Source organism: Pararcticibacter amylolyticus, assembly GCF_003130405.1.
GTDB classification, from domain to species: domain Bacteria; phylum Bacteroidota; class Bacteroidia; order Sphingobacteriales; family Sphingobacteriaceae; genus Arcticibacter; species Arcticibacter amylolyticus.
Map to the genome: position 1 here is coordinate 324174 of NZ_QEAS01000003.1, position 48211 is coordinate 372384.

Below are 48211 nucleotides of genomic sequence, written 5' to 3' on the forward strand. Positions count from 1 at the left end.
AAGTACGCTTGCAATTTTATGAGTAAACTTCATCTTAATCTGTTTTAAATTGAAAATTAATTACCATCCGGGGTTTTGCTCCAGAACACCTTTCGACTTAGTGATTTCAACTTGGGGAAGTGGATAATAATACATTTTAGAAGCATTAAACATCCTGTTTTCCACGGTTACTGTGGTATATGTGTATACCCCTGTTTCACTTTTATTAACTAAAACTCCCGTTATTGCCTGATTAAGCACAATTTCAGCATCCTTCCACCTTAACAAGTCCCAATACCGGTAATTTTCAAAAGCCAGCTCAATTCTCCTTTCGTGCTTCACAGCATCCCTAAAACCAGTCTGATCAGGTATTGTAACAGGAGCCATAGCTACCCCTGTGCGACCCCTAACCATGTTGAGAGCCTGACGGGCAGTAAGACTGTAGCCATTATTGTTATCTGGCCCAAAAGCTTCATTCATTGCCTCCGAATATTCCAGTAACACTTCTCCATACCTGAATACTGCCCAGTTATGCGTTTTAGTTGCTCCCTGAACAAGGTTCATATTATCATTGAGGAATTTCTTCAGATAATAGCCGGTTCTGCTGGTATTGGCTTTCTTCATATCATCAGATCCGCCGGGGGCTTCATTTATTGTCCTGTTGTTCCAGGTACTGTTATTTGTAACTACCGTAAAGTACAACCGTGGATCGCGGTTAGCATAGGGATCTGCCGGATCAGGTGTCCCTTTATATTCATACTCCGCAACAAGATTATGCGAAGGAGTAATTCCGCTTGATCCTCCAGGCGTTGAGATCGGATAATTATTTGTTTCGGGGGTATTATTCGCCTGATAACGGATAGCCCATATCGTTTCGGCGCTGCTTAGAGTATTACTTTCCAGGAAATAATTCTGATAATTATTGTGAAGGCTATACGCACCTGCCCCCTGTGCAAAAACAATGACATCGTTAAGCGCTTCTGCCGCCCTTCTCCATTTCAGGCCATCATTAGAAGGGTTATGGAGAGGGCTTGCTGCGTATAGCAGTGCTCTCGCCTTTAAAGCAAGAGCAGCGCCTCTCGTTAACCTGCCGTCGTTACTGGTAAATGAAGAGGTCTTCCAGTTCGGCTGCAAATCATTCTTATAAGTATCCACTTCGCTTACAATAAAACTTATGATATCTTCAAAAGGCGACCTGGGGATGTTCGTATTATCCCGAATTGTAAGAGTATTGGTCACAAGAGGAACTCCCCCATATCGTTTTGCTAATTCGAAATAGAAAAACGCCCTTAGAATATGTGCTTCTGCCCTGTACCACCCGATGTTCAGAACATCATTCTGATAATTCGTTTTACCACTAGTTGAAATAGTATCTCTGTTTAGTGCGAGCCAATTCTTATAATCCACGGATTGTTCTATAAAGTAATTAGCTGCCCGGATACCTGAATAATAAGAAGCATAATAATTATCCGGATTATCATACTGACTCCAGCTCCCGTTGTTAAAACTCCTTACGTTTGCAGAGGCGGAAGTGTGTACAGCCTCATCTGAAACAGAAGCAAACAGATTGTTATCCATAATGGTAAATTCATTCCGCAAATAGTTGTAAGGCGCATTTGCCAGAGAAAACAAGGTATTATAATTCGAATTCAGCGTCTCCTGAGTCTGTGCGGTATCAATTTTTGTATCTAAAAAATCTTTACTGCACCCCATATAAAAGAGCATAATGGAGCAGCCGAGAATTAGCCTGTATGTATCTTGTAGTTTCATTGATATCTTCTTAAAAAGTGAGAGAAATTCCTGTATTGAAAGATTTCAAGCCGGGGTATCCGGAAGTTGTTTCCGGGTCTATATGATAGTTTCGATGCAAAGAAGACCACGAAACGGGGTTAGCTGCACTAACATATAATCTCAACTTGTCAATGTGAAGTTTCTTTAGTGTTGCAGGTGACAACGAATAGCCCAATTCAACATTTCTGATCCGAAAGAAATTTCCGCTCTTCATCCAGAAAGTTGAGTTCCGGTAATTGTTGTCATTCGCTTTTGTTGTAAGCCTTGGATAATCGGCATCTGCCCTCGTGTCTATTCCTTTATCAGGATAATAGGCCCAGGCATTCCCCGCAATTGGATAAACATTTATGTTATTTACAAAAGCGACAGTTTGGTAGTAAGCAGCAGAAAGAAGATTAACGCTTACATCCGATGCTCCCTGAAGCAGGGCCGTAAAGTCAAAACCACGATATGCTGCCGAAAGACTAAATGCATAATTAAGTTTCGGGTAATCAGGATTGCCAATTACAGTTACATCATTCTGATCGATTTTATTGTTTTTGTCGAGATCCCTGTATCTGATATCACCAGGTTGGACAGCGCCGAAAACAGGAGCAGGATAACCTGATTTTAAAGAACCATTTGCATCAAAATCAGCGACGTCATAAAATCCCTCTGCAATCAGGCCCATTGGTGTTCCTATCGCCCGGCCCGTTGTTTTGCTGAAATCATTTACAGGAGGAATCTCCGCCTGATAGTCAATCCTGTTTTTAGCATATGAAGCCATTGCTCCGACCGTATAAACCAATCTCCCGGTTTTGTTTGAAAACTTAGCACTTACTTCAAGCCCCTTGTTTGTGACTTTTCCAATATTTGAATAGGGAAGTATTCCTCCAAATACAGCTGAAAGATCATTATTCTGTGTTATGATACCGCTTCTTTTATCCTGGAAAACGTCTGCTGTTAGAGAAAGATTGCGAAACAGCGTAGCGTCGAAGCCTATATTATATTTCGTGCTTTTTTCAGCAAATATGTCAGGATTCGCTGCATATGACTGAATGACTCCTCCGTTAGCTGTAAGAGAACTTCCCCCTGTATAATAATTCCCGTTAGAAACAAAATACTGTTGATAGAGATACCTTCCACTCCCAGACTGGTCATAACCTGATGTACCAGCGGATGCCCGGACCTTCAGGTAGCTTATTATATTATTCTCTTTCATAAAGCTCTCGTTAGATGCAACCCACCCCAAAGCAAGAGCAGGATAAAATCCCCGGCGATTACCGGGTGCATAATTGTCTGAGCCGCTCCATCCAAAGCCAAAGTCGGCTATATAACGTGAGTTATATGTGTAATTAAGACGTCCGCCAAGGTTTTGAAAGTGGTAGAATATATTGTTACCGGTATTTTGTCCCAGATTATTGGTACCATAATCCGTTATGTAATTACTTATAAAATAATTAAGCGCCCCGGAAATCGCATGAGGCCGGAAATCCCGTGCATACCCAGCTGTAATATTTACCTGCTTAAAATCATATTGATCAACGGGAGATGAACCATTAGATGTTAAATCTGTGTTTCTGTCAGTTGTAGTAGCCGAGCCATTGTAAAATCTGGCATAGGTGGCAGTCTTACTCGCTGAATTCCGGCTCCAGGTATTAAATGAGACAGCTTCATTCAGGTACAATCCTGGGGTAATGAAATCCAATTTTTCTTTCAGGCTAAAATTAGCCTGCAGGGTCCGGTCGTGAGTCGAAAGCCACCCCAGGCCATTAAGCGAAGCAACCGGATTATTGGGGAAAAGTGTTGTGCCCGACCAGTTATTCGTTATGTCTTTAACCGGATAAATATTAGAGGGATACTTAGACATATTTTCCCAAAGAGACGGCCCGTTAAAATTTGGATAACGCCGGTCTTCAATTCTTCCTCCCAGATCGATTTTTGCTTCAAAGATTTTAAAGAAGGTGAAATCAAAGTTGGACCTTAGATTAAAACGTTGAATCTGAGCGTTGGACTTTGTATCATTAGTTGGAACATCATATATCCCCCCCTGTTTCATGTAATCAAGGATCAATGCATACCTGCCTTTTTCCTCGCCACCCGAGAAAACGAGGTTAGCATCGGTATAAGGGCTGTTCTTCTTAAGTGCCTCATCATACCAGTCGACATTTGTCCCGCTCCCCTCTCTGTAATCCTTCAGTTGAGTGTCTGTGTAATATGGAGACCATAAATAACTATTTCCATTGAGACGATAGTTATCGTTGCTCACTGCTTCATTATACAAACGCGCATAATCATAAGATCCGAAAGGCTTATTAATATTTATCGGGCTCTGCCACCCATTTAATATCTGAGCCTTAACCTTCGACTTTCCCGATCCGCCTCTTTTCGTTTCTATCCATAAAACTCCGTTTGCGCCCTTCATTCCCATAGCTGCAAGTGATACAGGGTCCTTAAGAAGCGTGATATTATCTATTTCAGCTGGAGAGAGGTAAGAAAAATAAGAATTAGTGACCTGAAATCCATCTACATAAATAATAAGAGCCGCATTATCGTAGGTGCCTCTGCCACGAATTGAGAGAGAGGCATCATCATATCCCGGTTCTCCCGAACGCTGCTTTACCATCAAGCCTGGCAACTGGCCGTACAAAGTATTAGTAATATTGGCAACGGGAGTCTTGCTTAGTTCTGTTCCGCTTACTGAAACTGATGAGATTGCAGTTCGTTCTTTCGAAATTTTAAGATATGGCCCCGGAACTAAATAATCGCTATTGACGCTATCCGGTTGTATTTGTGCACTGACACTATATCCTGTCGCATTACACAACAGAAACACCAATCCCCCAATTATTTGTCTTAATATTTTCATCTTGAATTTTTTAAAATCATAAAGTTCAACGATCACTGTTTCCGCAATTAGTATTTGGGGTTTTGAATAATCACACCTTTATTCACTTCATTTTGCGGGAAGGGGTTAAGAAACTGATTAGGGCTCCAGAACGCTTGATAGATTACTTTATCAGTATAGTTGCTGTTTCCTGTGAGCTTTACTGTGGTGTTATTGTTGAACGCAAAAGACTTGATCTGGCCTCCGATTATCCCATTGCCGATATTTGCCAGCTTCCAGTGTTTTACATCATGCAAGCGATAGTTTTCGTTGAAGAACTCAACAGCCCATTCCCGTTGAATAATCGTTCTAAGCTTATCTTTATCTGTCTCAGTCACATTGGGAAGCCCCGCACGGCGGCGTATCATGTTTAACCTGTCAAGAGCTTTTTGAACCTGTCCGGTTTCATTGAACGCCTCAGCTGCACTCAAATAAGCTGCTGCGAGACGAAAAATCGGAAATTCGAACCATGCTCTTGATCCTGCTTTATAATAGAACTTGGTTATACGTGCAACACCATAACCCGGTCCATTACCGAAGGTGCTTTGATTCCTCCAGTTAACATCCCCCGGGTTAGTCCAGGCGTCCATCTCCCATGGCTGAAAGCTGGCTTTAAAACGTGCCTCCATCTGATTCATCTTGGAAGTATAATCAGAGAAGGATAGGGTAGTGCTGGTATTGGGCCATACTTGTTCAGTTCCGTCCTGCTTATAGTAGTTTTGCAGATAATTAGAGGTTAATACGTTCCCCTGCGCCTCCCATACCCTGGAATTATAAAATGCGTTCATCGGGAGATTATTCCAGTTACCCGAATCAAATAAAGTATTATTTATGAATTTGTAAGCAAGTAATACTTCAGGATTACCGGGCTTTGATGTGGCATTACCGTAGTCGTCTAAGGGATTTCCGGTATTGATGATTGAAGCTCCTCCGTTGGTTTCAGCCTCCAGGATAACAGCTTCGGCTGCCTTAGCTGCCGCATCCCAGCGATTAGCATCGTACCCCCCTAGATAAATCAGATTATTGTTTGCTCCAAAATCGATATACGGATTCGCGTTGTTAAACAAAGGTCTGGCCGCGTATAGCAAAACTTTAGATTTGATTGCCAGGGCCGCGGCTTTAGTCATTCTTCCACTCCAATTGTCAGCCCATTTTGAAGGCAATACACTTGCGGCCTGATCGCACCATGTTACAACAGAGTCAACAACATCCTTCAGTGGGCTTCTCGGAACAGCCAGATTCTCATTAGCCTGAAAACTCTTGCTTACAACCGGTACGCCTCCCCATATAATCAGCATCTGTTCATAACGATATGCTATTAAAGCCTGCATTTCGGCTTTTACTATAGCTTTGTCATTATCCGGCATATCTTTTACTCTGTCGATATTCTCTTTAACCTGGTAGGCCTGCCTGATAGGCGGAAAATTATTATTAAATCCGTCCATATCTTCAGACATTCCGCTTGCACTCATTCCGTTCAGAACGATATCCTTAGAAAGAGTCCAGCCAAAACCATAATTTAACGCTCCGGAAAGATTATCCTGAATCATTGCATTCCAATCATTCTTATAGGGCAGACCTTGCGAAAGAATTCTTTTATATGCGTTCGCTATTGCTCCCTGGGCTTTTACTGTGGTCGAGAATACAGAGTCAGCTGTAGTGGAATTTGAAAGAGGCATTTGCAGGAAGTCGTCCTGACAAGCACAGAATATGGTGATAAAGCTTGCTATAATTAATAGTGATTTATTTTTCATTGTTCTCATTTATAATGGGGTTAGAACTGAACGTTTAAGCCAAAGTTGTAAGTCCGGGTAAGAGGGAAAAGATACCCCATACTATTTTTACCGGTATCGGCTTGTTCCGGATCAATACCATCTATGAGACCGGAACCCCAGGTGAACAAGTTGTTGCCGTTAGCATAAATACGAACCCCTTTAATATTTGCCCGGTTAAGAAATGACGAGTGATTAAATGAATACCCGATTTCAAGATTCTTTAATCTTCTGAAGTTGTTTGATTTTAACCAGAAATCACTGAGAACAGCATTATTAGATTGTCCGCCACTGAAGGACAGAGACGGATAGTATATAGGTTCTCCGTTTGCATATTTTTCCTGGGTCCAACGCCCGTCATAGGCATACTGTAAGACTTCACCCACATTCTTTGCAAAAGGAGTACTGAGAATATAACCGAACTGAGGAAAAGAACCCCGGTCTGTTCCTATGAAAAGCGCACTTACATCAAAACCCTTATATGAAAATCCCAGAGACAAATTGAAGGAAACCTGCGGAAGGTTTGAATAACCTATCGGAACAAGGTCTTTCTCATCAATAATGGCGTCACCGTTTACGTCTTTGAACTTTAGATCTCCCAACCTTGCATTATTGCCATACTTGTTGTAAGGCCTGTTGTTCAACTCTTCAGTCGTATTATAAAAGCCATTTGTCAGGAGCCCTTTGTACTGGCCTATCGCGTATCCCGTTGAATTCATCCATTCGAATGGATATGGCGCTTCAGCCTGATATTCGATTTTGTTTTTTGCAAATGAATAGTTCCCCTTTATAAAATAAGAGAAACTTCCTATTTTATCATCCCATCCTGATTCAATTTCAAAACCCTGATTACTTACTCTGCCAAGATTGAGAGGAGGAGTTGAACTCTGGGGAACACCATAAGTAGCAGGAATAATCCCAGAGGTTACCAGAATATTATTTCTCTTTTCCCGGAAATAAGACCCTGTAAGAAACAACTTATCCTTTATAAACCTCAAGTCTGCAGAAAGATTCAGCTTTTGAGCCCTCTCCCAGGTTACTCCGGGATTGCCGAGTGCTGCCTCGGAAGCACCTGCATAATAAGGATTATTACTTGACCCATCGCTATTACCAAAGTAATAACCGGAAGATGTTACTGACCACGTATTAGGCAGATAAAGATAACGCCTTCCTCCTATCTGATCATTTCCCACCTCACCATAAGAGCCTCTGAACTTTACCCACGTCAGCCAGTCATTTTCAGAAAAAAATGCCTCATTTGAGGCAATCCAACCCGCTGATACCGCCGGAAAAAAACCAAAGCGTTTAGACTTCTCGAAGTTTTCAGTACCGTTAACTCCCAGATTAAACTCTGCCAGATATCTCTCTTTAAAATTATACGTTGCCCTGCTTACAAACCCCATCAATCCCGATGGCGTATTAAATGCCTGCCCGTTTGAGGTGTACCTTTGAGCATTAGCAAGGATTAATCCGGAGACGTTATGCGGACCGAAACTATTATTATAGTTGACCGCAGCTTCAAGATACAGCTTACGCCAGGAGCTATTTCCCTGATTATCTGAGGTAGACGCCGGATTGATCTGCCCTCCTATAAATACTATCTTTGCCGGATCCGAGGGATCCCTCATCGCGCTGTATTGAGGAACGCTGTTGGTTCTCTGAAAGCCTTTTGCATAACTGTCGTCATAGGCTACAGATATATGAGATTCAAGCCCCTTGGTCAGATATCCCATCGTATGCTTTAAATTAACCACTGTGCTAAGCGTAGTCGTATACATCGTCCTGGACCCACCTGTAAGCAACTGAGCCAACGGCGTATATCCGGATCCTCCTTTTGATCCTAAAGGGTTAGTGGGATCACCGCCCGTACCAATGAACCCTGTTACAAGATGCCCGTCGACGATCCCGGGTCCCGAAAATGGACTATTTTCAAGGATGTTCTGTATAATCGCCTGATACCTGTTTGCGAAGTCACTCGCTGAACCAGAGCCGGCAACCTTATTTATACTCGATTGGCCGCCAATATTGAAACTTAACTGGAAGTTCTTCATAACGTCCACATCAAAGTTCGACCGGAAATTATATCGTTTGAATGTGGGATTATTATCAGCTCCTCCGTAGGAAGTATTCGACAGGATTCCATCCTGATTGAAATACCCCAGGGACGTAAAGTATCTCACTTTGGATGTGCCTCCGGAAATATTCAGGTTGTATTGCCCTTGCATCCCCGTTCCACTGAATTGATCTTTGTAATAGTTATGACTGGTATAATAGAGCGCCGGACTGTTTTTGAGAGCGGTTTTCTGCTCATCCGACAGATTTGCCATTGCATCTACCTCAGTTGGGGTATAATCTCTGTTATTCTGAAATTTCCAAAGTTCGTCGTCCGAAAAAAGGAGATTATCATAAGAATGATCACCTGCAGACTGAGCATTGTGAATAGCCTCATTTCTTAAAGATGCAAACTGATATGAATTCAGGGTTTGAAATAATGACGCAGCCTTTGTGAAGCCCTGATTAAATGTAAAATTAAACTGAGGCTTATTCAGCTTACCTCTTTTTGTAGTCAGGATAATGACACCATTGGCACCCCTGATTCCATAAACAGCTGTCGCAGAAGCATCCTTTAATACACTGATCGTTTCTACCTCATTTGGATCTATAGCATTTAGTATTGTATATGGGTTTTCAGCCGGTTGCTGTATTCCGTCGATAACAATGAGAGGATCTTGCCCGTTCAGCGTAGCGATACCCCTTATGCGGATGGTTGTTGTGTTTAGTCCGGGCTCGCCGCTTGCCTGAACGGAGCTGAGTCCGGCAGTACGGCCAACCAGCATATTCGTTATGTTGGCAACTGGTGTTTGCGTCAGTTCTTTTGAGGTTATTGTCCCCACAGCTCCTGTTACTGTTGGCAGTTTTTGCTTTCCATATCCTACAATGACCACGTCATTTAGCTGACTGGCGGACAATTTGAGCTCAACATTTATCACCGACCGCCCTCCTGCCTTAATTTCCTGAGTAACAAACCCGATATAGCTGAATACCAATACCGCATCTTCCTGCACATTAATTGTAAAATGGCCGTTAACGTCAGTTCGGGTGGCTTTCCCCCCTTTTACGAGAACGGTGACATTTGGCAGAGGAGCATTCTCAGCCGTAACTTTTCCTGTAACCTGCCGTTGTGCGAAAAGAGAAACAGGCAATGTGCAATACAAAAAGAAAAAGATTACTACTGCTTTCTTAAAGAAAAGCTGCGTGATACCCGGGCGGCCAGCTTTTACAGGGCCTTCCGGAATCACATTCATGTCTGAATCATATTCAGAATCATGAGTCAAATTTTGAACAAAGAATAAAAGTTTATTCATACTACATAAAGTTTTACAATTGTTAGCTAGTGGCTGACTATCAATCAAAAGTAGATCCCGGAGCAAGAGCGAATGAGGGTATAATTCATAAAAAAAGGGGGGGCAGTTCGTTTAACCCCCAAACTGTTTCAAAACCGAATGATTTTAAATACTCAAATAGGTCCTGAGCTAACGAAAATCAGAAGCGGGAGATAGCCCATTGAGAGCTGATTTCATTTTACCAGTTTCCCGTTCAGCTTAAAATTATTGCTAAGAGGCTTTCTGTATTTTTTGATGTATTCGGAAGGCTTCATTTCGAATAGCTTAAAAAATTGCTCACGGAAATATTTAATATCACTAAACCCGGCCCGGAAAGCGGCCTCATTAACATTGCAGCTTGTATTAATGAGTACTTCCGCCGCCTTACGCAAACGAATAAATCTGATAAACTCATTAATAGATCTCCCTGAAATGGATTTAACCTTTTTGTAAAGGCTGGAGTGACTCATTCCTAACTCAGAGGAGAAAACCTTTATATTAAAATCGGTGTCATCAAGATGGGCTTCAATAACAGTGATACACTTTTTCAGAAAGTCGCTGTATTCTGATGGTATCTGGAAATCATTTCTCTGCAACGTAACTTCATTCAGGAAATACTTCTGTAAGCTTTTGCGGCTTCTGATTATGCCGGCAACCCTCGCAATCAGCAAGTCTTTTTCAAAGGGCTTTGTGATATAGTCATCGGCGCCTCCCTCAATTCCTTTAAGTTTTATTTCTGACGAAGAACTCGCGGTAAGCAAAATGACCGGGATATGATTCAGAGCAGGATCCTCTTTTATTCTTGCGCATAGCTCAATACCTGAAACGCCGGGCATAACCACATCAGAAATAACAATATCGGGTTGATACCTGGTAATTAAAGAGTATCCCTCTTCTCCATCCCCGCATGTATATATGATGTACTCATCTTGAAATATACTTTTAATATAGTTGCGGATTTGAATATTGTCGTCAACGATTATCATAACAGGCCGTTCCGAGACAATATCCTTTGCAGCCTCCGGTGCGGCTTTCTCTGAAGACGCTTCCAAAGAAAAAGAATTGACATCAATGAGTTCTTCAAGAAAAACAGAACTTTCACATACGTCTTCGAATATTAAAGATGAATGAAAGTGATCTTTACCTTTCAAAAAAGTGAGTTCAAAACAAGTTCCTTCTCCCTGTTTGCCCGAATAACCTATACTTCCGCGATGCGCTTCTATGAATTTCTTTACCAGGTAAAGACCTATCCCGAAGCCGGTTTGATGATTACTCTCTCTTACGCGATAAAACTTTTGAAAAAGAGCATCTCCAATTTCCTCCGGAATACCGCAGCCATTGTCTGAGACGAAAACTTTCACATACTTATCCGTGGCTACTATTTCCAATGTAACACGTCCGCCGTCACTGGTATATTTTAACGCATTATTGATCAGGTTAAACAAAACGATTTCAACTTTCTCCCTATCGACAAACAAGTCGACTTGCGTCTCCCTGCAAATAATTTGATAATTAATATTTCGATATGACGCCTGCTGACTAAAACACAAAAAAACTTCCTTACAGAGATCCACAAAATTCAGCTTGACAACCTTTAATTTGTCTTCATTACAATCCGCTTTTCTAAACAGCAACAGTTGATCTACAAGACTTAGCAGGCGACGGGAATTCCGGTAAACAACCGACAACTCCTGGCTATCAATTATTCTGCCGGTGCTGTACAACATTTCCTTTACAGGATTTATGATGAGTGTCAATGGGGTTCTGAATTCATGAGCTATATGAGTAAAGAAAGAAAGCTTTTTCTCATTGAGTTCTTTCTCCTGATCAATTTTTAAATTAACCAGTTGAATTTCATATTTCAAAAGAGCCTGTTTCTTCTGATAGGCGATGTAAGCATATACCACCGTCACACCCAAAATTGAGTACAACAGCCATGCCCACCACGATCTCCACCAGGGCGGCAGAATAACGACGTTGATATATCTCTCGGGGCAATTCTTATCCCATATTCCATCAGTATTGGTAGACTTAATCCTTAATTTATAATGGCCTTCCTGGAGACGCGTATAATAGGCTGTTCTTGCTGTGCCACAATAATTCCAGCCTTTATCCCAGCCCTCAAGATAATAAGCATATCTTATTTTCTCCTGTGCAGAATACTCCAGGGCTGCGAAGTCCACGGATAACACAGCTTTATCGTAAGGTAATGTAATGTCGGTAACATCGTAAATGGTTTTCCCCGGCGCATAGGAGTGATCTTTCTCAAAAGGAACATTATTAATCCTCAGACCCGTAAGAATGACTTTAGGAAAAGTAGAATAAGGCCTTATCTTACCGGGATGAAAGACATTAAACCCTTTAATGCCGCCAAACAAGAATTCACCGGTACTTAATGAGGCAGCTGCATTATAATTAAACTGATTGCTTTGAAGCCCGTCAGACTCATAAAAGTTCTTGGCTTTTTTAGTTTCCGGATTAAATTTACAAAGGCCTTCAAATGTACTCAACCAAAGACTTCCTTCTTTATCTTCCAGAACAGAAAGTATAGAATTGCTTGTCAGGCCTTCAGCTTCCGAAAAACGCTGGAAACTCCCGGTCTTCGGATTGAAATTTAATAACCCTCCGCCCTCGGTTGCAATCCAAAAGTTACGGCGGCGATCTTCCAGAATAGCTCTCACCGCATATCCAATGTGATAGATTATATGCTTTTTATTGCCAGGATCGATCCTGACGAGATCAGAGAAAGTTCCTCCCCACAAATTACCATTCCGGTCTTCGGCAAGGGTGATTATATTCTTAAGATCTTTGCTGAATAGTTCAAACTTATCCGTCTTTCTGTTCAAACGGTAGAGGCCCCCTTCCGTACAGGTACCAGCCCAAAGATCTCTGTGGCTGTCTTCGAAAAGGCTCCAAACATTCCAGTCATAATATCCGAAAGATGAATTATAACAAGGATACAGCTTAAAAGAATGGCCCTCAGTGACCCTGTTAATCCCACCGCCATAGGTAGCCAGCCAAATCTGGCCCTGGTAGTCCCGGACTATCCTGGAAACATTGTTGTTGCTCAGAGAGCCGCTACTGCCTGTATGAACATAGTTCATAAACGTATTTTTTTCCCTATCCCAGTAATTCACCCCATCACCGTCTGTGCCGATCCATACATTTCCAGACCTTTCTTCGCAAAAAGAAATAATGAAATTACTGCTGACGCTATTTTTCCTGAGCGGATCATGCTTAAAAGTCTGGAAACCGGATTTTTTCTGATCCAGTATATTAACTCCCCCTCTTAGTGTACCGATCCATATTCTGCTATCTTTATCCTGGAAAACAGCGTATACAGCAGAACTGGTTAAGTTGCCGGAAGCATGATCTATATAACGAAACGTTTTCGAGGCTATGTTGAGAACATTAACACCGCCACCATCCGTTGCTACCCAAAGCTCACCATTCCTGCTTAAACACATTTGCACAACCTGGTCGGCTGACAGTTCTTTCTTATTAAGCCTGTAGCTTTCAGTGATTTTCTGTTCACGTAAGTTGTAAGCGTGCAACCCTAACTCTCCGCCAATCCATACATTGCCATGATTATCCGGTTCAATACACCTGGCAGTTCGGATCTCACTGTTTACCAACCTGACTGACGACGATTTAAAATCAAAAAGAGCCAATCCTTCTCCTTGTATAAACAGCCAGAGACGTCCGGCTGAATCCCCTTTAATTGCCTGAACATGATAATCCGCCAAAACTCCATGGCTACTTTTAAAAGGCACCTGTACCGGATGAAGAGCATCTTTACGTTTTAAAAGTAAGCCCATACCGGCGGTTCCGGTAAAAAAATTACCATTTCTGTCACGTTCCAGGCAATTAACCACATTTGTCATCTTCCGGAGCTTCTTATCAGTTGCTGAAAGAAAAGACAGGGGAACAAACGAAGACGATGCAATCCGATAAATCACTCCTCCACGTTTGGTCCCTACCCAAATATTGCCGTCATTGTCTTCATTTATAGCGGTGATCCAATTGTTAACCAGCGATGATGAATCACCTAACCGGTTACGAAATACCTTAAAGCTGTATCCATCATACCGGTTTAGACCATCAAACGTACCAAACCACATGAACCCGCGGCTATCCTGAAAAATGGAGGTCACCGCATTATTGGACAGACCATTCTCTATTCCAAGATATTGCAGGGAAGGAATAGTTGTAGCATTTACACTTGCTAAAAAAGACAGAAAAAAGAAAAAAAAGTAAATTTTTCTCATAAGCATAATTGGGTTATTACTAAGCTAAACGGTTGTTAATACCAAATTTAAGTTCAAAGCCTGATTGAGTTGTTCAATTTCGTTTCATTTGTATGCTGTAATCGTTTCAAACTGATTTTCACAGCAACTCCTCGCTAAAAACACCAAAGCGATCCTGATGCCTTCAAAGGCAGATGCTGAGCAAATCCTGTCAGTAAAGGCACCTTCTGTGGAAGGAGCCTCTCTAAACAAACTCATTTATTACCATCGGGCTTTTTACAGCCCAGCCGATTTCAGGGTTGCGTTAAATGTACCTTTATTTTGCTTTAATCCCATAAAGCCAGCCCAAAATTCCATCCTGTATGAGGCAATACTATTTCCCGCATCATCCCGGGCTTGAAATACAAACGGCACACTGGCGATTTCTTTAGGCAACTCTCCGGTGCTTTTGATTTCGCGGAATTTTGATCTCTTTAGGTCCGCATACGGATAAAACTTCAGAAACCAGCCGTCGGCATCATCGTAAACGCCATAAGACCAACATTTAAAAAGGCGTGGCCATAGCCACGCCTTTATCCGGATAATGAATATACAACTCTCAATCAATAACCGGGATTTTGAGTTAGTTCAGCGTCTTTATTCAAGCGTATTTCCGTAAGCGGGATCGGTAATAAAATATTGTAGTCCTGAAATCCTGTAATGATCTTACCGGTTGGAGACATATCCCCATTCTTCGCTATCCGCTCTTTAAGCTTCCCGGTACGAACAAGTGTCATCCTCCTGTTTTCTTCAGCAATCAACTCACGGGCTCTTTCATCGAGAATGAAATCTATCGTAATGTCTCCGGCACTAACCTTGCCAAGGTTCGGATTATTATTCGCAGTACGCGCAGTTTTAAAAGCCCTGTCACGTAATTTATTGATATCGTCAGCTGCTCCCTGCAGGTTATTTTGCCGGAAACGGGCTTCAGCACGCAGCAGGTAAGTTTCTCCAAGCCGCATCACAGGCCAGTCTTTTACAAGTGCATAACCAAAGTCGTCAGTAGGATCATAACCTCCCCACTTTGTAGGATAAGGATACCACACTTCAAGGCTGTCTGTTCTGAATGGAACAGTGCGGTCCCCCGTTTTTATAGTCACCATCCTTACTGCTGTTGGTGCATTTGATGCAACACGGAACCCATCTGCGTCTATACCAATCGGGGCACTGAAATTTGCACGGTTGTAATATGTATAACGGCGGATGTTATAGTTGCTGTTCCGGATATCTCCTTCAAGACCTGTCCATACTTTATATTTCATAAAATTGCTCAGGCGTAACCTGCCGTTTCCCCGTCCGCCGAGGGAATCCGCATTCACCATTCCGTCCCACTTATGATATGCTGGTTGCCACACGCGACGATGCTGTGGATTATCAACAGTCCCTCCTGCCACTACCCTGTTATACTCCATTTCGAAGGTCCAGATGCCTTCCGTATTTCCCTGTGACCGGCGTTGATTCCCCCAGCGGAACATATCGCGGTAATAATCACCGCCTTCAGTAAGGAACTTTCCATATCTTACTCCAATTAACTGATATTTTCCGCCATTAATGATAGCGTCGGCCGCCTGTTCTGCTTTCGCGAAGTAACTATCATTTCGCATACCGATGCGCAGATAGACTTCAGCAGCCAATTGCCTGGCTATATCTTTATTGATACGGCTTTCGCTCGCAGCCTGTCCAACCTCAGGGAGATAGGTAATGGCATAATTGAGATCGTCCTCTATTAACTGATCAATTTCTGCAACGGGCTGACGCGTGTAATTGAAAACGGGAGTCGTGACAGGCGTTTTTACAAGGGGGACATCTCCCCACAAAGTTGCAAGTATATTATAGGCATAGGCCCTGAAAAATTTGGCCTCTGCAGTTGCTTTTATATTATTCTCGCCGACAGCAGCAATGATCACATTCGCATGGTTAATAAAATCATAACATTTTTGCCACAGATAGGATACACCGGCATTTTCAGAGTTCAGATCAGCATATTGATAAAATGGGTTTTCTACTCCCTGGGTAGAGCCTGCACTCGCCACATCTGTACCAATTTGCCAGCAGGCCAGAAATCCTTGCTGTCCGCTCCATCCCCAGAGCTCTGCAAAGATCTGGTGAAGCCCGATCACCTGGGCTTCAATAGTTTGAGCGTCTGTAGCCCCTGTACGATAGCTTGAGTATGGATTTTCTTCCAGAAAATCTTTTTTACAGGAAGCTGCTGTCAGAGAAACAATTACCAGCAGCGTATATATTTTTTTATGGTATCTCATCATGATGTTATTAATGATTCACTATTCACTAAAAAGTTATATTAGCCCCAAAAACAAAACTCTTTACCATCGGGTAATTGATCTCATAATCTGCCGATCCGCGTGTTATATCACGGGCCTCCGGATCCCAGCCGAACCAGTTTGTCCAGGTATGCAGGTTACGCCCGCTTGCATACAACAACAAACCTCCCAGCCCTATTTTTGCTGTTAATGATTTAGGCACGTTGTAACTGAGGGTGACATCCTTCAGCCTGGTAAAACTTGCATCGGAGGGAAATCCATAGCCATGTATATTTGAATGATTGCCTAGTGATCGCCATTCATTGCTCTTATTCTCGCGGGTCCAGTATCCTATATCTGCAGGAGCATTACGGCGTCCGATCTCATCAGAAGCAGCCCCGAGCTGGGAATTATTACGAAGAGCCCCCTGTACGGTGTTAATGAAAATGCTTAATGTAAAATCTTTCCAGGAAAAGGTATTAGTAATACCGCCTGTCCATTTCGGTGCCGTTTGTCCCAGAATACTCCGGTCATTATCATCAACCTTTCCATCGGGAACGCCGTCAGGACCGCTGATATCGGCCAATTTCAGATCACCAGCCAACGCAGCAACATCCCATCCCTGGTTAGCTCCGGATGTTATATCCTCCTCCTGCCAGATGCCCACTTTGGTATAGTCATAAATAACCCCAACTGGGTGACCAATAAACCAGCGGTTACCCACATCATCTTTCCCGTCACCATAAACTTCCTTAATCTTGTTTTTATTCCGGGAGAACACAATAGTGCTTGACCAGGTAAAATTCTTCCGAACCAGGTTTTTGGAGTTAACAGTCAGCTCAATCCCGGTATTGGCAACTTTACCAATATTCGTCCACACTTCCTGGTATCCTGTCGCTCTTGGCATCCGCTGCAAAAGCAGCATGTCGTAAGTATTGGTTCTATAAACATCCACGCTACCATTGATCCGGCTGTTCCATAAACCAAAATCAAGCCCGGCGTTGAATCCGGATGTTCTCTCCCATTTGAGATCATCATTTCCCATCCGGCTATTTATTTTGAGCGAAGTAAGAGATTTACCTCCCATTGCCAGAGAATTCGAGCTCATTAACGACAAGGTTTGATAGATGCCTATCGCTTCGTTCCCCGACACACCATAAGAAAGCCGGAGCTTCAGATTGCTCACCACATTCTTATACCCTTCCATAAATGACTCATTATGTAAATTCCAGGCTAAAGCCGCAGACGGGAAAGTACCGTATTTGTTATTTTCGCCAAATACCGAAGCTCCATCCCGGCGCACAGTAAAAGTAAAAAGATACCGGCTGTCATAGCTGTAATTCAAACGCCCCATTTGAGATACTGAACGATACTTATCAGCCTGAGAGGAAACTGTTTGTGTAGATGCAGACTCTAAGTTTCCCCATTTCAGATCATCGTTCGGAAAAACTTGTCCGGTTGCTATTGCCTGCTGCCAGTATTTCTCCTTAGCCGCATACAGGCCGGTAAAATCAAAATGGTGACGACCAATATCTTTGGTATAAGTAAGTATATTTTCCAGTGTATATGTCTGTGATTCATTATTTGTGATTCGGCCAAGGCCAGTCATATTATACACCGTTTTCCCTTCATATTCGTTAATGCGTACGGGGACATATGAATACCCTGCATTGAGCTTATATTTCAGCCCTTTCAATGGTGCCCATATTTCCCCAAAGTTCAGGTCCGCATATCCATTCAATGACAAATTGAACTGGCGGCGCTCCGGATCTAAGGTTGTCGGAAGCAAAGGGTTCGCCCACAATTGCTCGGAATACATAGGATACTGGGTGAGTGAACCGTCGTCATTATACATTCTGGCAAAAGGGCTCATAGCCGTTGCATTTAAAAGATTCGCCCTTCCTCCATCTCTGTTATGCGCAACAATAAATGATGAAGTACCAACCGAGATATATTTTGTGGGCTTAATATCCGTATTCGTACGCAGCGAATAACGTTTGTAATTATATCCCAGTAAAACACCTTTCTGATCAAGATAATCTCCTGAAACGAAATACTTTCCGAATTCATTCCCACCGGAAAGGCTCACGTTGTGATTCTGAACAATCCCTCGCTGTGTCACCGCGTCCAGCCAGTCTGTCGTTACCCCATTCACGTAATTATCATACTCATATTGGTTCCTGACAGGACCACCGTTAAACAAACTGGTGTTTGTAATGCGGGCATACTCGGCGTACCTTTCCAACATCTGTTCCGGCGTAGCATTTTTAAGCATATGGGCTACATTCTCCACACCTGTATATCCGCTGTACCGGATACTTGGTTTACCTGTAGTACCTCGTTTAGTAGTAATAAGGATTACTCCATTTGATCCGTTTACTCCGTATATAGCTACTGCAGACGGGTCTTTAAGTATTTCGACAGACTCGATATCATTAGGGTTAATGTCATTAACTGAACCATCGGTCCTCGACAGGGGAATGCCATCTACTACTACATAAGGTTCAGATGATGCATTAATGGAGTTTCTTCCGCGAATCTGGGTCGAGGGCGCTTCCCCTGGTATGGAGGAAGCCTGGGATACCGTTACATTCGATACCGCACCCTGTATCGCTTGCATGACATTGTTAACGGGCAGCTTAGACAAACGTTCTTTAGGTACTGATGCGACCGATCCGGTAACGTCAGAGCGTTTCTGGGTGCCGTAACCAACTACCACGACTTCTTCCAAAGAACGTTCTGAAACCTTTAGTATTACGTTTTGTATCACTTCATTTCCGGTTCCACCGATCTTAATGGTTTGATGAGAAAAACCAATGAAAGAAAAGGTCAGAGACGCTCCCGCATTCACCAGGATAGAATATTCCCCATTTGCATTCGCAGAAGTCCCCTCATTTGTTCCTGTAATCTTGATACTCACACCGGGCAGGGGATCTCCCCTCTCGTCCGAAACCTTCCCTCTTACACGTATCCTTTGCACTTCTCTGATTTCTATTGCCGGCAAATCCGGAATCCGTTTAATCAGCACAACATCTCCCGACTCTTCAAAGGATAGTCTGAGCGGAATAAGAAGCTCCAGTAAAACTTCACGAACCGTCCTGGTATCCGCCGTTACCGATACTTTCCGTTCTGCAGCTATGATGGCAGAACTATATATAAACCGTACTTCCGATTGTTTCTCCAGCTCTGAAAGCACCTTTTTCAGTTCCTGATTTTCGAAACGAAGGGATATATTTTTGTCAAGAGCATTCTGAGCCTTTCCTTCACCCGCAATAGCAGCACCCGCCAGGGCAAGCATCAGAGAAACCTGAATAAAAGTAATTTGCATGATTACTACATGTATAGGTTTTTTTTTCATAATTTTGATTTAGAAGTTGTTGACCTTATAATTCGACAAAAAAAGTCCCTGTAATAACCTAAACGGGTTATTATAATATCTCTAGCTGGGACTGACTTCATGAACGGTAGTGTTGGCCCACTGCCGTTTTTTCTAAAAAGAGTTCTATGTTTTCATAATTATTCCTTTGATTTTAATCAGTTAGTTTAATGGGGTTTACATCCTTTCCCTGTTATTACAATCTTTCCATCGTGGGTTTCGAACGTCGCTTCAACTGCCTTGCATATCAATTCCAGTTTTTCATAAAAAGGCAAGTCACCCAGAGATGCGGTAAGAGGGCAGTGAGACAATGCTTGTTCATCATATTCAACAGGAACCTCATAGGCCTTGCTGAGGGAAGCTATTACCTCCGAAAATGGCGCTTCGACAAAATTAAAACGGTTCCGCCCCCCCTCATGTGAAAGAACAGAAGGTTGCGGCAGCTCCTGCATGGTCACTCCCGGTTTATTTCTGTAGACCAGGGCCTCCTGATTCGGCGTTAGGATCACTTCTTTCCGACTGATATCATTCTCACTTAAAACAGCGACTTTTCCAGTCGTCACCGTTACACTAAAACGTTTATCATGTCTGTATGCCCTTACAAAAAAGCTTGTGCCAAGGACTCTGACAACCATTTTATCACTCATCACCACAAATGGGCTGGAAGGCTTTTTTACCACCTCAAAATAGGCTTCTCCCTCAAGAAAAACCGTTCTCTTTCCTCCATCAAACCTGCCGGGATATTTTATTGTACTTCCTGCACGTAATGTGACCGAAGTTCCATCCGGTAATCTTACCAGTCCCGGACGGCTTACAATTTGCAGCCCTGATACCGGCTGGTCCGCTACCTGCCCGCCTGACTGATAATAATAACCTAGAAATGTTAAAGCAGATGCAAGTAATACAACAGCGGCAGCCCTGGCCCATAAACCTGCCCGGAATCTGCGAACAGGCAGAGCTTCTATTACAGGCTCAGAGGTTTGGGCATCGATCTTCTCGTTAATAAACCCCATAATTTTTAATATTTCCGGCTGTGGCAGTTCTTCAGAAGGTGTTATTTTAACAGATCTGATTATTTCACGGGCCTGTGTTACTTCCTCTTCTTTGCCCGGATTATTCAATAGCCAGCGTGCCCAGTAATGATCCGTGGAACAACCTGTTTTGACCCAATCAACAAAACTGTCGTCAAGTAAGAAATCCGCAACCGAATAGCTGGTGTGATCCTTCATCCTGCTTATTTATAAAAGGTGTTTACTACTATTATCCTTGTTTCTGTAAATTCTACTGGTTAGGGAAGAAAAAAAAACAACAACTAAAACAATCAACTCATTTACAGTTAATTAATTTCTTCAAAAAACAATCTTCGGTAAAAGAGAAACGAGTAACAAAACCTCGCTGAACCAGAATTTCCTGAGATTACAGACGGCATCATAAAGCAAATTATAAACGGATTGCCGGTTAAGCCCCATGACCTGAGCAATTCTGGCATGATCCAGGTTTTCGTAGAACCGGAGATATAATATTTCTTTTTGTCTGCGGGGCAGACGGTTCAGGGTATTTAGAATGCGAAGTCTGGTTTCGTTTCTATTTTGCTCCTCGATCATTTTATCTTCCACACTAAAATCAACCTCAAAGGAATAGTCGGTATCCGCCAGATTATCTGAATTCCACTTATCTTTTTCTTTGAAAATGCGGAAACGAAGGGATTTTAACAAATAAGATTTAACCGAAGGAGTTTGATTAATGTGGAGTCTGCAATTCCAAAGCGATAGGAAAACATCCTGGATGCAATCCTTCACAAAAGCTTCATCCTGAACAAACCGGAATCCATAGGTATACATGGGACTCATGTACCTCTTTATGAGAATATTGAAGCAAACCCGGTCTCCGTCTCTGAACTTACTCCAGAGTTCATTATCTGAAATCCCGCTGTCTTTTCTTGATTCCATGGCGACGAATTACCGGCTTCCCTGTGTTATAATCTGATATAAATTTAGCTTTATCTCTGATCTTCGCAAAATGGGAAAAAGAAAGCACAGCTTTTGACGGCCAGACAGCAATATCCCCAAGCCGTACACTAACAGATAGCGGGTGTCATTCTGCCCGATAATCCCGGATTATCCAAAAAATCATCCGGCAGAATCACACCCCAAATCATAAAAGCTCATAGCCGGTTGCTGACAGCTAATGGCAATCTACATCTTTACCCTTATCACATTTACCGACCAGGGCTTTAGCGAAACGACCAGCTTCCCACTCCTCACCTGCACCGGTTTCTGTACCGGCCCGACAGCCAGAGGCACTTCAAACGAGTTGACAAGCTCCAGTTTGCCGCTGCTCAATTCGGTCATAGTACCCTTCTTTCCGCGGAAACCTTCTGTGATGAACTCAGCGTCTTGAGGATTCTCAGCAGCGTTCACAACTTTCAGGATCAGTTCATTCGTTTTTCTGTCAATGCTCGCAGCCCCATATAAGCCTTTCTGCCCCGCAGCAGGCTCATTATTAATAAGCAAAGGAACGACCACAGAACCACGGTTAACAGAGAACAACTTTTGAACCTGGTAATTGGCAGTACCGTATGAACGTAAATTATCTACCCAGATCAGGTCAGGAGTCCATTGCCATCCTTCTGCATGAGCAAAAAGAGGGGCATACGAAGCCATAGTCACCACATCAGCATTACGCTCCAGGCCTGTCATGAAAGCAGCTTCTGAAAGAGCACACTGCCAGTTATTTTTATTATCGGGACTACCGGTTCTGACGCTTTGCGCTGCATATTCACCGGCAAATATTTTAGGACCCTTCCTGTCGTAACTGTCGTATCTTTTCACATTATCCAGGAACCATTGAGGGGGCCTGTAATAATGCTCATCAATGATATCTGCTTTCATTTCCCTCAGCTGGGTATTAAGATAATCAAACCGGTCTCCGTCAGGATCTGTGCCCGAACTGTTCACAAGTTTTATTTCAGGGTATTTCTCCTTAATGGCCTTCGTAAAAAGCTTAAGGCGGTCAATATACTGGGATCCCCAGTTTTCATTCCCCACTCCAAGCATTTTCATATTGAAAGGCTCAGGATGTCCCATCTCAGCCCGCTTCTTCCCCCAGGTTGAGTTTACCGGTCCATTGGCAAACTCAATCAGGTCCAGGGCATCCTGTATGTAAGGATCAAGCTGATCTAAGGCCACCACTTCAGCTGTGTTAAACTGGCATGCCATCCCGCAGTTTAGTATCGGAAGCGGTTCAGCACCTATATCTTCACATAACTGAAAGTATTCAAAGAACCCAAGTCCGAAGGACTGAAAATAATCAGGAGTAAGCCTGTGTTTAAATTCAACATTCCAGCGGTTAATGATCAATTCCCTGTCTTCCGCAGGGCCGATTGTCTTCTTCCACTGAAATCTCTCATCAAGAGTGCGGCCTTCAACAATACACCCTCCGGGAAACCTCACAAAGCCGGGTTTCATGTCAGCCAGCAGCTGAACCATATCTGCCCGTAAACCTCCTGCCCGCTGTTTCCAGGTATCTTTAGGGAAAAGGGAGATCATATCCAGGTCTATTGCTCCTTTACCATCCAGCAGCAGTTCAAGATGCGCTTTGGCTTCTGTAGCAACGGATTTAAAACTAACCGTATATTTTTTCCATTCTGCTCCTTCGGGCTTTAAGGTCGCGCTTCCAAGCCTTGAACCGTCAGGGCCTGCCAGCTCAATCAATAGGCTGACAGAACCGCCATTTACCTGCCTTGCCCATACAGAAAAGTCATAACCATTATCCTTTTTTATTCCCATCCCGCGGAACCCTTCATTTGAGATTCCGTAACCTTTTCCGGACAAAGATTCCAGGCGGATATAACGCGTATTTGCGGTGGATGACACGCCTTTATTCGTGATCAGGTAACTTCCGTCAGCACCATCCTTCTTTATCTCCCTCCACCCCATCATAGGAACATCAAACTCGAAAGAACGGTTCTTTACCAGCTCGGCATATAAACCTCCATCCGCACCCTGATTAATATCTTCGAAGAACACACCCCACATGGTTGGCTCTATAGTCGCTTTCACCTCGTTGGCTTTCACCACGAATACATTTTTTTGCTGAGCCCTTATGATGTATACCGGAAATATCAGGCACAGGAAAAACAGAATAAATGATCTTTGTTTCATGAAGTATTTATTTAAGTTCCAGCATTACCACAGATAAAGGAGGCAGCTCCACAGTCAGCTTGTTTCCATTCTTTTTCGCAGCTGTAAACTTCGAAGAGGTTATTTTATTAGCGTTATCAAAGCTGTTATAATCATTAAACTTTGGAGAAGTAACGATTTGCCCGCTGACACCGCTCCATTTTGTTCCGTCGAGTATAGATGAAACTGTTATCTTCTTCGAGGGGTCCACATTTACAAGGGAAATATGGATCACTCCTTTTGAATCAAGTGACGCCGATACATTCACTGCCGGGATCTTTTCATCTCCCGACACATAATCAGGACTCGTAAACTGCACTGGTATCAGTCTCGCATCCATATGAGCCTTATACAGATCAAATACATGGTAAGTCGGAGTAAGAAGCATCTTTTCCTTTTCTGTCAGGATCAGGGCCTGAAGCACGTTAATCGTTTGAGCCAGGCTCGCAATCTTCACTCTTTCACAATGATTGTTAAAAATATTTAAGGTTGATCCGGCGATCAAAGCATCCCTCATCGTATTTTGCTGATAAAGAAACCCTGGATTGGTGCCAGGCTCAACATCAGTCCATACCCCCCACTCATCTACCACAAGGGCAACCTTTTTCTTAGGATCATATTTGTCCATGACCGCAGAATGCCGTTTCACTATTTCATCCATGGCGAGGCAATTCTTCATGGTACTGAAATATTCTTTCTCATCGAATTGAGTCGCGGAACCCTTATGGCTCCATTTTCCGGTCGGGATGGTATAATAATGTAAAGACAAGCCCCACATCTGGCCGGCAGGCACATTCTTCATCATCACCTCTGTCCAGTTGGTATTCCAGTCACTGGCGCCACTGGCAATCTTTTTTAATGGCGATCCGGGATAGTCCCTCGCATAAGTCGCATATCTCTTATAAAGATCAGAATAAAACTCCGGGGTCATATTCCCCCCGCATCCCCAGCTTTCATTTCCGACTCCCCAGAAAGTTACTTTCCAGGGTTTTTCCCTCCCGTTCTGCTTGCGGAGATTTGCCATCGGACTTATCCCGTCAAAGTTGAAATACTCCACCCATTTTGCCATCTCCTCAACAGTTCCGCTGCCAACGTTCCCTGCAATATAAGGCTCGCAGTTCAGCAGGCTGCACAGCTCCATAAACTCATGCGTACCAAAACTATTGTCTTCCGTTACTCCCCCCCAGTTGGTATTGACCATCTTGGGGCGCTGATCCCGCGGCCCGATCCCGTCCCTCCAGTGGTATTCATCGGCAAAACAACCTCCCGGCCAGCGAAGATTCGGAATATTGATCTTTTTAAGTGCGTTCACAACATCCATCCTGATCCGGTCCTGTTTAGGAATATTTAAACCAGGATCTACCCAGAATCCATCATAAATACACCTTCCGAGATGTTCTGAAAAGTGCCCGTAGATATGCCTGCTTATTGTATCCTTAGCTCCGGCAGCATTCAGATTCAGCATAACTGTACCCTGGGCGGCCGAACGAACAAAAGGGATAAAGAAAAGAACAATGAGAAAAAGAAGGGATTTCTTCATGAACGTGGTTTTAATGGTTATTAGTTAATGGTTTATCCTCAGATAACGCTTTAAAGATAAAATCATTTATTTAAATGTCAAAAAAACAATTAAATATCACTGCAAAAAAAGAGACGCCTGCTTACGAGGCGTCTCCGAAGTATCTCTTTTTCAGACCGTATCCTTCCCCTATTTTCCCTGCATCTTTACCAATGAAGGATTATACAACTTTTGCGTTACTGACTTCAATTTTGATTCAGGAACCTTTATTACTTTCCTGTCGTAGGTCATCAATCCGTTCGTTTCCACCTCCACGTCGGTTGTCTGTGTGTAAACTGCGGCCGATAAACCGGACTTAATTAATGACTCCAGGTCATCCATGAATTCAGAATACCTTTTAAACAGATCGTCAGCGTTCTTAAAGCTCTGGTAGCCCCAGTTGTCCTTTTGCTGCCATACATGCCCGTTTACAGGCAGGCCCAGGCCACCAAACTCTCCTAACACAAGTGCCCTTTCTTTTCCAAAAAGCTGAGGATCGGGCATAGCAGGTTCCGGATAAGTATGCAGGTCAACTATATGCCCCGTTTGATAAAAGTTTCCACCGCTCGCACTGTTTATAAGGCGTGAAGGATCCTTTTTTATGGTCCATTCAGTGATTTCCACTGTTTTAAACTGCCCCCAGGCTTCATTAAAAGGTGTCCAGACAACGATTGATGGATAGTTATATAAGGCATCAATAATAGCATTCCACTCTTTCCGGTAGTATCCTTCAGATTCCTTTGAACGTTGCTTTTCATTTGCCCGGCCAAATACCCCCGGACGCGAATCCCACCTGTTCCCCAAATCGCCGCTCGGCATATCCTGCCAGACCATTACCCCCATTTTATCACAATGATAATACCAGCGGGCAGGCTCTACTTTAATATGCTTTCTGATCATATTAAAGCCCATATCCACCGTTTTCTCAATATCAAATTTCAACGCTTCATCTGTTGGAGCGGTATATAATCCGTCAGGCCACCAGCCCTGGTCAAGAGGTCCGTACTGAAAAACGAACTTATTATTCAGAAGCATTCTCTGGATTCCGTTGGCATCCTTTCCGAGGGAGATCTTGCGCATGGCAAAATAACTTTTTGCCTCATCCACTACCTTTCCGTTTCTCACAACAGAAAAACGCAGGTCATATAAAAAAGGATTTGAAGGCGACCACTCCTTCGGATTATTAATAGTAAGAACAGCTTCCGCACCTGCGTTTACCTCAGCTTCGGCAATCTTTGCCTGCCCGTCCCATGCAGAAATCCTAAAAAGGTCTCCCGGCTTCGAAGCCGTCACCACAGCCTGCACAGAAAGAGTCTTCCTGTCAAGATCGGGAGTCTGCCTCACAGCAGAGATGTAAGTCTGAGGAACCGCTTCGAGCCAGACAGTCTGCCAGATACCTGTAGCCGGGGTGTACCAGATTCCTTCAGGCTTCCTTACCTGCTTGCCTCTCGGCTGCGGCCCCTGGTCTGTCGGGTCCCATACTCTTACCACGAGGTCCTGTTTACCGCTGCCTTTAAGAAAAGATGTAACGTCAAAAGAGAACGGATCATTTCCGCCCTGGTGAGTGCCCACCCTCTTTCCGTTTACAAACACTTCTGTTTCCCAGTCGACCCCGCCAAAATGAAGCAGGACCCTGTTTCCCTTCATGGAGGGCTGGGGAGTAAAGCTTGTCTGGTACCAAAGCGTACTATCTTTTCCCACATTCCTCCCCACTCCTGACAAGGATGACTCTATTGCAAAAGGAACAAGTATCTTCCCCTGGTATGAAGAAGGCCGGGCCGAACTTTTCGCATTGACCGAATAATTCCAGAGACCATTCAGGTTCATCCAGTTGGGTCTTACAAACTGAGGTCTTGGATATTCAGGCAGCACAGCTGAAGGATTGACCTGTTCACTCCACTTTGTGGAAATTTTGCCGGGCACAGGACGCCATCCGGTACTCTGGGCGTGTAAAAGAGAAATCTGACAGCACAGGAGAAGAAGAGGGGTAAGAAAAATTCGTTTCATTGAGTTCAATATTATAAGATTGCGATATTTTTTAATTAACAACCGGGAATGAGGATATTCTCAGCCTTGAACCTCCCATCGGGACTAGGGTAAGCTTCACTTTTTCAGTATTTACCCTTACCGGACTTTGAGGCAGAACGGACACCAGGCCATGCTCATCAATTTTCCAGTCGGGCAGCTTCCTTCCGGTCGCGACAATTTGGATCGGGGCTGTTTGATTCGTAAACGGATTATCATCTGATGGCCATGCCCGCTTTTGAACCTTAAATGATGTTTCCGGATTTGCAGTATTAATGACAAGACCGAAGTTCCAGTCGGAAGCAGGATGTATCTCGAAAGAAGGCCATTTTGCAGGATCCGCTTTTTCCTGCCAGCCCGAATCTCCGATTGCAGTTTCCTTACTATCCTTCTTAATATAATTCTCTTTTATATTGAGGGAATAAGTAAGAGGGCCGTAATTCACGCTGACGCTGTTCTTGTTCTTTTCCCAGGTACGAACCTTCAGCTGCATCGGCAGCGTCAAACTTATCTTATCGCCATTCTTCCATAAATTGGAGATCTTCACATACTGTCCGGATTCAGCCTTTACCGCTATCGCCTTTCCGTTCAATTTTACAGAAGCCTGCCTGCACCATGACGGAATTCTCAGGTAAAGCGGGAAGCTGACATCAGAAGCAGTCCTGACCGTGAGTTCCACAGACTCTTCAAAAGGATATTTCGTGACAGCAGATAATGTAACTTCCTTTCCATCTCCTACTTTTGCTGTCACGTCTCCCTGCGCGTATAACTGAGCCGCCAGCCCCCTGTCGGGAGTAGCCATCCAGCTGTTTTCCGCGTAGTATACCCACCCTGCAGCATGATTATGCTGGCAGCAACGGCTGCTGAAAGGATTCATCATCAGAAAGGGCCCCGAGTTATCAATGCCCGGATGATGGTTCTTGCTGTCACTGATCACCATGTTAGGTGCAGTAAGATACCGGAGAGCTTTATAGTCGGGCATAAATGCCGCCGGAAAACTATTGAATGCAATGTCTTCACAATTATCAGCCCAGTATGGATCGCCGGTAGACCGTAACATCATCTGGTCTGAGGTCATCTGCTCTACAAACCCGCAGGTTTCGGTGGCCTGCCGGGGATCATCATATCCTTTCCTGGCATTTTCGTCAGCTCCGAACATTCCGCCTGGCACATGTCCATAGATCTCCCTGATCAGCTTAAAGTTGTTATAGGAAGCGTTAAGGTCCTTTACATCATGACTTAGCAAATAGTACTGAGCCGGTTCGCGGAAGCATTCCGCGATATTGACATTGTGCCAGTTGGGCAAATTGTCCGCCTGCCTCCAGTTAGCCGTGTTCCGGTCCGTTTTCGCTGCAAGATCAAGCAGCCATTTATCTCCTGTTATATTATACAGCCAGAATACGCTGTACAGATTATCGCCCCCCCGGCTGTTTTCCCAGTAATCTTCCAAAAATAAGCTGTCGGGAACAGACAACTGCCATTTGAAATATTTCGTCATAAAATCAATTACGCGCTTGTCACCGGAATATTCATAATAAGATTGCAGGCACCAGATCATCGGCATGTTCGTCCAGAGATCCCTTTTCCCTTTACCCTTTTCAACATCAGGGCCAAAATCTCCGTTATCCCTTTGATTGCTGAGCACTGCCTCAATCCAGAACTTCGCGTCGCTGATCATTTTAGGATCATTTAGCATATACCCGATATTAGCATACCCCTTCAGCCAGTAGGGCAACTCTTCCCATCCATATTTCCCCTTTCCCTCCTTATTCAGCCAGGCATTATCTTCCTTTGAAAGCCAGATACTGATCTCTCCCAGGTTGCCCGTTAATCCCTCACGCTGAAGAACCAATGCTTTTTTAAGCCACCCACCCGGTTTGAACGATGTAACAGGCAGTTTCATGAACGGCTGCTTTAATAAAGGTGCGCGGTTGTTCATATAAAACTTGTTCACTTCCGATGTCTCAGGCTTTGAGACGACCTCTGTTTTAATACGGCTTTGTGCCAGTCCGGGCTGTACAGACGAGCACAGCAGAAGTAATGATACCCCGATTGCAGCCCTTTTTGAAAAGTTATTCATATATCCTTGTGTATGAGTGTGTGTTGCGGCGATAGAGAGGAGCCGAAGCGCGGCGCACATCCTGTGATTTTCTTTCAGAAGGAAAAATGAAAGAGACACATAGCTTGTTCATTTGAAAACCGGCAAAAAGCCAAATGAGCACGGGCATAATAGAGTTAGTTTTTCGTACAGTGCAAATAAAAAGGTTTTCTTGGTTTAAATCGTATCATTATTTCTCTGATTCGTCTCATTTATAGCACTGATCGCTGTAAAAGAGCCCCTGCCTGCCCACTTTGGACTTACTATCATCGTAATAACAATGATGCGTCTGATTTCACGCATCACTGTTAGAATGTTCATGGCTTTATTTCTTTTCAAGCATTTTAATAAAATACCCTCCCACCACACTCCGTGCCTGAAAACCAACCTGTTTGCCGTCCGTTGTTTCGTGCCAGTCGCTTATCGGAACCCGCGAAGTGGTTTCTACAGCATATTTATATACCGGCGCAACGAGGGCCTCAAAATCTTTCTGATCTTCGGCAAGCACTGATGTCCAGATGATCCAGTCGGATTTGGTGTAGGTCTTTCTGCTGTCAAGCGGGAGGCCGTATGTATTCTGTTTATTGAGATAGAATTTAATCTCTTTCCGATACACCTCTTTGGGGAACAAATTTAAGCCGAGAAGCTTGTCCCATACCAGGTTGTACTTCTGGCTCCATGTCCCCTTATTCTCAAAAGCAAGAGTATAGTGGTCGCCATCCGCCGAAAGTTCCTGCCAGCGGGGTACCATCCCTTCAGCTGCTGTTCTGAATTTAGCCGCCGTTGTACTTTCTCCCGTCTGCTCAGCCAGCTTTGCATAACAGCCAAGAGCTACTATCGCTTTTACTGAAAGGTTTGCATTTCTGGCAAGGTGACCGGCAAAGTCATCCGTACACAACTGGTTTGCCGGGTCAAATCCTTCTTTCAGCAGATAATCAGCCCACACGGAAAGCGTTGGCCAGTGCTTCTTTGCATATTCTGCATTCCCTTCTGCTTTTGCAATTGCGGCTGTAAGAATGATCATATTTCCTGATTCTTCAACCGGCATATCTTCCCCGTATGTCTGACCATTCGCCAGAGGATAAGTTCCAAGATCATGAGCAGCAAAAGGTTTCTTCCACTTACCGCTTTCACTGTAGTAAAAGATCCCGTTTAACATTCCCTTCAGCAAATCCGGATTGTACACCAGGAATAAAGGAGCAGAAGGATAGGTTACATCGACCGTATTAATAGAACCGTTGCTGAAGTTCTCCTTTGAGAGGAATAAGATCTCCCCTTCAGGGCTCTTAACCAGTTTATGAGCAGAGATAGCCTGGCGATACCCCAGTACACACAGGTCTGCGTATTTCTGACCTCCGGCTTTTAGCGCATCAGCATACATTTTCTTGTCAAATGCTTCACATCTTGCAAGCACACTTTTGTATTCAGAGGAAGCAAGGGCGATTTGTTTTTCAATCGTTTGCTTTCCATCCTGGTTCCACCAGGGTCTCAGGTTCTGCCCAAAATATTGCACTGAATAAATATCATCATAAGCCAGCATCACAAATTGCTCTTTAGCTGTACCGCTTACCTGACCAAATGGAATAACAGTATTCAGAACCAGCCGTCTGCCGGACTTCACGGCAGGAGCAGACGTTTGCCCGGAAAGGAAGGATACCAGGGCAAGATCACTTCCGCTGACATACTGAACAGCCTTTGATGATGAAGGAACAGCGACATACATATATCCCCAGTCAATCCTCACGTCGTCTCCTTTTGTCTTAAGCACAGGCTGACTAACCGTCCCTGCTTTTAATATCGATGACCCACCGTTTGTATATTTAGTTACCGAAACCTCCTGCCCCGGGGAGTTTACAGCAATATCAGTAGAAGCTCCCAGGTAAAGTTTCACATTATGCGGGCGCCCGTCTGTAGATTTTACCTTACAGGAAATATACGAAACAGGTCTTGCCATCAATGAAAGGTTGTCCATCAGAAGCGGACTTGTAAAAGTCAGGGTAAGATCAGTGTTACCACATGCAAATTGGTAGATGGTCCGGGTAGCCGTTACTTCGACACTTTTCTGCCGGGCAAGCGTTATTCCGGCTGTCGTCTTCAATTCTTTTTCCTGAGCAATACCTGCATCCAGCCATTGTCCGCCTGCAGTATTGGCGATATGGACAGCCAGGACGTTCTCTCCTTTTTTTAACGCCTTCCGTATTTTAGTGTCAGCATCTTTGTATTCGAACTTATGGTTCCACCCCTTATGATCATATATCCTTTGTCCGTTCAGATACACTTCAACATTATCATCATGCATTATTTTCAGATACAATTTCTTAGAACTTATATCCCCCAGATTGAACTTCCGTCTCATCCAAAGGTCTCTTCCTGTCCAGGATGTTCCTGCATCATTGTTGTCTCCGAAAGATCCGGTTCCGGTTTTCCACTGGCTGTCATCAAATCCGGATTGCGACCAGCCTTCTCCGGGAGTACTTTCTGTATATTTAGTGGAATATTTCGCTTCTTCCGAAGTTGGTACCAGGCTCTCGTAAAAAGTTTCCTGCTTACCTAAAAAGCGGTATACTTTCCCGTCTACACTAACCAGACCTATCAGCGATTGATCTGTACCTGTCCAGTGTTTTGTAGGAGATGAGCTCAGCTCATCAGTCGTAGACCAGATACTAAAATAAGGATCATGTGTTATAAGCGGATAAGCAGGAGCCTTTTTAATTTGAGAAAAGCTCTCAGATGTTCCCGTAATGAACAAAAAGATAAGAAAAGAATACTTAAAAAGTGTGTGTTTGAAAGTGTTCATAATTGTTGTTTGTAATTTTATGTCTTTATTGTATTGTCATTCAGAATTCCGGGCATCTGTACAATCCGGAAAATCCTAAAAGTACGAATATTATAAAACGATTTAGCAAAATAATAAATGTTCCATATTTTCACTGAATATTTCTTTCTGCTATTTAAGAACGGCTCCGCCGGAAAGTGAAAATGGCTTATCCGAATCGCTTAACTTTATGCCTGTAGCCGGCTTGTCTTGCATATTAAATTCAAGCTTTCCTCCTTTTACAATATCAGAATACCGCAGGAAAGTTGGTGTATAGGCTTTTCCGTTCAGCGTAGCTGATCCTATATATACATTATCCGAACTGTTGTCATTAGCCTGAATAACAAATTTCTTCCCGTCTTCCATGGTAATAGTGGTCTTTCTGAATACGGGACTGCCTATTACGTACTGGTCGGTTCCCGGACAAACGCTGTAGAAGCCCAGAGCACTCAGGACGTACCAGGAAGATGTTTGCCCCTGATCCTCGTCACCCGGGTAACCGTTTTCAGTTGAATTGTAAAGCCTGCTCATTACCTGCCTGGCGTGATATTGGGATTTCCATGGCTGTCCTGCATAATTATACAGATACACCATGTGCTGGATAGGTTGATTTCCGTGTGCGTATTGCCCCATATTAGCCATCACCATCTCCGTCATCTCATGGATCATATCTCCGTAAGTTCCGGGATTTACGCGGTTAGGCTCCGAAAACACCGAATCGAGCTTCGCTGTAAAATTTGCTTCTCCTCCCATTAATTTAATGAGCCCCTGAATGTCATGAAAAACCGACCATTGCCAATGCCATGCATTTCCCTCGGTATAGGGACCGCCCCACTCTACAGGATCAAAGTTATTTTTCCACTCCCCCTTACTATTTTTACCTCTCATAAAGCGGGTGGCAGGGTCATACACGTTCCGGTAGTTGAACATCTGGCGTTCGAAGATCTTTTCGTAAAAAGGCTGGCCTGTTTCTTTAGCAAGCTGATAGCCGCAAAAATCATCGTAAGCATATTCCAGGGTTTTGGCTGTAGCTTCTCCATATTCGGGATAGGGCACGTATCCCAGCTGATAATATTCTTTCCAGCCGTGACGACCATTTGCCGGCCCCCAGGGACCTTTGTTTGTAGCTTCATGCAGATATGCCTCAAGCGCTTTTTTCGGATCGAACGTCCTGATGCCCTTTGCCCACGCATCAGCAAATAGTGAAATGGCATGGTTACCGATCATGCTCCCCCCTTCACCAGGGAAAGACCAGGAAGGCAGCCAGCCGCATTGATCATATGCCGCCAGCATGGCCTGCATATAGCGGCCCTGCATAGTAGGATGAAGAAGTGCAGTTAAAGGAAACTGACCCCGGAAGGTGTCCCAGAAGCCGGTGTCGGTAAACATATATCCCGGATAGACCTTTCCGTCGTAAGCGCTGTAATAATATGGCTTTCCATCTTTATCATATTCGAAGAACTGGCGCGAAAAAAGGCTTGCTCTGAAGAAGCATGAATAAAAGGTTGCCTTCTCTTCCTCTGTTCCCCCCTCTACCAGGATGCGGCCCAGATGATCATTCCAAACTTTCGCTGCCGCATCGCGGGTGGCTTCGAGCTTTTTAAAACCGCCAAGCTCTCTTTTCAGCGTAATCCCGGCCTGCTCATGGCTTATATAAGAAGAGGCAACCTTCGCCTGCACAACCTCCCCTTCCTTAAATTCAATAAATGCCCCCGCTCCTTTTCCTTCTTTTTCGCTGGTTCCGGCGGCTATCGTGTTACTCGCATTATCCCAGGTGCCGTATGATTTGATCGGTTTGTCGAAAACCACTACGAAATAGTTCCTGAAGTTTTGAGGTACATAATGCCCGTTATTCACATATCCGATGATCTTTCTTTCAGATGGAATGATTTTCACCATACTCATTTTGGTATATCCATCAAGAACAATATAGCTCTTACCTCCTTTTGGAAAGCTGAACCGAAGATGAGCGCCACGTTCAGTAGGTGCCATCTCTGTGGTAATACCGTTATCCAGTTTCACCTTATAATAATGAGGTTTAGCAATTTCGTTCTTATGACTGAAGGCGGCAGCCCGCTCATCTTCATTCACCTTCAGCGTACCAGTAACCGGCATGAACGAAAATACTGCGTAATCATTGCTCCATGAACTGCACTGATGGGCCTGCTGAAATCCGCGGATCGTCTCCTTAAAATACTGATACTTCCACCCGTCGCCGTTCCGGCCTGTCTGTGGAGTCCAGGTATTCATTCCAAACGGAAGTGCTGTGGTGGGATAGGTATTTCCTCTTGTCAGTTCGTGCTTCGAATTGGTTCCCTGCAAAGTGTTCACATATTGTACAAGATTGTGGGTTTGGGCATTAGCAATCCTGCCAATGAAGAAGAGAACAAATAAATACTTCAGTTTCATCAGAGTGTGTGTAATCTTTTTATGATTGGTGTGTTAGTTTAAATAGCACCGGAAGTATGGCACCACGGCTCCGGCATTCTTTATTCTTGCGAAAATAAACGGATTTCTCTGCCCTGTCTAGTTAAAACGTCTCAATTACTATCCATTTCGTCTCATACAGGCATATCCCCTGTAAATTGTTACAAATACTTAAATGTAACGAAGGTATTCAACTTGGGGAAGAAATAAAAGCTAAGCCCACTGTGGCAATCCCGGCCAGGTAATTCCTGCCGGCAGCATCCTCTCCGCAACGTCATCATAAAGCCGGCCTTCGTTTCCATTTTCTTTTTTGTCATTATAAACCTATTTTTAGAACCGCTTTGAACGGGAAACAATTATTCACCTTTATAACTCTCATCCTTCTTACAGGGTGTGTAACGGCTCAGCCTTATTATTTCAAACGCTATGAAGTTGAAAGCGGCCTTTCTACCAACACTGTGTACTGCTCGCTGCAGGACAGGCATGGTTTTCTCTGGTTTGGTACGATCGACGGGCTGAACAGATTCGATGGATATTCATTTAAGGTGTTCAGACCTGACAAAAGCAGGAAAGGCAGTATTGGAAACGGTTTTGTTATTAGTCTCTGTGAGGATAAAAAGGGCATTATATGGGCCGGAACAGAAAACGGATTATACCAGTATGACGCCGTGACGGAATCGTTTTTACAGATTAAGCAGACCAAAAACATGACCATCACGAATTTGAACGCATCTTCGGACGGCAACATCTGGTTTAGTGCCCGCTCTGCTATCTATTGTTATTTCCCCTCCACCAACCATCTGCGTCTTTACCAGTCTAAAAACCATCCCGATATTACCACCCTGGTTGTGGATAGCTGTGGTACCGTATGGGCAGGTACCTTTTCCGGAAAACTATGCAGGCTTGTACCCGGAAAAAGCAAACTGCATATCTCCGACCTTTATACCCACTCTTCATTTACAACCTCCAGGATGGTTACCAGAATATTTCCGGTAAATGACAAGTTCCTGTTCGCAGGCACCTCAGCCCAGGGACTAAAACTGTTTAACAGGCGAAATAACACATACGAGGATCTCCCGCTTTACAACAAAAACAAAACACCGGTATATGTAAGAGATTTCATACATGATAAAGAAGGCCGTTACTGGATCGCAACAGAAGTGGGGCTTTTTATTTATGATCTGAAGACCAGGACCTTTGAAAATCTGGTAAAAGATCACAATAATCCATACTCGCTATCAGATAACGCAGTGTATACTTTATGTAAGGAGCGCGAAGGAGGAATATGGGCGGGGACTTTTTTCGGAGGACTAAACTACTTTCCCAAACAATATAATCTTTTCGAAAAATACTTCCCGGATAATGGTGCAACCTCTATCAGCGGTTCCGCCGTAAGGGAAATCTGTTCTGACGGAAAAGGCAATATCTGGATCGGGACAGAGGATGCCGGATTAAACAAATTCGATCCGGCTAACGCCACGTTTAAGCATTTCTTATCCGCCGGTGATAAAACCAACCTTTCTTACAACAATATCCATGGTTTACTAGTCGACTCACAGAAATTATACATTGGTACCTACGAACATGGCCTGGATGTCATGGACCTGAACACCAGCAAGATCATAAAACACTTTGAGGCAGGCGATACCCGCGGCTCCTTAAAAAGCAATTTTATTACAACCTTCGGAAAAAGCAGACGGGGAGTAATGTATGTAGGAACATCAAGCGGGCTTCAAACATTCAATCCTCAAACAAACCAGTTCGGCCAGATTACCCTGGGCGATGGGTTCCAGCCTTTTATTAACAGTATTACGGAGGATAGTTCCGGGAACATCTGGCTTAGCACATTAAGGGAAGGTGTCTTCGTAATTGAACAGAAAACCGGTAAAGTACGCCTGATCCAGCATGATCCGAAGCGAAGTAACAGTCTCAGCAGCAACAGGGTGAACTGCATCTTTGAAGCTTCAGACAAAACAATCTGGATGGGAACCGAGGGTGAAGGTTTATGCATGCTCGATAAGAATGGTCAAACCTTCACCCGGTATAGCACGAAGGACGGCTTTCCAAGTGACTTTCTCTTCGAGATACTGGAAGATTCCCGTAAAAATCTCTGGATCAGCACTTCGGGGGGTCTGGTATGTTTCAATCCTTATACTAAAGCGATCAATGTGTTCACCAAATCCAGCGGACTTCTCAATAACCAGTTTAACTATAGTTCTGCGTTTAAAGACACGGTTACTGGCTATCTCTATTTTGGAAGCGTCAGAGGACTGATACGCTTTAATCCCGACTCATTTACCAGGAACACATTTATCCCTCCCGTATACGTCACTGGATTTGAGGTAGATAATAAAGAACTCACGATCGATACTAAACACTCTTTACTGAAAAAATCGATGCTCTTTACCGACACGATTATTCTTCCTTACAACCAATCTACTTTCAGTATCAAATTTGCTGCCCTTACCTATACGGCTCCCGAGATGACAGAATATGCTTATAAGCTGGAGGGGCTGGACTCCAAATGGACGCATCTCAAAACTAACCGGCAGGCATATTTTACGGATCTTTCGCCGGGGGATTATCTCTTTAGGGTGACAGCATCAAACAGCAGCGGTGTTTGGAACAAAATGGACAGAAAGCTTGCTATTATCATCCTTCCGCCATGGTGGGACACAGGAATTGCGCGGGCGGGTTATACTGTTGCGGTTTTACTTTTAACCTGGCTAACTGTAAAGCAGTACCACAACAAGATAAGGGCAAGAAATAAAAGAAAGCTGGAAATGCTTACCTATCAAAAAGAAAAAGAGGTTTACCAGGCGAAAATAGACTTCTTTACAAATGTTGCACATGAAATACGGACTCCTCTGACATTAATAAAGGGACCTTTGGAGAAGGTTATGAAACGCGTGGAAGAAGTTCCCGCCATCGAAAGAAACCTCCGGATCATGGAGCGCAATACCGCACGGCTTCTTGAGCTCGCTACCCAGTTGCTCGACTTCAGACAGGTCGAAACGAATAGCTTTAGTCTTAACTTCCAGCCAATGGATATAAGCCAGCTTCTTAAAGAACTTCACCAGGTGTTCCAACCCACTGCCGAGCAGCAGAATATTCGTTTTGAGCTAGACCTTCCGGATCCCGCCGTAATTCTTAGTATAGATGCGGAAGCGCTCAACAAAATATTAAGCAACCTGATTTCGAATGCTATTAAATACTGTGATCAGAAGGTCATGGTATCTTTCCGCACTCAGCAGTCCCCCGAAGGAATCGTCATAAAGGTGAAGAGCGATGGTGCCATCATTCCACAGGAATTGAAAGACAAAGTATTTGAAACATTCTACAGGATAAAAGGCAACAGGAAACAATCGGGTACCGGCCTGGGGCTTACGCTTTCGCGCTCTCTCGCCGAATTAATGAACGGAACATTGATATTGGATTTACCGGAAAATAACATGAATGTATTTACCTTATATTTGCCGGTGCAGTTATAAGCCGCGGCTAATGTAGACACTCATGACGGAACTTAAAAGTACTTCTGAAAAACCCACTGTATTACTGGTAGATGACAATGAAGATATCCTCGACTTCCTTGCAGACGATCTGGAAGAAAAATACACTGTCGTCACCGCGTTTGACGGGAAAGAAGCCCTTGATATTTTATTGAAGGAATCGGTTCAGCTGGTTGTCAGTGATGTGATGATGCCCGAAATGGATGGATTTGAGCTGTGCAGCACCATAAAATCAAATTTTGAATATTGCCATGTACCAGTGATCCTGCTGACGGCCAAAAACACGCTGCAATCTAAAATCGAAGGCCTTGAACTGGGAGCCGATGCCTATATAGAAAAGCCTTTTTCTCCCGAATACCTTCAGGCTCAGATTGCTAATCTGCTCTCTAACAGAAATAAGATAAGAAACTATTTTGCAAGCTCTCCTAATGTTCATATCCGGACGATGGCTTATTCAAAAGCAGATGAAAGCTTCCTGGAAAAACTGAACGAGATCATTTATAAGAATCTGTCCAATATCAATCTGGATGTTGAGCATCTGGCTGCCTTTATGAATATGAGCAGACCTACTTTATACAGGAAAATTAAAGCCATTTCTAATCTTACACCAAACGAGCTCGTAAATGTGACCCGCTTAAAGAAAGCTGCTGAGCTTCTCCTCGAAGGCAGCTACAAGATCTATGAAATAGCTGATATGGTGGGTTATAGCTCGCAAACACATTTCGGCAGGAACTTTAGCAAGCAATTCGGGATGTCTCCCAGCGAATATCAGCAGAAAAAAGGTGAAGCCTGACAGTTGCGGCAGAGGGCAGATGATATACTGAATCAATTTTATACCTTTGCGGAAATGCAGATACAATCCGCCGAGTTTAAGTGCAGTAATACCAGGACTGAGAAATTACCTCCTCCTGTTTTACCGGAGTATGCCTTCATTGGCAGGTCTAATGTTGGAAAGTCGTCACTCATTAATGCCCTTACGGCCAAAAAGGGACTGGCAAAAACATCTCAAACCCCCGGCAAGACTCAGCTTATTAACCATTTTCTGATTAACGAAAACTGGTACATAGTGGATCTTCCCGGCTACGGATATGCCAGGGTATCGCAAAAAACCCGTGAAGAATGGGAGCGCTTTATCCGCTACTATCTCAGGAACCGGGAAAATCTTCAGTGCGTTTTTGTCCTGATCGACAGCAGGATCGACCCCCAAAAGGCTGACCTCGATTTTTGCTTCTGGCTGGGAGAGAACGGCATCCCGTTTGTCCTTGCCTTCACTAAGGCGGACAAACAATCAAAAATCAAAACAACCCACGCAGTCGACGCCTTCAAAAAGGCACTTTTGAAATATTTCGAAGAGATCCCTCCTCTGTTTGTCACCTCCTCCGAAACCAAAGAGGGCCGCGAAGAAATTCTTGATTTTATTGATGGCGTGAATAAAAATTTCAATCCTCCAACCCCGGTTTAACAGGCTTCTAATTGTACATTCCCCCCCACTTTCAACTTATTTAGCTTTCGGATGAAGAAATATTTATCGCTGGTACTTTTTGCACATACTATCTTTGCGATGCCCTTCGCCTTTATAGGCTTCTTCCTCGCACTCAGTACAACAGAGAATTCATTTGACTGGATGAAGCTGGTGTTCATGATCCTTTGTATGGTTTTCGCCCGGAATTCTGCGATGGCTTTCAACCGGTATCTCGACCGGAATTTCGATTCTAAAAACCCGAGAACTGCTTTGAGAGATATTCCCGCAGGAAGGATACCAGCGAAGAATGCATTGCTTTTCACTCTGATCAATTGCACCCTCTTCATTTTTACCACCTGGTTTATCAATCCCGTTTGCTTTTATCTGTCACCGGTCGCACTGGCAGTAGTGCTTGGATATAGTTTCACCAAAAGATTCACTCCTCTTTGTCATCTGATCCTGGGAGTGGGACTTGGACTTGCTCCGCTTGGCGCTTACCTGGTTGTCACCGGCAAATTCGATTTACTACCCGTCTTTTTCTCTCTTGCCGTTGTTTGCTGGGTTAGTGGTTTTGATATTATTTACGCATTGCAGGATGACGAATTTGACCGACAGCAAAAATTATATTCCATACCAGCCTGGCTTGGAAGAAAAAAGGCTCTTACCGTTTCGTCGGTTCTGCACCTCTTTAGTGTAATTTTTGTAATCTTACCTTTGTTCTTTACCACTCTGGGAGGATTTTATATTGCTGGTGTGGTCTTTTTTACGGGTCTCCTGATCTATCAGCATAGCCTTGTCAAACCTGATGACCTGAGCAAGGTAGGCCTGGCTTTTGGCACAACCAATGGCATTGCATCAGTCATCTTTGCACTGTTCTTTCTGCTCGATGTTTTTTTCAGGTAGGATGCTATTTTATAAACGTAAAGGAGTTTGACAACAACATGACCCGAATTTGGTTTAACTTAGCAAAGAATTAATCAAATCTGAAAGGATCATGATCATTAAAAAGAAACCAAGAACTTACGTTCCCGAGAACCTCGAAATAAAATGGGAAAATATTGAACCACTGTTTAAGGAGCTTCAGGCAAGAGAAATACAATCTGTCCCTGATCTTGAACGCTGGCTGCAAAACCGCAGCGAGCTGGAAGCTGTACTGGAGGAAGATTTTGCATGGCGCTACATCAGAATGACCTGTGACACAGGAAATGAAGAGCTGCTCAAAAATTTCCAGTACTTTGCAATGGAAATAGAACCTAAGATAGCACCTTTAGCCAACGAGCTCAATAAGAAATTTATAGACAGCCCGCTTACAGAACAACTTGACCAGGATAAGTATTTCGTCCTGATCAGAAGCATCAGGACAGCTCTTGATCTGTTCAGGGAAGAAAACGTTCCTCTTCTTACCCAAATACAGGTTACACAGCAAAGGTATCAGTCTATCACAGGAGCAATGTCTGTTACCATTGACGATAAAGAATACACACTGGAACAGGCATCGGTGTTTCTGAAGAATCCCGACCGTCTCCTGCGGGAAAAGGCCTGGGATGCAATATCGAAAAGAAGATTGCAGGATAAGGATCAGTTAGACGAACTGTTCAACGAATTATTAAAGCTTCGTCACCAGGTCGCTCTGAATGCCGGTTTCGAAAACTTCAGGGACTACATGTTCCGTGCCCTTGGCCGTTTTGATTACACGCCCCATGATTGCTATAAATTCCACGAGGCGATTGAGCGGGAAGTGGTGCCTATCCTTCAGGAACAAGCGAGGAAGAGACAGGTGGCCCTGGGACTTGAGGCATTGAAGCCCTGGGATATGGACGTAGACATCTCCGGTAAACCGGCTTTAAAACCATTCACTACCGGCGCTGAACTGATTCAGAAATCCATCGAGTGCTTTAAGGGATTGGATCCTTACCTTGGCGAAAGCCTTAGCATCATGCAGGCAAATAACCTGTTTGATGTGGAAAGCCGTAAGGGTAAAGCGCCCGGGGGATATAATTATCCGCTTGCGGAAACCGGTGCTCCCTTTATCTTTATGAATTCGGCAAATACCTTCCGGGACCTGACCACTATGGTGCACGAAGGCGGGCATGCCGTTCATACTTTCATATCTTCCGGGCTTGAACTGAACGACTTCAAACACCTTCCGTCAGAAGTGGCTGAACTGGCTTCTATGAGTATGGAACTGATCTCCATGGACCGGTGGGATATCTTTTTCGACAACCAGGAGGATCTTACCCGTGCAAAGAAAGACCAGTTAAAAGATGTATTAAAAACCTTGCCCTGGGTAGCTGTGGTCGATCAGTTTCAGCACTGGATCTACACTAATCCCGACCATACAGCTGAACAGAGACGCGAGGCCTGGGTACAGATATTCAAGCCTTTTGGGCTTAATTTTGCCGACTGGACCGGTTACGAAGAAGCCCTTGAAAACCTCTGGCAAAAACAGCTTCACATTTTTGAAGTTCCGTTCTATTACATCGAGTATGCGATAGCGCAGCTGGGCGCTATTGCCGTATGGAAGAATTACCGGGAGAACCCGTCAGAGGGTCTTGAAAAATATAAAGCCGCCCTGAAGCTTGGCTATACCAAAACGATCAGGGAGATCTATGAAACTGCCGGTATTAAATTCGATTTCAGCACCGAGTATGTAAAAGAACTGGCAGAATTTGTCCACTCAGAACTGGATGCACTGGACAATAACGGGTAAAAGAATGAATGATGAGCTGGGGTATGAACTGCGTAATCGTTCATAACCCGGCTCATCCTTTAAAAGCCTGATTCACCGCTCATAATCATAACATCCACCCTCGTCCTTCCCCTGTATTCAAACCTTTTTCCCTTAATCCGGGTTAAAAGGGAATGAAAAAGTTAATTCTGATATACACATTTATACTCTCTTCTTTGGCAACAGTTGCCCAGGAATGGAAAGCAATGACTATCGATGACTCTGTTCAGATCGCCCTGCCGCCCGGCTATGAAAAGAAAGATACCTTAGGGCAAACACTTATAAACGCGAAGTCATCATTCGGGAACATTATCATTACAAAGCAGCCCGATAACCCGGCAAGTACCCCTGATATTGAAAAGAAAAAACAACTCGACAGTTATTACAGTGATTTCGTTAAACGGATCAGCTCAACTTCCAAGGGGACGGTCAGGGATGAAAAAGACACGATCCTGAATAAGCTTCGTGTAAGAGAATTCACGCTGGAAGTAGACAGTGGAAGTGGCAAACAGTTCAGGCACATCCGGATCCTGCATGTCAACAATGCAACGTATACCTTCCAGTTCCTCTACAAGGAGATCCATGCCGGCTATGCAGAGGAAGAAAGCAGGACGTTTTTTAAGTCTATTACGATCCCGCCCGATATCGGCTTATCAAGCCAGTTCACCAGCCCGGAAAACACAACCGGAAAAAGTGCTTCGGGGAGCAATACTCTGCTGATCGGCGGAGGCGTTCTCCTTTTAGTAATCATTATTATAATTATCATTCTCCGCAAAAAGAAGCGAAGGCAATAAAAAAACTAATATTGTCCTGATAAATGATAGCTAAAAAGTATTAAGGATTCACTCATTTGCAAATCGGATACTTTTTAGCTGTCATTTTTTATTTATCTTCAAATATTCTTTATGTTTGGCCTCGAAAAACAAGAAACAGATCAATAATTGGCATGTTGAAAAACTACTTCCGCAGGAAGCCCCTTTCGAGTATCCTGTCGGATGTTCAGAGCGGTTTTAGTGATGGTGAAAGCAAAGAAAGCGGGCATTCAGGACTTAAACAGGTATTAGGAGTAAGAGACCTTACATTTATGGGAATTGCGGCAGTCATCGGTGCCGGAATATTCTCAACAATCGGCGAAGCTTCATTTCACGGAGGTCCCGGAGTAACATTACTTTTTATCATCACAGCCGTCACTTGTGGTTTTTCGGCAATGTGCTATGCTGAATTCGCTTCAAGGATTCCGGTCTCTGGCAGTGCTTATACTTATGCCTATGCGTCTTTCGGCGAACTCATTGCCTGGATTATAGGCTGGGACTTATTAATGGAATATGCCATCGGGAATATTGCCGTGGCAATCTCCTGGAGCCAGTATTTCACAAATCTTCTTGAAGGTTTCCATATTCATATTCCGGAGTATCTTACCATGGATTACCTCTCGGCATCCCGGGGGTACGAAAAAATACAGGAGTTAACAAGCAGCGGCAATACCGCAGAAATCACCTCGCAGCTTCAACATCAGGCAGCTGCATGGTCAACTGCACCAGGCTGGGGTAATATTAAACTTATTGCAGATATTCCGGCACTGGCTATTGTGATTGCGATTACTTATCTTGTATATATCGGCATCAGGGAAACGAAAAGAGCAACCAATGCCATGGTTATCCTGAAGATAGGAATTGTCATCGGAGTCATTATTCTCGGCTTCTTCTACATTACGCCGGCCAACTGGGATCCCTTTATGCCTAACGGATTTAAAGGTGTCATGCGGGGCGTGTCAGGTGTATTCTTCGCTTATATCGGTTTCGACGCAATTTCCACAACAGCAGAAGAATGCAAAAACCCCCAGCGCGACCTGCCCAGAGGTATGATTTATTCGCTCATCATCTGCACTATTCTCTATATCCTCATTGCGCTGGTACTTACCGGTATGGTAAATTATAAAGAGCTTGCAGTGGGAGATCCCCTGGCCTTTGTATTTAAACACGTTGGATTAAACGAGATCAGCTATATCATTTCGGTAAGTGCTGTCATCGCCACAGCCAGCGTATTGCTCATCTTTCAGATGGGGCAACCGCGTATCTGGATGAGCATGAGCAGGGACGGCCTGCTGCCAAAGGCATTTTCAAGGATACATCCCAAACATAAGACTCCTGGTTTTTCAACCATCGTTACCGGAATAGTAGTTGCAGTACCGGCCCTCTTTATGAATCTGACTGAAGTAACCGACCTGACAAGCATCGGTACACTATTCGCATTTGTACTGGTCTGCGGGGGAGTCCTGGTTCTCGATAAGGATACAGAACCAACCAGGGGCAGGTTCCGCATTCCATATATTAACTCAAGATATATCGTTCCGGCCTTATTAATTGCCGCTGTTGTGGTGTTCAGAGAACCGCTGGCAGGGCTCTTTAAATACTCAGGAGACTGGCACACCTACAAGGACAATCTCCCCTATTTTCTGTTTATCATCCTCTCCTCCGTCATCGCTGTATTATGTGTGGTTAAAAAACTGTCTCTTATCCCTGTTATGGGGCTTTTAAGCTGCTTTTACCTGATGACTGAACTGGGTTACACCAACTGGCTCCGCTTCCTGATATGGCTCGGTTTAGGCCTTATTGTGTATTTCGGATATAGTTACAAGAACAGCAAGCTGAATCTAAGATCTGAAGGATAATTATTCCTGTTCAGCACAAAGGTTTTACGGCGTTCTTTTCTCTTTTGGATGCTGTATTTAGCGTATCAATCTTTCTTTATGCTGCTTACTCGTTACTGCCTTCTTACTCCGGCGGAGAGTAATAGGGTTTCAAAATAAATAACCGGATTAAATAAGTATCCTGTTGAAGAATACAGACCCTATTCCGTTAATAATAAAACACTTAGCAATCTTTTCTATTGTCCGAATCATGCGGACTTTCGGATATCCTTTACTAAAAGGGCAATTCCAGATCCGGAATTGCCCTTTTAGTAAAGCTATTTAATCCTCTTCAAGGTAATTTCATCCCCGGTAGACACAATAAGCGGAACTTTCTCTACCGTAACAAAACTTAAATCAAGGCCGAACCCCCTTTCCTCAGAAAGCCCCAGTTTTTTGAGGACAAAATAATAGGCCATGATAAAGCGCTCCATAAACTGTAACTTATTAGAACGGGAAAGCACTTTTTCCAGAACAACAAATTTAAAATCGCCGACTATTTTATGTTTATTTAGTGAAGGATATTTACTGGTAATATCCACTTCTCCTTTTCTGACCAACTCCTCTACTACCATGCGGAAGAGGATATTAATCCGCTGCTCAACACGGAAGCCAAGCCTGAAATCAATACGAATCAACTTCTCAGGTACCAGAAAATCAACTTTATACTCGAGGGTATAAGGCTCGTCGGTAACATCCACGTGGACCAGCCAGTAAAGGTCGGCCCTCTTTGGCTGCTTCTGCAAAATGGAGTACATGATCTTCGACTCTATTTCCGACTTGAAATTGGCACTGGTAAGATAAACAAGTTGTGAGGAATACTTGGGAACAGTTTGATCCTCGCTCAGTTCGCTGATTATCTCGTAATAATCCTCAATTTCAACAAACTTCACATACCTGTTTTTAATCTTCCTGGCATTAGACCAGGCCCACATCACAGAAAAGAGGAAGGTACCAATCAGCAAACTGAACCATCCTCCGTGTGTAAATTTAGCCATGTTGCCCAGCAGAAAGGTAAGTTCAATAACGCAATAAACCGTCATAAAAATACCGATCAGGTATAGAGGGATCTTCATCCGCCTGAGGAATATCGCGACTAAAATAGTCGTCATCAACATCGCTACGGTTATAGACAGCCCGTAGGCCGCTTCCATTCTGGCAGATTCATGAAAAATCAGCATCACCAGGATACAGCCCCCCAGCAATAACCAGTTCATCGAAGGAACATACAACTGGCCTTTCTGATTGGTGGGGTAATTTATCCTGACTTTAGGCCACAAGTTGAGCCTCACAGCTTCCGATATTAATGTGAAAGATCCTGAAATCAGAGCCTGACTGGCAATAATGGCAGCTGCAGTTGCAATGGCGATCCCAAAAATCAGGAACCATCCCGGCATAATCTGGTAAAAAGGATTTTCGTTGATGTCGGTGTTCAATGTTGTACCCTGCCTCTGCCATAACCAGACGCCTTGTCCAAGGTAATTTAATACAAGACAGGTTTTAACATAGATCCAGCTAACCCGGATGTTTTCGCGGCCGCAATGCCCCAAATCAGAATATAAGGCTTCAGCTCCTGTAGTACATAAAAATACTGCGCCCAGGATAATGAAAGCATCGGGAGATGTAGTAAGCAACTGCCATGCATAATAAGGATTCACGGCCTTGACGATAGCCGGATATTCCACCACATACCCTAATCCGAGCACCCCCATCATGGTAAACCAGATAAACATGATCGGGCCGAAAGCTTTACCTACCAGCGATGTACCAAACTGCTGAATGACAAAAAGGATTGTAATGATCGCAACAACGATTGGCACTGTTGGTAAACCCGGATATTTTGTTCCAAGTCCTTCAATTGCCGAGGAAACAGTAATCGGCGGTGTAATGATCCCGTCTGCCAATAGTGCACATCCCCCTATCATAGCTGGAATAACAAGCCAGCGGGCTCTGCGCCTCACCAGGGAAAACAAGGAGAATATACCTCCTTCGCCCTTATTATCAGCCCTTAAGGTTATCAGTACATATTTGACTGTAGTTTGTAATGTTAATGTCCAGAATATACAGGACAGACCGCCTAATATCAGATCCGGCGTGATCAGCCGCTCACCGATGATTGCTTTAAAAACGTATAAGGGAGAGGTCCCGATATCTCCATAAATAATTCCCAAACTAATCAGCAGGCCTGCAGCGGAGAGCTTATGAAGATCTTTATGATTTGCCACGCTATTTTTTTAAACCGGGCACAAAAGTAAGAGATGCCAGACAATTAAACAACCATGATTATCAGTAGTTTTTATTTTTTATTTAAAACTGAAAATCAAGTACTTTGTTAAATTCCCGGACGGCTTGCTATATCTTTGTTAAATTTTGTTAAATAAACTTACCAGATACCATTAATCGTATTTAAATTATTAGCTTTGTTGAGGAGATAAAGGATGAAAAAATTTTACCTGTTAGCTATTTCGTTTTATTTTATACTGCTGGGCGCCAGAGCCTTCGACAGCAAGAGCATACTAGTGCTCAGAAATGAAACTATGGATTCTATAAGAAGGCTTCAGCCAAAGCCGGCTAGCAAAATAACCGACACACGGCCGGACAGGCCAACCAGGAACGAGCTAAAGATCAACATAACTCCGTTTAAGCCTATTAGTACAAGAACATCATCTGCAGCTTCTTCATCTCCGGCTTCAGCGCCAGCATCTGCCGGCGGGCCTCAAAAAACTGCCGGGCAGGATGTGAAAGCTTTAAGCAACGTCAAGGTATTCCCCAACCCGGTGGAAGATCAGATCAATATCTCTTATTCCCTCAGTAAAGATGCCAACGTAACAGTTAAGGTAATGGATGTACTCGGAAACGAGATAGCAACCCTCCTCTCTCAACGCCTTCCCGCAGGAGAGCAGAATCACAGCTTTGCTATTACTACCAAGCTTAACAGCGGATACTATTTCATCCGCGTAATCGCAGGAAACGAAACAATCATAAAAAGGGTATCTGTATTATAG

The 48211-nt window shown here is 43.8% G+C and carries 25 protein-coding genes; 8 read left to right on the forward strand and 17 right to left on the reverse strand.

Translation table 11 applies throughout. The features are described from left to right. Positions 1-60: 60 nt before the first annotated feature. The 16 genes from DDR33_RS05715 to DDR33_RS05790 all read right to left on the reverse strand — a co-directional run bounded on the left by DDR33_RS05715 (position 61) and on the right by DDR33_RS05790 (position 34800). Positions 61-1749 (reverse strand): RagB/SusD family nutrient uptake outer membrane protein, encoded by a 1689-nt coding sequence (locus DDR33_RS05715; RefSeq protein ID WP_202913661.1) that lies wholly within the window; start codon positions 1747-1749, stop codon positions 61-63. A 10-nt stretch (positions 1750-1759) separates the two neighbouring features. Beyond that, positions 1760-4618 carry a SusC/RagA family TonB-linked outer membrane protein gene (locus tag DDR33_RS05720; protein WP_146198705.1) on the reverse strand — a complete coding sequence of 953 codons (2859 nt, stop codon included), beginning with the start codon at positions 4616-4618 and terminating at the stop codon, positions 1760-1762. A 47-nt stretch (positions 4619-4665) separates the two neighbouring features. Beyond that, positions 4666-6390 carry a RagB/SusD family nutrient uptake outer membrane protein gene (locus tag DDR33_RS05725; protein ID WP_158280643.1) on the reverse strand — a complete coding sequence of 575 codons (1725 nt, stop codon included), beginning with the start codon at positions 6388-6390 and terminating at the stop codon, positions 4666-4668. A 20-nt stretch (positions 6391-6410) separates the two neighbouring features. Next, the gene (locus tag DDR33_RS05730; RefSeq protein WP_109414793.1) at positions 6411-9773 is read right to left on the reverse strand and encodes a SusC/RagA family TonB-linked outer membrane protein; all 3363 of its coding nucleotides are present in this window, start codon (positions 9771-9773) and stop codon (positions 6411-6413) included. Positions 9774-9985: 212 nt separating this feature from the next. Then, positions 9986-14059 carry a two-component regulator propeller domain-containing protein gene (locus DDR33_RS05735; protein ID WP_158280644.1) on the reverse strand — a complete coding sequence of 1358 codons (4074 nt, stop codon included), beginning with the start codon at positions 14057-14059 and terminating at the stop codon, positions 9986-9988. 581 nt (positions 14060-14640) lie between these two features. Then, the gene (locus DDR33_RS05745) at positions 14641-16341 is read right to left on the reverse strand and encodes a RagB/SusD family nutrient uptake outer membrane protein (protein WP_238387684.1); all 1701 of its coding nucleotides are present in this window, start codon (positions 16339-16341) and stop codon (positions 14641-14643) included. A gap of 25 nt (positions 16342-16366) precedes the next feature. Next, a complete protein-coding gene (locus tag DDR33_RS05750) occupies positions 16367-19696 on the reverse strand; it encodes a SusC/RagA family TonB-linked outer membrane protein (protein WP_202913662.1) in 3330 nt (1109 codons plus the stop codon). A 185-nt stretch (positions 19697-19881) separates the two neighbouring features. After that, positions 19882-20943, reverse strand: a complete 1062-nt coding sequence (locus DDR33_RS05755) for a FecR family protein (protein WP_109414796.1) — start codon at positions 20941-20943, stop codon at positions 19882-19884. Between the two features lie 120 nt (positions 20944-21063). Continuing rightward, positions 21064-21663, reverse strand: a complete 600-nt coding sequence (locus DDR33_RS05760; protein ID WP_109414797.1) for an RNA polymerase sigma factor — start codon at positions 21661-21663, stop codon at positions 21064-21066. Between the two features lie 246 nt (positions 21664-21909). After that, positions 21910-23877, reverse strand: coding sequence for an alpha-L-arabinofuranosidase C-terminal domain-containing protein (locus tag DDR33_RS05765; protein WP_109414798.1), 1968 nt, complete (start codon positions 23875-23877; stop codon positions 21910-21912). Positions 23878-23884: 7 nt separating this feature from the next. Beyond that, positions 23885-25435: an alpha-N-arabinofuranosidase gene (locus DDR33_RS05770; protein ID WP_109414799.1), complete on the reverse strand. Its 1551-nt coding sequence runs from the start codon at positions 25433-25435 to the stop codon at positions 23885-23887. Positions 25436-25603: 168 nt separating this feature from the next. Continuing rightward, positions 25604-27460, reverse strand: coding sequence for a glycoside hydrolase family 2 protein (locus DDR33_RS05775; protein WP_109414800.1), 1857 nt, complete (start codon positions 27458-27460; stop codon positions 25604-25606). A gap of 31 nt (positions 27461-27491) precedes the next feature. Further along, complete coding sequence (locus DDR33_RS05780; protein WP_109414853.1) at positions 27492-29558, reverse strand: beta-L-arabinofuranosidase domain-containing protein; 2067 nt, start codon at positions 29556-29558, stop codon at positions 27492-27494. 195 nt (positions 29559-29753) lie between these two features. Then, positions 29754-29897, reverse strand: a complete 144-nt coding sequence (locus DDR33_RS25735) for a hypothetical protein (RefSeq protein WP_158280645.1) — start codon at positions 29895-29897, stop codon at positions 29754-29756. A 4-nt stretch (positions 29898-29901) separates the two neighbouring features. Continuing rightward, positions 29902-32373: a glutaminase family protein gene (locus DDR33_RS05785; RefSeq protein WP_109414801.1), complete on the reverse strand. Its 2472-nt coding sequence runs from the start codon at positions 32371-32373 to the stop codon at positions 29902-29904. Between the two features lie 150 nt (positions 32374-32523). Continuing rightward, positions 32524-34800 carry a GH92 family glycosyl hydrolase gene (locus tag DDR33_RS05790; RefSeq protein WP_109414802.1) on the reverse strand — a complete coding sequence of 759 codons (2277 nt, stop codon included), beginning with the start codon at positions 34798-34800 and terminating at the stop codon, positions 32524-32526. A gap of 359 nt (positions 34801-35159) precedes the next feature. Here DDR33_RS05790 and DDR33_RS05795 point away from each other — a divergent pair, with 359 nt between their 5' ends. The 7 genes from DDR33_RS05795 to DDR33_RS05825 all read left to right on the forward strand — a co-directional run bounded on the left by DDR33_RS05795 (position 35160) and on the right by DDR33_RS05825 (position 45188). Beyond that, positions 35160-38309 (forward strand): ligand-binding sensor domain-containing protein, encoded by a 3150-nt coding sequence (locus DDR33_RS05795; protein ID WP_109414803.1) that lies wholly within the window; start codon positions 35160-35162, stop codon positions 38307-38309. Between the two features lie 22 nt (positions 38310-38331). Continuing rightward, positions 38332-39120, forward strand: a complete 789-nt coding sequence (locus DDR33_RS05800; RefSeq protein ID WP_109414804.1) for a response regulator — start codon at positions 38332-38334, stop codon at positions 39118-39120. Between the two features lie 54 nt (positions 39121-39174). Continuing rightward, positions 39175-39789: a ribosome biogenesis GTP-binding protein YihA/YsxC gene (yihA, locus tag DDR33_RS05805; protein WP_109414805.1), complete on the forward strand. Its 615-nt coding sequence runs from the start codon at positions 39175-39177 to the stop codon at positions 39787-39789. A gap of 51 nt (positions 39790-39840) precedes the next feature. Continuing rightward, on the forward strand, positions 39841-40692 hold the full coding sequence (locus DDR33_RS05810) for a UbiA-like polyprenyltransferase (protein WP_109414806.1): 852 nt from the start codon (positions 39841-39843) through the stop codon (positions 40690-40692). A 91-nt stretch (positions 40693-40783) separates the two neighbouring features. Further along, positions 40784-42499, forward strand: a complete 1716-nt coding sequence (locus tag DDR33_RS05815) for a M3 family oligoendopeptidase (RefSeq protein ID WP_109414807.1) — start codon at positions 40784-40786, stop codon at positions 42497-42499. Between the two features lie 152 nt (positions 42500-42651). Next, complete coding sequence (locus DDR33_RS05820) at positions 42652-43311, forward strand: GGIII-like transmembrane region-containing protein (protein ID WP_109414808.1); 660 nt, start codon at positions 42652-42654, stop codon at positions 43309-43311. A 152-nt stretch (positions 43312-43463) separates the two neighbouring features. Continuing rightward, positions 43464-45188, forward strand: a complete 1725-nt coding sequence (locus DDR33_RS05825) for an APC family permease (protein ID WP_109414809.1) — start codon at positions 43464-43466, stop codon at positions 45186-45188. 296 nt (positions 45189-45484) lie between these two features. Here the strand turns inward: DDR33_RS05825 and DDR33_RS05830 are convergent, their stop codons facing one another. Further along, a complete protein-coding gene (locus tag DDR33_RS05830; protein WP_109414810.1) occupies positions 45485-47431 on the reverse strand; it encodes a KUP/HAK/KT family potassium transporter in 1947 nt (648 codons plus the stop codon). A gap of 213 nt (positions 47432-47644) precedes the next feature. Between DDR33_RS05830 and DDR33_RS05835 the strand changes: the two genes are divergently transcribed. Next, entirely contained in the window at positions 47645-48211 is a 567-nt protein-coding gene (locus DDR33_RS05835; RefSeq protein WP_109414811.1) for a T9SS type A sorting domain-containing protein, read from the forward strand.

Coding starts and splice junctions, on each gene's coding strand:
- DDR33_RS05715 (WP_202913661.1), bottom strand. CDS start 1,749: ATGAAACTACAAGATACATACAGGCTAATTCTCGGCTGCTCCATTATG.
- DDR33_RS05720 (WP_146198705.1), bottom strand. CDS start 4,618: ATGAAAATATTAAGACAAATAATTGGGGGATTGGTGTTTCTGTTGTGT.
- DDR33_RS05725 (WP_158280643.1), bottom strand. CDS start 6,390: ATGAAAAATAAATCACTATTAATTATAGCAAGCTTTATCACCATATTC.
- DDR33_RS05730 (WP_109414793.1), bottom strand. CDS start 9,773: ATGAATAAACTTTTATTCTTTGTTCAAAATTTGACTCATGATTCTGAA.
- DDR33_RS05735 (WP_158280644.1), bottom strand. CDS start 14,059: ATGAGAAAAATTTACTTTTTTTTCTTTTTTCTGTCTTTTTTAGCAAGT.
- DDR33_RS05745 (WP_238387684.1), bottom strand. CDS start 16,341: ATGATGAGATACCATAAAAAAATATATACGCTGCTGGTAATTGTTTCT.
- DDR33_RS05750 (WP_202913662.1), bottom strand. CDS start 19,696: ATGAAAAAAAAACCTATACATGTAGTAATCATGCAAATTACTTTTATT.
- DDR33_RS05755 (WP_109414796.1), bottom strand. CDS start 20,943: ATGAAGGATCACACCAGCTATTCGGTTGCGGATTTCTTACTTGACGAC.
- DDR33_RS05760 (WP_109414797.1), bottom strand. CDS start 21,663: ATGGAATCAAGAAAAGACAGCGGGATTTCAGATAATGAACTCTGGAGT.
- DDR33_RS05765 (WP_109414798.1), bottom strand. CDS start 23,877: ATGAAACAAAGATCATTTATTCTGTTTTTCCTGTGCCTGATATTTCCG.
- DDR33_RS05770 (WP_109414799.1), bottom strand. CDS start 25,435: ATGAAGAAATCCCTTCTTTTTCTCATTGTTCTTTTCTTTATCCCTTTT.
- DDR33_RS05775 (WP_109414800.1), bottom strand. CDS start 27,460: ATGAAACGAATTTTTCTTACCCCTCTTCTTCTCCTGTGCTGTCAGATT.
- DDR33_RS05780 (WP_109414853.1), bottom strand. CDS start 29,558: ATGAATAACTTTTCAAAAAGGGCTGCAATCGGGGTATCATTACTTCTG.
- DDR33_RS25735 (WP_158280645.1), bottom strand. CDS start 29,897: ATGAACATTCTAACAGTGATGCGTGAAATCAGACGCATCATTGTTATT.
- DDR33_RS05785 (WP_109414801.1), bottom strand. CDS start 32,373: ATGAACACTTTCAAACACACACTTTTTAAGTATTCTTTTCTTATCTTT.
- DDR33_RS05790 (WP_109414802.1), bottom strand. CDS start 34,800: ATGAAACTGAAGTATTTATTTGTTCTCTTCTTCATTGGCAGGATTGCT.
- DDR33_RS05800 (WP_109414804.1), top strand. CDS start 38,332: ATGACGGAACTTAAAAGTACTTCTGAAAAACCCACTGTATTACTGGTA.
- yihA (WP_109414805.1), top strand. CDS start 39,175: ATGCAGATACAATCCGCCGAGTTTAAGTGCAGTAATACCAGGACTGAG.
- DDR33_RS05810 (WP_109414806.1), top strand. CDS start 39,841: ATGAAGAAATATTTATCGCTGGTACTTTTTGCACATACTATCTTTGCG.
- DDR33_RS05815 (WP_109414807.1), top strand. CDS start 40,784: ATGATCATTAAAAAGAAACCAAGAACTTACGTTCCCGAGAACCTCGAA.
- DDR33_RS05820 (WP_109414808.1), top strand. CDS start 42,652: ATGAAAAAGTTAATTCTGATATACACATTTATACTCTCTTCTTTGGCA.
- DDR33_RS05825 (WP_109414809.1), top strand. CDS start 43,464: ATGTTGAAAAACTACTTCCGCAGGAAGCCCCTTTCGAGTATCCTGTCG.
- DDR33_RS05835 (WP_109414811.1), top strand. CDS start 47,645: ATGAAAAAATTTTACCTGTTAGCTATTTCGTTTTATTTTATACTGCTG.